Below are 57671 nucleotides of genomic sequence, written 5' to 3' on the forward strand. Positions count from 1 at the left end.
CATTCTAACAAAACCCGGCGCCCTTATCCGTTCGCGCTGCCCGGATATACTGGGGATTATCCGCATTTAAAAGAGGCCCGGTACTGATACCAGTATCCGCCAGCACCGTAGCTTACGCTAGCAGTTTTGCCAGGGCCGCCGCTATACCATTGCTGCTAATATCCTGGAGGTATTCCCCCATTCGCTCTGCCAGGCTGGGAACAGCATTTAAATCCCAGCCCCAGATGGCGCTCTGGCCGAGGATGAAGGCGGCCACTTCCCGGGCGCCGGCCGCCGTCCCGTCGTAGCGCTGCCAGGCCGCCTGCCAGCAGGCCAGGGCCTCCGGGTCGTCTTCGATGTTAAAATCCCCCTGCTGCCCCACCCCTTGGAACTGGCGGCCGTTAACCCGGCCTTCCTTAAACAGGGTTGCCAGGGCGGCCAGGGCGAAGGTCATCCGGGGCGGCAAGGCCTGCTTTGCAGCCATGTAATCCAGCAATGACGGCAGTACCCGCGTCTTGAATTTAGCCGTGGTGTTGAGCAGGATGCTCTGCCAGCGGTGGACGATGTAGGGGTTGCGGAAGCGCTGCAAGACTTCCTCGGCAAAACCGGTCAGCATGGCCTGATCCAGCGCGGTGGCGGGGATGACCTCGTTAAAGATCAACTCCTGCATAAAACGGCCGGTAACCGGGTGCTCCACCGCTGCGCGCACCGTCTCGATGCCGCTTAAAAAGGCTACCGCCGCCGTACCGGTATGGGCGCCGTTTAAGATGCGTACCTTGCGGGTGCGGTAGGGCGCCATGTCGTCCGTCCAGATGACGTTGAGGCCGGCCTCATGGAAGGGGAGCTTTTCTTTTAGGTGCGCCGGGCCTTCGATTACCCAGAGGTGAAACAGCTCGCCGCTGTCCAGCAGGTCGTCTTTATAGCCTAGCTCTGCCGTGAGCTTGTCTGCCTCTTCCCGGGGATAGCCCGGGACCACCCGGTCCACCAGGGAGTTGAGGAAGATACAGGCTTCCTTAACCCATTGCTGGAATTCTCCCGGCAGGCTCCAGGCAGCGGCCAGCCGCATGACGATAGTTTTAAGGTTGTCGCCGTTGCGGTCGATGAGCTCGCAGGGAAGGATAATCATGCCCCCGGACGGGTCGCCGTTAAAGTGGCGGAAACGGTGGTACAGGTAGGCCGTGAGCTTGCCGGGGAAGGATTCCGGCGGTGTGGCCGTCAAGCTGTCTTCCGGATCATAGGCGATGCCGGCTTCGGTGGTGTTGGAGATGACGATGTCGATTTGCGGGTCTTCGGCACAACGAAGGACGGCCGGCCAGTCGTCATAGGGGTTAATCCCCCTGCTGATGGAGGCGATGATCTCCCGCTTTTCTACCAGTTGACTGTCCTGGTAGCCACGCAGGATTAAGGTATACAGGCCGTCCTGCTGGTTTAGTTTATCCACCAGGCCCCGGTCCAGGGGTTGGACGACAACCACCCGGCCGTTGAACAGACCCTGTTTGTTTAACTCGTGGAGCATCCAGTCGACAAAGGCGCGCAGGAAATTGCCTTCCCCGAACTGGATGACCCGCTCCGGCAGGTGGCCCGGGTAGGGGCCCACCTCCAGGTTGGGGGGAAAGGCAAAATCGCCGGTGAGCAGGGTTTTATTCAGTGCAAGCATTTTCTTTTGCTCCTTCCCGGGGAACTAATTTCAGAAATTTTCCCCGAAACAATCGCCGTTTCTTTAAGGCACACGTCATCTTTCCCGGCAATTAACCCTGATGATAACTAAATCTTTTATGCTCAATTCTCATCAAGCAAGCTTTTAAGATACTTTATAGCCCCCGCTGCCGCCTCCTCAGGAGCAGGATAGGGGAGGCATTCCAGGGCGATATAACCTTGATAACCCATATTTTTTAAGGTAGTAATTGTCTTTTTAAAATCAAGATGTCCCTGTCCCGGATAAAATCTATTGCTATCGGCAAAATGAATATGGCCCAGTGCTTCACCCGTCTTTTTCAGAGTCTGGTCAAGATCAACCTCTTCGATATTCATGTGAAAGGTGTCCAGGTGGACCTTAAGGTAGGGGGTATTGAACCGCTCTAGAAAGTTTAAAATATCGGCTGCCGTATTGAGAAAATTGGTTTCATAGCGGTTGATGGCTTCTAAAAAAAGTACCACGCCGCATTTTTTAGCTTTCTCCAGGCAGACAGCCAGGCCTTCTGCCGCGTAATTTTCATATTGTTTAAATTGGCCAATGTCAGGTATTACTCCTCGCATCGAGCCAACAATAACTCCGGCCCCCAGGCATGAGGCAACTTCAATATGGTCTAAAATGCGCTTAACAGCTTTCTCCCTTATTTGAGCCTCAGGATGGGTCAGGCTTAATTTATCTACCACATAGCCCAGGCCCGTCCCCAGGGTGGAAACAGTAATCCCTTCATCCTGACAGGCTTTAAAAATCTGCTCCACCTCAAGTTCCCGCGGGTCTCTTACGTGGATCTCTACAGCATCATATCCCAGTTCAGCGGCTTTTTTAATGGTATCAATATAAGGCCCCCTGAGGATAAAGGGGGCGGATTCAGGTGCGTTTTGAGCGATAGACACACTTATCTTCATTAATTATAGACCTCCACCTGAAGGTAAATTTACGGGGACGGGTCTACCTTCAGCCAGAGACTGTTTAGCGGCCTGGCCGATTAAAACAGGCTGCAGGCCATCGTTGCCGGTAACAGGCGGTTCTTGGTCGTTCAGAATGCAGTTTACAAAAGCCTTTATTTCTTCTATATAGGCCTGCTGGTATCTTTCGATAAAAAAATGCTGCAGTTTATCAGCCAGGAAGCCTTCTGCCGTGCTTAAAACAGTTGGGGTTAATGGTTCATTGCCGACCATTGTACAGCCTGTCGATCCTAAAATTTCCACTCGCTGATCGTAACCGTAGACACTCTGGCGGCAGTTGTCTATCACTCCCATGGCGCCGCTGGCAAATTTTAAAGTGACAATGGCGGTATCTATATCTCCCGCCTCACCAATAGCTTTATCTATCACCCCACCTACAGCATATACTTCCGTAACTTCGCTCCGCGACAGGTACCTGGCCATATCGAAGTCATGAATGGTCATATCCAGAAAGAGGCCGCCGGAGACTTTTATATACTCCACGGGAGGTGGTGCGGGATCGCGGGAGGTTATTTTTATAACCCGTATATCGCCTATCTTCCCCTGCCCTATCAAGTTATAGGCTTTCTTAAAACCGGGATCGAAGCGACGCTGGAAGCCGATCTGGAGTTTAATTCCGGCCCTCTTCACCTCCTTAAGGGCTTCCTGGATCTTATTTAAGTCAAAGTCTATCGGCTTTTCACAGAAGATATGCTTGCCGGCGCGGGCAGCCTGGATTATTAAAGGTGCATGGGTATCGGTGGAAGAGCAGATTAAAACGGCATCGATAGCTTCATCTTCAATGATCTTTTGCGGGTCGCTAAAGACGTGTTTGATCCCCAGGTTATATGCCCAGTCTTTGATCTTATCGCTGTAAAGGTCGGCGACGGCGACTAGTTCCGCATCCGGCACATAAAAGCGAATATTTTCGGCATGGACCCTGCCAATGCGGCCGGCACCTATTAGACCTAATTCTATCTTTTCCGGCATACCTTGCAGCCCCCTGTGATAATAAACTTTTAGAGGTAACCTGGCCAGAAGCAACGGCGGGCCTCAGGGCAGTGAGGTCCACGAAAGGTAATCGCCAAAGTCAACCCCTTTTCGACGCCCACCGTAGCTTTTGGTCAAAGCGATATTTAGCCGCTATTTTTTTCAATCAGGAAAAGGCTCGTATAGAAAGCACACCTGTTAATCTTTTAACCTGTTAACCCAGGCCACTAACTTAGAGTTTATGGAACGCCCCGATATAAGGTAATTCATATACCGACTTCCAACCTTCACTGAAAGGCTCTTTCAGGAAGGGCTGCATTTCTTCTTCCGTCCGTAGCGTAACCTTTTCTACCGGCGGTACAGTGCCGGGCGGGAAGGCATCCAGGATATGGTCATGTAGCAGGGTGAGATACTTCAAAATGGCAGCGATGGGTCGCTTGGCCTTCCGGGCGGACGCCAAGCTAGGTTTGCCTACCACGCCCTGGGGAGTGGCCGCCCGTTCAATGGCCGCATGCCCTTCTCCCTCGGACCAGCGGTGGGGACGCCGGTAGGGATCCACTGAAGTGTCAAAGTGTCCCGGCGGCAGGAAGCTTTCTCCCTGGGCATCCTGCACTACGCTCATATCGATCATGCCGGGGAATAACAGAAGGGCAACTGAAGTCTCGGATTCATCAGCATGAATAAAATCCGTTTTCAGGCTATCTTCCCTGTCTACCGGGAAGAAGAACTCCCTTACGGCCCGGTGCCAGTCGATGACCTGAAAAACACCCGGCAATTGGAAGCGTTTCATAAACTCCTGGATGGCGGATTCCAGCATCCACAGGTGACCATGGTTGTTAACCAGGATAATCTTCCGGAAGCCATCGTTCCAGAGACCGAGCAAAGTATATATAATGGTCTCCTCCACCACTTCTTTGGGCATAATTACAGTTCCCGGCATACCCAGATGGTGGTAGGGGTGCCCGCCATAATTCAGGGGCGGAAAAGCCAGGCTTACTTCGCGCCCCTGCCTGGCCGTATAACGGCGCACACCCTCTAAAATCTGGGTTACCATGAAGGTATCCAGGCCGCTGTTGGCATGGAGACCGTGGTTTTCTGTGCAGCCGATAGGTACGAAGACAATATCGTTTTTCCTGCGTTTTTCTATTACCTTGACCCGGGGAGTATTCTGGATATAAGTACCGGGCTTACCCAGCTCAGGTTCTGAAGGAATGTCGTATTCTTTCAGGATAGCGTCGATTTCTTCTTCGGAAGCCTCCCAGATTTGTTTCTTAAGGCGGCCGACTTCGTTATCCTCGAAGATAATGGCCGGGTGATCGGTTAACAGCCATCCTTTGCAGATATTTTGGTTCATACTACAGGCTCCTTTACTAATTTAATTTGATAGATATAACCTTGCCCCGGTTCCAGAACGAAACTTATTCTTTATCAAGGCGCACGGTAATCTTGCATTCTTTACGATCGGTTCTTAAAGTCACCAGGTTTTCGGGTACTTCATCGAGAGAGATCTGCTTGGTGATCATTGGCAACATATTCATCCCGGTGGCCATGCTCTCAATGACCCGCGGGAAGGTGCCATGACCGGAATGCCCCTGGGCGCCGATTATCTGTGCCCGGCGCACCTGCAGGACTTCGCCGGTTACCGGCATTTTAGCATCGGCACGGGCAACTACCATGACCCTGGCATTCAAGGTTTTTTGTTCCCAAATTGTCTTTTCAATCTGGGGATAAACTATCGTCGGCAAACCGGTTGCTTCCAGGTACAGGGCGGCGCCATAACCATGGGTAATTTCCAGGACCCTCTCAGTAAAGTCCTCTTGCAAAGGATTAATGGTAAAATCGGCACCCATCTTGCGTCCCAATTCCGCCCGGGCCGGTTCGGGTTCGGATAAAATCACCCTGGCAGCTCCCTGGCGCTTCAAAATGGCACAGGCTGCGATACCAATCGGCCCACCGCCACAAATGACGACGTTATCGCCAGGCCTGATACCCCCCAGAATACCCCAACCGCTGCGCTCGATAACAGCGTTATAGGCCACCGAAGTGGGCTCCACCAGGCTGCCCAGTAAAAATACTTCTTCTTCGGAATAGCGTTCACGTAAAGGTTCAAGGCTCCATACAACGCGAGCAGGTACTTTAATGTACTTGGCCATGGCCCCGTCGACATTGAAGCCGATCTCATCCAGCCGCTCGCAGTGGTTGGGCCAGCCGTCGGCGCAGGGCTGGCAGGCGCCGCACCATAACATTTCTTCAGCACATACAGCCTCGCCCCTCTTGAACGGCTTGTTGGTGCGTTTGTTAAAGGCACCCGGCCCGGCCTCAACGATTACGCCGGCGAACTCATGGCCCAGAACGGCGGGAAATCCCGTCAGGCCCGGGTAGAAAATATACCCTTGCTCATCGGGCTGGGCCATATGGACATCGCTGCCGCATATACCGCAGGCCTTAACTTCAATTACTACTTCGCCAGGTCCAGCCTGAGGAACTTCCCTTTCCTGGATAGTTACCCTGGGATGGCGCCATACCTTGCTCCCCAGATAAGTCTGCCGACCCTCGATGTCCTTGGGCCCCAACTTAAATTCCGGTTTGGGGTCCCAATCGGCATGGAGTACTATGGCGCGCATTTTGGTGCTCATTAATCAACACTCCTTCAGTCTTATATATGGTATTCTTTAGGTATACCATTAGTTGTAAAAATAAAGCTCTCTGGTAATTAGAGTTAAATTTAATATCTATCATCTTGGTCACCAGGAGGGATTAAACAACCTGGTGACCAAGATAATGCTTAAATTCTCTATCTATTTCCCAAAATCTTAGCTAATTTTGTCTGTTCCTCGTCAACATTTTCTTTGGTAATAACTTTTGTTCCGGTATCAATACGCTTTTCTACACTTTCTCCTTTAGCAGCTTTTACAGCAGCGTCCACTCCCATATAGCCAATATTATATGGATTTTGTGCTATAGACGCAGTTAGTTTACCTTCTTTAATCGACTTCAGGGCATCAGGTGAGCCATCAAATCCAACTACTACCATATTCTTTTTGGCTGCTTCAATTGCTCGTAAAGCTCCTAAAGCCATTTCATCATTGGTGGCAAATACTCCCTGAATACCAGGATTGGCTTGTAAAATGTTTTCCATGACTGTCATACCCATTTGACGTTCACTATTGGCCGGTTGAACTGTAACAACTTCCAGCCCCTCAGCTTTAAGCACCTCTATTGCTCCATTGGCTCGCTCATCATGAGTAGGATCACCTAAAGCGCCTCGCAAAATTGCAATTTTGGCGCCTTTACCCAGCTTTTTAGCTAAAAACTCACCTGCCTGTTTCCCGCCAACGTAGTTACCTGTCCCCACAAAGGAAACTTTGCCATCCCACTTAGCATCAGTATCAATTAACACAACAGGAATATTCTGCGCTTTAGCGTGTTCAAAAGCTGGTATGGCAGAACTTGGTTGGCTTGGTGCTACAGCTAAAGCAGATACTTTTTTCGTAATCAGGTCCTCAATCATCGAAACCTGTTCAGTTACCTGAGTTTCAGCAGCAGGCCCTAAGACCGTAACTTCAATCCCCAATTTGTTGCCGGCTTCTTTAGCCCCAGCTTCTACCAGTCGCCAGTAGTCACTATTCAAAGCCTTTACTACTACGCCCACACGGATGCCCTTACTACTAGTTTGTGTTTCTTGTTTGTTAGCACTGCCTTTTTCACTGGACGGGTTACTCTGGCCCTTACCACCACAACCAGCAAATACCAGTAAAGAAAGTATCATTATCCCTATAATCATAAGCACACGTTTATGCATCACTAAGCCCTCCATTTCATTTTTTGAATGAGTAACCTATTTTTTCTATAGCTACTTACCTTAGCTACTTACCTTTTATAACCATCCTACCTCCTCTCCATTATTACTTGTGCGTTCCCTTGCTTGCTGTTGAAACTATATCACCTCCTGCCTTTAGTTATTGCCCGCTGGCGTAATACATCCACGTAAACAGCACCTATAATTACTGCTCCAATAGCTACCGTTTGAAGATCAGCAGAAACGCCCAGCAGATTAAGCCCATTACGCAAAACCGCCATTATAAGTGCTCCAACCAGCGTTCCCCAAACATTTCCAACACCGCCAAAAAAACTAGCACCACCAATAATCACTGCTGCAATAGCATCTAATTCATATCCCAGACCAGCTAAGGGATACGCTGCATTAACACGTCCTACCATTACAAGTCCCGCTAAGCCAGCCATTAATCCGCTCAGGGTATAGACTGTCACTAGCACCTTTTCTACAGGTACCCCTGATAATCGGGCTGCTTCCGGGTTTCCACCGACAGCATAGATATAGCGCCCTACGGTAGTACGCGTGAGGAAGAAATGAAAGATAATAAACACGGCAATAACTAGGATAAAGCTGACAGGTATTGGTCCCCAAAAAGCTGCCCCTAAAAATTGAACTGAAAGGGGAAACCCAGATACTGGTGAAGCTCCGGTAATGATCAGCGCTAAACCTCGAGCAATATTCATGGTTCCTAACGTAGAAATAAAGGGATGAGGGAGATGAAGTTTAGTTAACAATATACCATTCATAAAACCTAGGAATGCGCCCAGGAACAAACCAATCATTACTCCTAGGAAAGGGTTTATATTTAATTTAATTATTAAAATAGCCATCATTGTAGTTGCCAGGGCAAGAACCGAACCTACAGAGAGGTCGATACCGGCAGTTAAAATTGTTAATAACATACCTACCGAAATCAGACTATTAATAGCGGATTGTCGTGCGATATTCATTAGATTGTTTAAAGTAAGAAAGTCAGGTGATAATACTGTTAAAACTCCGCTCAGCAATACTAACCCTAACAAGGCACCGAGATTATACAGCCAGTCTTTCCAATTAATTTTGTTAGTCTGCACCAATTCTGATTCGTTCACCATGATTTTAATAACCCCCTGTCGCTGCCTTCATTATTTTTTCTTGGGTGGCTTCTTCCCTTACTAATTCGGCTGTAATGCGCCCATTACTCATAACTAAAATGCGGTCGCTCATCCCTAGTATTTCGGGTAATTCAGAGGAAATCATAATCACAGCCACTCCATTTTGAACTAAATTATTTATCAGGTTATAAACTTCTACTTTAGCGCCTACATCGATACCCCGTGTGGGTTCATCAAAGATGAAGATACGGGACCTGGTACAAAGCCATTTGGCTAAAACAACCTTTTGTTGGTTCCCACCACTCAGTTCTCCCGCCTTCCTCCCGATTTGCAGAGGCTTGACATGTAAATCCTTGGCTAATTGCTCAGCAGTTTGCCACTGTTTGCGTACATCCAGCCAGCCCCATTTTCTAAATTGATTAATACCTGCCAATGTCGTATTAAAGGCAATACTTTCTCCTAATATAAGTCCCTGGGTTTTCCTGTCTTCCGATAAAAAAGCAAGCCCTGCCTTGATTGCATCCCGGGGACTCCTAATATTAACTCTCTCTCCGTATATGAAGATACTTCCTTTTACCATAGGGTCTGCCCCAAATATAGCTCTCGCCAGCTCTGTCCGGCCAGCTCCAACCAGACCTGCAATGCCCAAAATTTCACCTTCATAGGCAGTAAAACTAACCTCTTTTAATCCCGTATCTGTCCAAACATCCTCAACCCGCAAAGCCTCCCGTTTTCGTTCGACATTAACCTTGGGAAATTTCTCTTTTAAAGTCCTCCCTACCATTAACTTAATGAGATCATCAATATCAAACTCTCCCCGGCGTAAAGTTGCTACTTTCCTGCCATCCCTAAGTACAGTAACGCGATCGGCAATCTGCCGAATCTCCTCGAGCTTATGAGAAACAAAAATTATAGCTATTCCTTTCTGCTTAATCCCTCTTATTACTTTGAACAGCTCGGCCACTTCGTGTTCGCTTAAACTTGAAGTAGGTTCATCCATAATCACTAACCGTGCCTTAAGGGAAAGAGCCTTGGCAATTTCAACCATTTGTTGCTTCCCTATACCCAAATCCTTAACTTTAACTTGAGGCGAAATTAGGCATCCTAATTCTTTAAGAAGGCTTATACTCCGTGCAAATCGTTCTCTTGAATTTATAATTCCTAAAATAGGTATATCTTGTGGTTCTCTCCCTAAAAATATATTTTCGGCTACACTTAAATGGGGAATTAGATTCAATTCTTGATAAATACAAGAAATCCCTGATTGTAATGCTTCACGTGGCGATCTAATATCTACTTCTTTTCCGTTTATGATTATCTGGCCCGCATCTTTTTTATAGGCACCTGTCAATATTTTAATTAAAGTAGATTTTCCCGCTCCATTTTCCCCAAGTAAAACGTGAACTTCGCCCTCATATATATCAAGATCAACATTATCTAACGCAGTAACGCCAGGAAAAAGTTTAGAAACCCCCCTTATTTCAATAAACTTGTTACTCATATCCCCTTCCCCTTCCATATATTTTAGTTTTCTTTGAAGCCAAACCACTCAAAGTAATATTCCTTTATACTTTGCATATGCTGGCGCATACTTGCTTCCGCCGTAACCGGATCCCTTAGTCTTAAGGCTTCCAGAATTTTTAGGTGTTGAGGGAAAGATATTTCAATTCTATTCCTGTTATCTTGCGTCAGGAAGGTAATTCGCCTAATTTGATCTCGCAACATATTTAAAATATTTGCCAAACGTTTATTGCCGGCAATTTCTACTAGATATTCATGAAAGGCTATATCCTTTGTACTTAAACTTTGAAAATTAATCTGGTCGCTGCAATTAATTTCCTTATCCCAGTTAGCAATTATGTCTTCTAAATATTTTATATCCCGGGGCTGGATTCTTTCTGCCGCCAGCCTCACTGCCAGGCACTCTAAAGGCTCTCGGACCTGCATAATTTCGCGAATATCTTCAATGGTAATTTTAGTTACCGTCGCACCTTTTCCAGGTATTAATTCAATTAACCCTTCCGAGTTTAATCTTCTCAGGGCCTCACGCACCGGTGTCCGACTAACGCTCAGCTTTTCAGCAATTATTCTTTCCTGGAGCATGGTTCCTTGTTTAATGGTATTGTTGATGATAGCTTCTTTTATTTCCTCGTAGACCTTTTGCCCCATGACGGGCTGAATAACCTCTAAATCTCGCAAACTCTCCATAAATACATCACCCTACACTTCATTTTGGCGTTCAATTTGTATTCATCCGGTATACCAGTTGTATGTATAATATATTCGACATTCCTCCGTTAATTCCTGCTAAGGATAAAAAATTTTTTTATGCGTGAGAAGGCAGCCCAAAACATATTATTAAAAAACGGCAGCGTATATCTTCCAACCCCTAAACCGGGTTACGCCGGAGACTACCCAGAAGCCGCTCCAGCCAGCCGCCTGCTTCCCTTCGGCGTCAAAGTCCAGCACAACGCCGGGCGCTACTTCTAACGAGTAGGCGCTTTCTTTTTCCGAAAGGTCTATATAGAGGGCGTCAGTATCCGCGTGGTAATGGAATTTTATGTTTTCACCCTCTTGGGCAGGTGTAGACACAATTCCGTCCGCTTTCCTTAGCTTTATATAGCATATTGTCTACCTTCTGGGTGATGGTGTCTACAGTGTCTCCGGCAGAATAAACGGTCACCCCAAAACTAGCCGTCACTCGCCCCACACCTGGAATCTCCATTTGGCTCAGCCGGAGGCGGAGTTCTTCCGCCAATCTGGCGGCCCCTTCCTCAGTAGTGTCGGGTAAAAAAATCACAAATTCTTCTCCGCCCCAACGGGCCAGGCAATCTGTTTTACGCAACCTTTCTTTAAATGCTGCCACCAGGCTCTTGAGGACCAAGTCACCGGTTGCGTGTCCGAAACGGTCGTTAATGCTCTTGAAGTGATCCAGGTCAAACATGATCAAAGCCAAGGGGAGTCCCGTCCGCCGTACACGCTCTATTTCTTGTATCAGCATCTCTAAAAAATGGCGGCGGTTATAAGCGCCTGTCAGGGAATCGGTAATAGATAGGCGTTTAAGTTCCTCTTCCATCTTTTTTCGCTCTGTAAGATCTATGAAGTTTTCAATCAGCTTCTCCCCATCGTCAGTTTGGATACGCTTAATAGTCTTTAGCACCGGTATTTCTCTGCCGTCTAACCGGCGTAAAATCTGTTCAGCGTTTTCTGTCTTTTGATCTGAAGTTGTGCTTGGGCAATATTCACCGGCAGACGGAAAAAACTCGCTACACAACCTACCTTTAAGCTCTTCCGGAGTAGCTCCAATCATAGCCGCGGCTTCCAAGTTAACTCTTTCGAGCCTGCCCGACAGGGCGTCGACAGTAATTATGCCTGCCGGCACGGAGTCTAAGAGAAGGCGCAGAAACTCTTCCCGCCGCCTGACCTCTTCCTCCATTTTTTTAAACCTGGTAATGTTCACAGCATAGTGCAAATATGCGTTCTCGTCGACCGGCACCCACCATGTATCCCAACTCTCGCCATCTATATTTATTTCCCTATTAATAGAACGGTTTTTGTCCAGTGCTTCATCGCCGCGGCAAAAAAAACATTTCGTGCTTGGCAAGGGGGTGCCTGATCTTGCAATCACTTCGCTGTAATTTGGGGGCAGCGTCTCTCCATGGTGAATACTTTGCCAGCAATATTCTCCGACTTTTGTTTGAAACAGTTCTACTGCGGCCTTATTTTGGGCTATAATAAAGCGTTCACGGGATACCAGCCAGGCAGGATTAGGAATTCCCTCCAGGAGTAAACGGCATCGATCTAGCTGGCGCCTTTTTTCGTACTCCAAACGCTTGCGCTCACTAATATCACGTACAATTCCTACCGCATACCCGGCATCCTTTATCTCCAAAACCGACCATGATAACTCGACGTCAACCTCCCGCCCGTCTTTATGTTTGGCTTTTAGCTCCATTCTATTCCCGGCAGACTTATCTAGGCCTGTTAACTGAAAATTATGGGGGGACTTATTATTATCTTCGAGGCTCTTAGCTGGTATTAACAGTTGATGCAGGTTTTTACCCAGGATTTCATCCCTACTATAGCCGAAGATATGCTCTGCTGCGGGATTCCAAAAAGTAACGTTACCCTGCCCGTCGAGCATGATGATAGCATCCTTTGCCGAGTCAGTAATAGCGCTGAGAATCATTTCTCTTTGCCTCAGCTCGGCACTGGCTTCATAAAGTTTAAACGCCATTTCTACCGTGGATAACAACACATGTTCGTCATCTCCCTTCAGTACATATCCGTAGCCTGCAACAGAACGAATTTTTTTCGCGGTTTCCTGTTCAGTGTGGACCGCAAAAAATACCACGGGCACGTTCTCTAACTGTTGGATTGCCCGGGCCACCTGAGCTCCATCCATACCATGGCCAAGTTCTATGTCCATTAAAATGAGGTCCGGGCAACGGCCGCAGCGAAATTTATCGAGCGCTTCCTCTCCTGTCATAACAATTTCCGTCACAAATCCATGCTTTTTGAGAATATCTGCCGTCATTTGCGCGCCGAGCTGGCTATCTTCCACAATAAGAATCCTTTTGCCTTTATAAGGATTCAACTCCAACCCCCCCTCAAATAAGACTTGGCAATGAAATGGCATTTTCCGGCCTCTTAGAAAGACTGACTGTGGTATACGTGGGGTTCAAAGATTTTCCATCTTAAGAGGGTCTCCTTGGGGGTACGTTTTACGGTTCATTATAGAATTCGCCCAATAAAGGAAGTGTTCCTGCTCCTTTTGCTTGCAATTTTTTCTAAGAGCGATGAAATTTATTCCCAGTAGCAGTTAAATCCGGCCTGGAAAAATATGCAACAGGAACAATAGAGGATGGTAAAGAGTTTTTGCAAAGATGTTTGCCATCCGGTTGCTGGTAGCCGTAGAAAATTTCGTTTCTGTTTTGGCTATGCATCGCGAGAGTGGCAAAGCCCATTACAAATGGTGCTTTTTCTGAGCAACCCATTACCGCCTGCATAAAAAACGGCAGCGTATATCTTTCGACCCCTAAACCTGGTTACGCCGGAGACTACCCAGAAGCCGCTCCAGCCAGCCGCCCGCCCTTTCCTTATTACCGACGGCAGTAACTGCCGGGGCCTGCTCCCCCCGCTTGACCAGGCAGCCGGCGCCCAGCAGGGCCAGGGTACTGATCACCATCACCACCAGGGCGAACCTCTGCTCCGGCATGGTCAAACCCATTAGGGACACGACTACCAGGCCCGCCAGTCCTGTTACCGTAACGAACAACCCGCCTATTTCCAGGCGGCCCTCGTTTTGCAACGGCAGGCAGAGGTACAGGCGGGCCGCCAGGATTGCCCCCCAGTTGACAAAGCTGAAGTAACCGGTGGCGGTGATGGCATACTGGTAAATATGCCGGGGTAAAAAGATGGCCAGCAAGGATACCAGCAACATCACTCCCGCCGTTACCAAGAGGGCCTTCAGGGGCCGCTTTCCTTCCTTGCCGGCTAAGAAACTGGGGGCTTCCCGATCCCGGGCCAGGGAGACCAGCATAGTTATGGCGGTGAACATGGAACCTAGTAACACGGAAAAGGAGGCTACCAGGACAATGGCATTGAGCACGGAACCACCCAGGCGAATGCCAACGTGTTCCAGGCCGGTGACAAAGGGACTGGACTGGCTGCTAATGAGGGTCCAGGGGGTAACGGCCACCAGGGTGGTAACCGGCAGGAGGAAAAACAAGGCCTGGGTAAGGGCCATGCCCATGGTGGCCAGGGGTATAGCCCGGCGCGGGTTTTTGGTGTCGCCTACAGCCGCAGTCAGGGCCCCGGCGCCATAAGCAAAGGTGGTCACGACCACGGCTTGGCCCAAACCTTTGAGACCATTGGGGAAGAAAGGTACCAGCCCGGTCGCGGTTGCCGCCGGCCGGTGGCTAAAGATTATATAGAGCATAACCCCGGTGAAGGCCAGGACGCTGGTTATTTTGATTAATGACAAGCCGCCTTCAAATTTATCGACAATATCAACGCCAAAGTAATTGATCACGGCCACCAAGAGGCCATAGGCCAGGACCAGGGCCCACAGGGGCAGGCCGGGAAACCAGAAGCGGGTATAAATGGCCATGGCTACAGCCTCACTGACCATACCCACCAGGCTGGTGAGCCACAGGTTCCAACCGGTCATAAAGGCGCCTACGGGACCCAGGGTTTCTTCGACGTAACCCCGGACGGACTCCCTCTCCCGGTACTTCAGGGCCAGGTGGCCCAGGGACACCAGGACCAGGTAGAAAATAAGCCCGCTGAAAAGGTATCCCAGGAGGACCGCCGGACCAGCGGCGTGAACAGCAATCCCTGAAGCCAGAAAAAAGCTGCTGCCCACAGTCGAGCCGAGGCCCAAGAAGATTAAGCTGAAGGCGCTCAGTTTTTTGGCCTGTTTTTCTTCTTGGCCGGGTGCCAAGCAAAATCCCCCCTCCGAAATGAGATGTGGGAAGTGGTGGAGTTTGCCGCCATGAGGGGCTCCTCCAAAAAAAGAAACCCGGAGGCTATGCCTCCGCGTCTAGTTTGCTCCTAACGGTTACTTTTTATTGATCATACTTATTTGTTCCCTTGGGCGGCCCGTAGAACGTGAGACCAGATCGCCAATTTTATTGGCGTCTTCGTCACCGAACTTGTCGGCCCTGATGATGACATTGACGGCATTGGGCTGGATAAAGACGGCTGCATCTTGATAACCCTTAGCGACGATTAATTTCTCCAGCTGCATTTCCAGATCCATCTGCTGGGTCAGATCCACCAGCCTCTTCTGGGCCTCCTGCTTGCCTTCGCCGCCGGAGTTGGGGTTATCCAGGATCTGCTTCAGCAGGGCAATCTGCTGGCTGCGCTGGCGGTCCCGCTCAAGGCGGTATTCAATAAAGAAGGCTGCCCCATTACCGGCTTTGGCACTGGCTCCCTGGAGGATGTCCTCCGCTTTGGGCCCGGCAACCGCCTGGTCCTGAGAGGGCGCGGTCACCTTGGTCGCCTGGCCGGTATCCGGCTGGCTGGCCTTCCCTGCCGGATGGCTAGCCTGTTGCACCGGCCATTCCGCCGGCGTTTCCATGCCGGCCTGCCGGCTTGCCTGGCGATCACCCTGTACCAGGTAGGCCAGGACGCCGAAGGTCAAGATCAAGGCAATGACTACCCGCCCTTTATTGCCGATAGTAATCACTTTTCTCTCCTCCTGCTTATTTTTGCGCGTTATTTCTTACCCGTTTCTGGTTTCTGGTTCCCGCCGGGGTCCATGGGCAGTACCTGGACCTGGTGGGGAGCCAGACCCCATAGGGTCTCCACCGCCTGGCTCAAACGCAGGCGTACCAGGGCGTCATTGGCCCCTTCCGCCACCACCACCACCCCCAGGATCTCCGGCTGGGACTCCCGGCTGACCACCGGCGCCTCGCCACCGCTTACCTGGCTGTTACGGGCCATGACCATGGTCGCATCCTCACTGCTGTCGGTGGTCATCCGGGTACCACCGCTTTGATCCTTTTCTTCTATAGAATGTTTGGTGGTTTTGGTGTTGGTGGCGAACTCTTTTAAAGGACTGGCCTTTAAGGAGACGCTCACCGCTACCCGGCCGGAACCGGCTATTTGCTCCAGGGTCTGCTGAAGCTGGGTTTCCATTTCCCGGGCGGTGGTCATCAGCTCTGTCGCAGGGGCCGACAGTTCGGCTTGCCGCTTCTGCTGGGCCGGTTGCGAGCCGGCCTGGTGCAGGCCGGCATTGCCCAGCCGACCGATACTCATCAAGATACTGCCGATAATAATGGCTCCCGTAGCCAGCCACAGGTACCAGGGTGGTTTGGCAGGCAGGAAACTCCATTTATGGCGCTCCATTGCTATCACCTCCTCCAGATGGGGCTTTCCCCGTGGCGTTTCCCGCCAGGATGATTACCTCTACCTGGCCGGGCTCCAGGCCGTAGAAGTGGCAGACCATCTCCCGGATCCGGGCTTTGATTTGTTCCCCGCTGGGGACGGTATTTCCCGGCGGTTTAGCTGCCCCCCCGCCCGGCTTCTGGAGTTTGCCGCTCGTCGAGGGCGGATTGGCCGGGGAGGATTCGCCCCTGCCGGGCGATTGGGGAGCGGGAGCTGGCTGATCCTTGTTCCCCTGGGTGGTATGTTCCTGGTTGCCGGTCTGGGCCCCAGGGCCGGTTTTCAACCCCGGCTGTTCCTGGCGCTGGTCTCCTCCCGCCGGAGCCGGCTGATAGGGGATACCATCTGTTGCTCCCGGTTTAACCTCAATAGGAGAGATGTTTACCGGTGATGGTCCGGCCCCGGCCATGCCCTTACTCGCCGCCGGTGTTGTACCAGTTCCCAGGGTAGCAGTGACGATAATCCGCTCGATGGCCCCCCGATAGCCCTCCTTCCCGGCGACCTGTACCAGCACCTCCACCTGCTGGATACCCGGTATCAGACCCAGCAGGGCCTTAATCTGGCCGGCCAGGCGCTCCCGATAGATCTCCAAGGCGGCTTCATCGTTGGCGGCGGCCATTTCCCGGCCCTGCTGCACCGGGGCGGCTGTTACCGGGTCCAGGCGCAGGTCCCAGGCGGCCACATCCAGTTCCGGCCCGGTACGCAAGCCCTCCACCAGGGGACTCAAAATGGCCACCACCACAAAGAGGCCCAGGACCAGGCGCACGTAGCGGGTCATCTTTTTTTCCGGCAGGAGCATCTCCAGGAAAGCGGCCAGCAGGGCGATGAGGGCCACCTGGCGGACAATGGCACCAATTTTAACGATCAAGCACCCACCTACCCCCTCAGGGCCACCGTCAGGTTGCCCAGGACAACGATCATGGCGATGGCCATAAAGAAAATCAATCCCGTTACGGCTACGCAGGCGAAGACCAGGGTCAGGGCGCCGCCGATACCGTCCAGGGCCTCGGCTAGTTTCTCTTCACCGAAGGGCTGGACTACGGCCGCTGCCACTTTGTAAACCACCAGCAGGGAGAGAATCTTGAGCATGGGGAAGGCGGCCAAGAAAAATATAATCACGACACCAACCAGGCTGACGGCGCTCTTTAACAGCAGGGTTGTCCCGGCAATGGTCGCCACAGCATCTGAGAGCATCCCCCCGACGACGGGCAGCAGGGCATCGGTGGCAAACTGGATGGTGCGGAGGCCCACACCGTCGGCTACCGCACCGGCCACCCCATAGATAGAGAGGATACCGGTAAAGATGGTCATCATAGCTCCCAGGCCCAGCAGGGCCACCTGTTTGAGGAGCCCGGCCAGCTTGGAGACCTGGAAGCGATCGGCAATCTGGCTGACCACCATCAGGACGGCTGTCAAGTATATAAGGGGAAAAAGGACGTTATGCATCAGGGTGCCGATGATGGTTATGGCATAGATTAGCACCGGCTGTAACAGGGTGGAGGTAGTCACGCCCCCGGTGGCCGCCAGCAGGGTAATCAGGGCCGGCAATAGGGATTGAAAAAAGGAGACCATGTTGTCAATAGCCTCACCGCCGGTACGCACCGCTACAGTAAAGGAGGCCAGGGCCAGGGTAATCAAGGCTAGAAAGGCCACCCCCCGGGCCAGGGTGCCGATGCTACCCTCGCTAAAGGCTGACTGGAGGTTCTGCAGTACAGCGCAGGCCACAGCCAGGATCACCAGCTGGCCCAGCAGAGCACCGCTGGCCAGGAGCTCATGGAAAAGATAATTTAACAAACCCCGGGCCGCCGCCCCCGGGTCCAGGGGCAGTTTGCCCCGGCGTAGGTTATTCAGGACTTCCTGCAGGCTAAAGCTCGGTAGGTACTGGCCCACTTCCCGGTCCAGCTGGTTTAAGTAAGTATCAATACCCCCCAGATTCAGTTTGGCCATCTGCCGTGCGAGGTGTTCGTCCAGGGTCATGGTAGTGGCCGCCGCCGTCCCACCGGCCGGCGGCGGGTAATAAGCCAGGGCCGCCGGCGCTGCCAGGAGGAAATACAGGCCGCCCAGTACCACGATCAGGGTATAGATTAGCCGGCGTCTACGGGTAACTACCTGCTCCACAGGATCACAACCTTAACGGTCGAATTAAACAGCCTTACTCCCGGCTGGCCAGGGGCTCTAAGGTGGTAATAGGCGGATGATGCTCTCCAGGATGGCGACGATAATGGGGATGGCCAGGACCATGATCAATACCTTGGCGGCCAGTTCCACCTTGCCGGCGATGGCGTTTTCCCCGGCATCCCGGCAAACCTGGCTGCCGAACTCAGCAACATAGGCGATGCCGATAATCTTTAAAACGGTATTTAGATAGAACTGGTTAATACCCGCCTGCTGGGAGAGGTCGGCCAGCACCCGGATGACCGTACCGATGCGGTCCAGAAGCAGGAGAAAGATAGTCGCCCCGACGACCAGGCTGATAAGGAGGGCTGCTTCGCTGCCCCGGGACTGGCGCACCAGGATAATCATCATGGTAGCCGTCAGGGCCAGGCCGACGATCTGGAAGATCTCCATTGCCGGCACCCCTTTAATAGAGCTGGAAGACGGTACGGACGGCCGCAAAAAGCTCCATAATCAAGGGTATAACCCAGAGGAGGGCAATGGCCAGGCCGGCCAGGACCGTCATATAGGCGTACTCATCGCGACCGGCCTGCTTGAGAAAGGTATAAAAAATCGTGATGATAATAGCCAGGGCGGCCAGTTTAAAGATCAGACTGACATCCATGCTCAGCATCTTGACCCCACCTTCTGTGCCTTTATTTAGTAGAGCAGGAGTACCAGGGTAACCCCCAGGAGAAACCCCAGGGTCTGCCATATCCGGCCCTGGCGGTTAGTGCGCTCCATGGCTAGCAGCTGCTGTTGCCCCAATAGCTGGCGCGTGAGTTCCAGGTTCTTGACCTGGTCTTCCACCCCGGAGCGGCCCAGCAAGGGACCCAGGGAGCGGAGTATCTCGAGGTCTTCCAGTTCCAGGGCGCCTTTTTCCTTTAGTTCGACCAGGCCCCCTTCCCAGGCCGCCTGGGCCCCGGTGGCAGGCTCTCTTTTTAAACAGCCGGCTACAGTATGAAAAAAATGAGCCACGACCCCCCTTGACTGGTTTGCGACCCGTACCAGGGCCAGGGGTAGGGGCGTTGCCGTATACCTGATCTCCATCTCCAGCATCTTCAACCCGGCACTAAGCTGGCGTAGCTGTTCCACCCGGGCCCGGTAACCCCGGGCAACCATTAAGCCCAGGCAGCCGCAGGTCATTATTATCAACATGCCCCCCCAGAGCTTAATCATGGCCGACCCTCCCCGCGCCAGGGCCCCTGGCGCAGGACCCGGTTGTCCCCGGTGAAAACGGCTTCGATGGTTCCCGGACCCAGGGTGCGGCCCAGGAGCACCAGACGCTGCCAGAAACCCTGCTCCAGCAGGTCCCCCCAACCGGGACGATTACTTAATTCCTCCAGGCTGCCGGCATGGACGCTGGCCAGAACGGTAACGCCGGCATTAAGTATATCCTGGATGGCGGCCAGTTCTTCCGGCCGGCCGATCTCGTCGGTAGCGATAACCTCCGGCCCCATGGCCCGCAGGAGCATAAGCATTCCCGCCGCCCGGGGGCAGCGGTCCAGGACATCCGTCCGGGGGCCTACATCCAGCTGCGGTACCCCCAGCCAGCAACCGGCTATCTCGGAACGCTCGTCCACCACACCGACATTAACGCCGGCAAAGTTGATTGCCGGGATGCCGCTGCTGAAGAGGCGGATGATATCCCGCAGGATCGTCGTTTTACCGCACCGCGGCGGTGACAGCAACAGGGTATGCAGGGGCCGCTCCCCGGCGAGGAGGTAAGGTACCAGGCCCCGGGCACAGCCGGGGAGAGCCCGGGCCAGGCGGAGGTTGAGGCCGGCAAAATTTTTCAGGGTGCGGACTTCCCCCCGGGAGACTACCGCCTCTCCCACCAGGCCTACCCGGTGACCGCCGCTGATCGTTATATAACCGGAACGCAGCTCTTCTTCCAGGGCGTAAAGGGAGCTCCGGGTCAGGGCTTCGATGGTCCGGCCCAGATCGCCGGCCGTCACCCTGCAGGCCAGGTCCGGATCAGGGGTGAGCTGGCCGCCGGCCGTCACCCACCCCTCGCCACCGCTCCAGCGCACCTGGAGGGGCCGTTCCCGGCGCAGGCGAATCTCTTCCAGGGAAGCCTTGATCCCGCCTGGCAGGTTCTCCAGGGCCGCGGTAATGGCCGGCGGCAGCAGTCCCGGCAAACTGGCCAGGGGGTCCGCTGCCCCGGCCGGGGCCTGTCCGGGGTCAAGGAAGGTGTGCTCACCTTTGACCAGCCGCACCTTAGCCATGAAATATTCCCTCCTGCCATTATGCTTATTAGCCACCTGCCAATTTTATGCAAAAAAATAGAGCCCCCTCAGGGCTCCTCCCAAAATAGCTTTCTGCCAAAAGTGGATATTAATAGCAGCTTGTTAGGGGTGAGGCCGGTTCCCTTCGGGCGCTGGTGGCGCCATTATACTTGTGTCGAACTAAGCGCCAAGGCGCCCTCCGGGAACCTACCTCACCCCTCCTATAGCACCAACATTTTCATGGTTCGCTAGCGGCGGTGAGCCGCCATAATTGGCTTCTCCGTAACGCCAGGCACGCTAGATGTCGTCAGTATCTTTACCGCTCTCAGGCGTTACCGGCTGCTTCTGGTCTTTCTTATCCGTTTCCTCCGGGGCAATTTCTTCCTCGTCATCATTAACAAAGACTACTGTTTCGCAGTTGGGGCAGGTGACTTCGACAACGTCTTCATCATCGAGAATGTCGGCGTCAAAGCAGACTATTTCGTGGCACTTGGGGCACTCGACCTCAATGTAGTCTCCCTCGTCATCCTCATCGTCGAAGTCTTCATCTTCGTCATCATCGTCATCTTCGTCCTCATCTTCGTCGTCATCCTCATCATAAATCTCGTCTTCTAAATCATAGAGGTCTTCGTCAATGCTCTCCAGGTATTCTTCCAGTTCCTCGTAGTCTTCGTGCAGGTCATGGATGGCGTCAGCCATTTTCTCCATGACATCCACTACTTCCCGCAGAAGGCGGGTTTCCTTGCTTTGCGGATCGAGGTCCATCCCCGCCATCAACCCCTGAAGGTAGGCTACCTTTTTCTTCAGGTCCTTCATCCTGGCCACTCCTTTCCTTCCCTTTTATTATTGCCAGCCAGGGCCGGCCTTAAACTAAGCCCGCTCGATATACTCGCCAGTACGGGTGTCGATGCGCAGGACGTCACCGGTCTCAATAAAGAGGGGTACCTGGATTACGGCGCCGGTTTCCAACACGGCGTTCTTGGTGCCGCCGGTCGCCGTATCGCCCTTGATACCAGGCTCAGTCTCTACCACCTTTAATTCCACGGAATTGGGCAACTCGATGCCAATGGTCTCCCCATTATGGGTGAGGACGAAGATGTTCATATTATCCTTTAAGTACTTAACGGCGTCATCCAGCTGTTCCTTACGCAGGGAAATCTGTTCGAAGGTCTCCGTATCCATAAAGTAGTAATTGTCACCGTCGTTATAAAGGTATTGCATCTCCCGGCGCTCGACGATGGCGCGGTTGACCTTCTCCCCGGCGCGGAAGGTGCGTTCAATAACGGCCCCGGTACGCCGGTTTTTGAGTTTGGTGCGGACAAAGGCTGAACCCTTGCCCGGCTTGACGTGCATAAACTCTACTACCGTATAGACGTCGCCGTCAACTTCGATGGTCAGGCCCGTCCGAAAATCGTTGCTGGAGATCAAACATAATACCTCCTACAAAATGAGATGTGCGAGGTGGGAGATAAGAGGTGAGAGGCTTGTAGAAACTGGCTACGTCAGCTTCAGATTAACGCTGGCTCGCCTTCTCATTTCTCCCGTTCGTTAGTAGCGGCATGCCCCCATGGGGGGCTCTTACGGTTCATAAAGCTACACCTCAATAAAGTTTTTGGGGGCTTGGGAGAGAACCCGGGCGCCGCCCTCCTGGATAAGAACAACATCCTCGATGCGGATACCACCCTGACCGGGCAGGTAGATGCCCGGCTCCACGGTAACTACCATACCGGGTTCCAGTTTAATATCACTGCGGGTAGAAAGGGTGGGAGACTCATGAACGGCCAGACCGACGCCGTGACCCAGGCCGTGGGTGAAGTACTCCCCGTAGCCGGCGGCGGTAATATATTCCCTGGCAATGGCGTCCACCTCCCGGCCGCTCAGTCCGGGCCGGAGGGCCGCGATGGCCTTTTCCTGGGCCGCCAGGACCACCTCGTAAAGGTACCGCCATTCGCCGGCGGCCTGGGCCAGAGCCACCGTCCTGGTCAGGTCGGAGTGATAGCCGTGATAAACGGCCCCGAAATCCATGACTACCAGGTCGCCGGGTTGCAGGATCCTTTCCCCGGCCACCCCGTGGGGCAGGGCCGAGCGGGGACCGCTGGCAATGATGGTGGTAAAGGACGGCCCGCTGGAGCCCTGCTTACCCAGGTAATACTCCAGCTCCAGGGCTACATCCCGTTCCGAGAGACCCGGATGCAGGATGGTCAAGAGGTGCTCGAAACCGGCGTCGGCAATGGTAATGGCCCTTTCCAGGGTGGCGATTTCCCCCTGATCCTTCACCTGGCGGAGCCGGTCGATAAAATTCTTTACCGGGGCCAGGGTTACCGGTCGCGCCCAGTCGCGGGCATGCTCCTGGAATTCAGCGTAGGTAGCATAGGTCGTATACTCGGCTTCGAAGGAGAGCTGCTCAATGCCGGTGTTCACCAGGACCGTGCCCATTTTATCCCAGGGATCGGGACCCAAATCGACAACTTGGAAATCCGGCGCCTCCTTCCGGGCCTGTTCGCTAAAGCGACCGTCAGTCAACAGGTAAGCGGCCGTAGGGGTAATAATCAGGCTGCCGCTGTCGCCGGTGAAGCCGCTCAGGTAGCGACGGTTTTCTTCCTGGCGCACCCACAGGGCGCTAAGGCCAGCCCGGGCCATTAACGCCCGCAATTGTTCTAACCTGCCGGGCAAAGAAGTCATCTCCAATAAGCATGCTTCTGCTTAGAGCCGGCCAACCTGCTTCCCGGGCGGGGATATCTTTCCCTCCAAAAACGGCAACGACCCTCGGGGGACCGGAAAAACGTTGTACTAGCCCGCCATAGGGCATCGGACTCCGGAATCTTTTTTGGCGGCCCCCGGTAGCAACCCGGAAGGGGCTCCGGTGCAGGAGTAGTCTGGAACGCTTGCAGGTCAGGAGGCCCCAGGGTCACGCCGGCGAGCGAGTTCAATAGCTGCCTCCAACCCCAGGCGGTAACTTAAAGGACCAAAGCCGCTAATCTGGCCGACTGCCACCGCCGCCGTCACCGTCTGGTGGCGAAAATCCTCCCGGCGATAGATATTGGAGAGGTGCACCTCAACCACCGGGTAATCCACCGCCGCCAGGGCGTCCCGCAGGGCGATGCTGTAATGGCCCAGGGCCCCGGGGTTGATGACGGCCGCATCCACCCGACCCCGGGCGGCATGCAGGCAGTCAAGGAGGGCACCTTCGTGGTTGGACTGGAAAAACTCGACCTCTGCTCCCACCCGGCCGGCCTGCCGGCGCAAATCTTCCTCAATAGCGGCCAGGGTGATGCGGCCGTAGATTTCCGGCTCCCGGCTGCCCAGGAGATTGAGGTTGGGTCCGTTGACTACTAAAATCTTCATGTCTGGTATTTTACCATAATATTGTTCCCTTGGATAGGGGTCACTGACCGCTGATGGTCATACTGGCGATGCGGACGGTGGGGGCGCCGGTGGCACCGAAAAAGGTCAAGTCACTGGCCACGGCATCGACGACCTCCAGCAGGCCGATAATGTTGCCGGCAATGGCTACGCCCCGCACCGGTGTCGTCAGCTCCCCTTTTTCAATCCAGATCCCGCTGGCGCCAACGGAAAAATCGCCGGATATGGGGTTGGCCGTATGCATCCCCATGACCTCGGTAACATAGAGACCCCGGGGGATCTCTTTAATAATCTCTTCCGGTGTACGGGAACCGGCCTCGATATAAAAGTTGGTGGTGCCGACCTCCGGGGTGGTCTTAAAGGAACCCCGGGCGCCGTTACCGGTGGAGGTTACCCCGTCCCGGGCGGCGGTGTAGGTATTGTGTAGGTAACAATTCAATACGCCCTTTTCAATAAGAACTGTGTGGGTGGTAGGCACGCCTTCACCGTCAAAGGGGCTGGAGGCGATGCCGTCCGGCCGGCGGCCGTCGTCGATGAGGTTGATTACCGGCGCCGCCACCTGCCGGCCGACCCGGCCGCGGAAGAGGGATTTGCCCTTCTGCACGGCGTCGGCAGTCAGGGCCGGGGCAATGACCCCCAGGAAGTTGGTAGCCACGTAAGGGTCAAAGACGACCGCCGCCCGCTGGGTGTTGACCCTTTTGGCCCCCAGCATGCGTACGGCCTTGGCGGCTCCTTCCCGCCCCACCTGGACGGGGTCGATGTTCTTCAATTTTAACCCGTAGGCCAGGCCGAACCCGGTCTGGCTCTCGTCGTTTTCCACCGCCACCACAAAGGTGCTGGCGCCGCAGTTGGCGGCGTGATAGGCCGCCGTTATCCCCTGGGAATTGGCCAGGACCACCAGGTAGCGGGAGTCGCTGTAGGAACAGCTCTCTGTTATCTTCACCCGGGGGTCGTAAGTCCGGGCCTGGCGCTCAATCTCTTTGGCCGTCTCAATCTTCTTTGCTAAGGGGGTAGTGGTAATCTCCGGGTCCCAGAGATCCATCTGCGGATAACCGGGGTAGCGGGCCGGCAGGCAGTTATGTTCATCCGGGGTAGCCATCCGGGCATTGGCCAGGGCCTGTTCCACGCAGGCAGCCAGGGCCGCCGGGCTGAAATCGGTGGTAAAGGCGAAGCCCACCCGATGATCAACAATGACCCTGAGCCCCAGGCCCTGATCCCGGGCTGTAGTCAGGGCTTCAACCTCCTGGTTGCGGACCTCGATGTTCAATTCCTCGCCGGCAGTCAGATAAGCCTCAGCCAGGGCCCCTTGCCGGGCCGCTTTGGCTACTACCTGCCCGGCCAGGTCCAGGTATTGCTGTTTTAACGCCTGGTAATCCATTATTCTTCAGCCTCCTCATCCAGGATGCCGCCCACTACCAGTTCCGGGATTCTGATGGTGGGTTGGGCATCCCCGACGGGAACGCCCTGGCCGTCTTTACCACAGATGCCCAGGCCGAAGCCCAGGTCGCCGGCCACCCGGTCGATAATCCGTAAGACTTCCGGGCCGTTGCCGGTGAGGGTCGCCCCCCGGACAGCCGGGCCGATCTGGCCATCCTGAATCAGGTAGCCTTCGGCAACGTCAAAAACGAAATCACCGTTGGTGGTATTGACCTGGCCGCCGCCCATGCGCTTGACCAGCAGGCCGTGTTTTGTGTCCCGGAGGATAGCCCCGGCGTCATCCTTACCTGGGGCGATATAGGTATTGGTCATCCGGGGAATGGGCCGGTCCTGGTAGGACTCCCGGCGGCCGTTGCCGGTGGAACGGCGACCCTCTTTACGAGCGGTCAGGTAGTCATACATATACTCCTTGAGGACACCATTTTCAATGAGGACCGTCTTCTGTCCCGGCGCGCCCTCATCGTCAAAACGGTAGGAGCCGTACTTACCCGGGATGGTAGGATCGTCAACGACGGTGACAATATCAGCCGCCACCTGCTGCCCTTTTTTGACGGCATAGACCGACAGTTGCTTCTGGACCAGATCGGCCTCCAGGCCGTGGCCGCAGGCTTCGTGAATCATGGTGCCGCCAGCTTCGCCGGCCATGACTACCGGCATCTTGCCGGCCGGGGCCGGCCGGGCCTCCAGCATCATCACCGCCCGCCGGGCGGCCAGGCGGGCCTGCTCTTCCGGGTTAACCTGTTCAAAAAGCTCCCACCCCTGATGGCCGCCGGCAGATTCATACCCCGTCTGGATATGCCGGCCGTCGCTGGCCACGGCGTTGACGACCAGGCGGCAGCGCACCCGCTCGTCATCCACCAGGACGCCGTCACTGTTAGCAATGGTTACTTCCTGGATAACGTCACCATAGCCGATGGTGACCTGGGTAATACGCTGATCCACAGCCCGGGCGGCGTCGTTGGCCCGGCGCACCAGGTTGACCTTTGCGGCTACCGGTACCTGGTCAGGCCGTTTCTTAATGGTGAACTCCACCCGGGAGCGGGGCCGGGTGAATTTAATCTCCCGCTGCCGGGGTTGGCCCTTGACGGCCCCGGCCACCAGTTGGGCCGTCGCCAGGAGGCTTTCCCGGTGCAAATCGTTGCTGTAGCCGTAGGCGGTATTCTCCCCGGTAATAACCCGGATACCGGCTCCCTGATCCAGGCCGCTGGTAACCCGCTCGATCTTATCCTCCTCGCAGCCGATACTCGTTGTCCGGCGGCGTTCCAGGAAAATTTCGGCAAAATCGCCCCCCTGCTGCAGGGCCGCCTGCAGGATGGCCTGGAGATCTTCTTCTGGTAAAAGCATTGACCCACCCCTTCTAGTAACTTCTTCCTAGTATAATTCAAGGGGCGGGAAAATATTCCTGCTAGTCGCGGCGAGAAAAATGGATGCTGGCCAGGGTGGCCAGTAATTGATCGTAGTCACCAATACCGCCGACCTGCCATTCCAGGCTGAAGGTCAGCTGCTGGACGAGGGTGAGGGGTAACTCCAGGTACTGGGGGTAATCCCCCGGCCTGATTTCTCCCTGGTATAGCTGCCGGCCGTCGGCAAAAATGGTTACTATAACTTTCCCGCTGCTGTTGGCAAAGCTGTCGTCAATGCCGGTATATCCCTGGAAAAGAGCATACCGGCCGTGAAGATCGACCTTTAATTCGGCCTTATTTTGCCCTTTGTTTAAGTTTACGCCGATACTGCGGCCCAGGCTCATGCCGGCCAGGGCTGCCGGCCGGTCCAGGATATAGAAAGGTCCCACATTGCGCAACACCCGCAGTTCCTCCAACCAGGCCTCCGGGCCGGAGGGCTCCTGAAAAGCCGGCCCCGGCAGCAAGTGGCCCTTCACCAGGCGGGGCAGGGTGTAACTGGGCGGTGTATCTACCGCTCCCGGCGAAGGCGCAACCGGCGGCGTTCCCTGCTTTTCTGCCGGCGCCGGTTGTAGTGCTACGCCTCCCCCCTCGGCTGCCGGCACTGGGCGGCCGGAGCCGGCATCTCCCCCGCCCGCCGCCGATTGCGGTCCGGCTGGAACGTTACCCGGGCCGTCGCCTGTTGTCCTGCCGGGCACTGCCCCTGATGCCGGCTGGCTGTTCGGGCCGGCCGGGCTGACCCCGGGCGGCGGGGCAAAGCTATCGGCCCGGCCGGTGGGAAAAAGGGCTACGGCTGCCGGCACCGCAGCCCCAGCCTCCAGGTCATAGAGATCAAGGCTAAAATCGGCCTCAACCTTGACCGGCGGCCCGGGCTGGGAGGTTATCTTTAACTTATGGATTACCACTGGCGCCGGCAAGGATTCCAGCTGGGTCAGGTAGTCCACCAGGGCCGGGTAAGGACCGCTGACGGTTACCTCATAGGGGTAAACCTGGAAGGAACCCTTTTTCAGCGGCGGCAAGGGCCGGAAGGCCAGGACCTGGAGCTCCGGGTTGCGGGGCTGGGCGGCTGTTAAAAAGGCAGCCGTACCCCGGAGGGTGAAGCCCAGGTGCAGCCGGGTTCGTTCCCAGTCGGCCCGGGCCTGTTCCGCCCTGCGGGCCAGTTCCGGGGCGGCCGCTGCCTGGTCCCGGAGGGTCACCAGGCGTGTCTGTTCCGCCTGCAACCGGGCCCGTAGCTGGCGGTAGGCCGGGATTTGCCGTCCCCAGACGATCCGGTAGCCAAAGAAAAGGATAAAAACAGTAGCCGCCAGGGTGATTAGTATCTGCTCGCGTCGCATCAGCTGGTAATTACCGATTTTCATTTCCCTAAAACAGCTCTTTCGATGTCTAGGATAGCCACGCCCAAAGTGTTGATTACCGGCCGGTCCCTTCCCCGCACCTGTATTTTGCTTCTTCCCGCGGCAGGGAGTTAGCCCCCATGGAGTGTTCCGTCGCTTGTCCCCGTTTTACCGCCGTCCCACCCCCCACGAGCGCCTGGGAAAACGGCCCGCAGGGTAAAGGTAAGCTTTTGGCCATTACCCTTGACCTCCTGGAGGTTAACCTGCGACCAGAGGTTAGTTCCCTGGAGGTTAGTTAAAAAATCGCCAATCCCTTGCAGGGAGGTGCTGCCTCCCGTCAGGATTAGTTCCCCCTTAGCTTCATCTTCCTCCAGGCCGATAAGCCAGGTTGCGGCCGGCAAAGCCGCATTGATTGTCTTGAGCATCTGCCCCCAGCGGTGACCGTTCTGGACCAGTTGCTGTAGCTCCCTTTCCTTCTGGCGCCAGTCCCCCAGGGCGGCGTTGCTGGCGGAGGCCTGCTGGGCTCCGGGGCCATATAAAGCCAGCTGCCCCTCTAGCCAGGCTACCCGCCGGGCTGCCAGGGCCATTTCCCCCAGGAAAACTATATAAGCTACGAGGAGTAGCCCTCCGGCTACCAGGGGTATAAGAACCTTCCGGGGTACCTGTCGCCGCTGGGGCCGGTATTCCGGTGGCAGCAGGTTGACAGCTATACTCATATCCCTATCTCCCTCAGGGCCAGGCCGGCGGCGATAGCCAGGGCCGGTTCCACCGGCCGGCCCGGTAACCCGGGCCGGCCGATAAGGGCCGGAACCCCCAGTTCCCCCTGGCAGAAATCCGTCAACCCTGCAATTGCGGTGCCTTCCCCGGTGAGGAGCAGGCACTCCGGGTTAAACCCTGCTCCCCCCTGGGAACGGTAAAAGTCCAGGGAACGCCGGATTTCCTGGGTCAAATCGGCCAGGGGGGTGCTGCCGGTAATACCCGACCGGGTCAATTCTTTATAACTAAAGGCCAGGATCCGGCTGAAGAGGGGGCGTCCCGGCCGGGCCAGGACCAGATGACTCCACTGTTCGCCAATATCCAGGATAATAGTAGCAGCTGTTATTTCCCCGGCCAGGGAGCGGCAGAGGGCCAGGGGCGCCAGGTCGACGGCCGCCAGCTCCAACCCGGCACCCCGAAAGAGGTCGATTAATTGAGTCACCTGATCCCGAGGCGCTGCCGCCAGCAGGACGTCCATCTGATTGTTTTCAGGCCCAGAACTATCACCCAGGATGGTCCAGTCAACCACCATATCCTGCGCTCCGGTGGGCAGGTAGTTTTCCAGCTCATAGGTCATCCCGGCCCGCAGCTCGGCGGCCGTCATCCGCGGCAGGCGCAGGTAGCGGACAACAACCCTCTCGCCGGTAATGGTCGTAACGGCCTTCCGGCCCCGCCAGCCGCTCCGGGAAGCAGCCTCGCTCAGGGCGGCAACCAGGGCCTGGGGCTCATGCTGGCCGCCGGGCGGGACCGGTACAGTGGCCGTGATTAGTTCCCGGCTCCGGTAGACTGCTGCTTTTACCGTCGCAGGTTCGAGATCAACCCCCAGACAACGGCGACGCTTCATGAACGGCAAAAACATAAAAAATAACTCCCATCTACTTTGCCACAATCGATGCCGGCTTCCTGAGGGCCAGGTTCTTCGTTTCCCTTGGAAGGCCTGAATCTATTGCGCTAAAGATGCTTCCTGCCAGGATAGAATCTGCCAGTTATCCTTGCTCAAATAGGGGGCCAGGAAGCGGACAAGGTCCTGGTTATAGGAAATTCGCAGTTTACCTTTGATTTCATGATCATTACCTTTATCCTTGCCATTTTCCTGCCCGTTACCATTATTATGTTTATTACCCTGTATTTCCCTATTGCTGCCGGAAGTATCGTTGCTATTTTTGTCGCTAGCACCGATGTACCTGGTTACCAGGCTCCCATTAATGGTGCTCTCCTTGCCGCGATCACCCTTGCTAAAGGTACCAGCGGCAATAAATACTCCTCCCAGGTTGGTACCCCCAGAAATATTTAAATCTCCGCCAGCGATAAAGGCCCAGGCATTTCCACCAGTAGCAGGTAACAGGCTGGTGTCCAGGGTGATGCTGCCGGAGGCGGCAATAATGGCGATACCATTATAGGAATATGGGGTAGTACCATGGTTGTTGCCGTTACCATTACCATTACCATTGCCATTGCCATTGCCATTGCCATTACCGTTATCATTGCCATTACTATTACCATCAGCATCACCAGCCGTTATGGTTAGGTCTCCCTGCCGGTAAAGAATCGCTGGAGTTCTATCGGTATCATTAACCATGGCCTGGATGGCAGCAACAGTATAGGTATCTTGCTCCAATAGTGCGCCGCTTGCATAGGGCGCCTCGGGATGGCCGGGAAAGGAAGGGAAGGTTAAGCTGACTCCTTCATACTTATTACCGTAGATTTTACCATTATTGTAAATAACCCCGCCGGCAGTGGCGTCGCCTTTGATGGTTCCGTTAACATAAAGGTCCCCGCCAGCTACAGCGCTCCCCTGGAGAGTACCGTTCACGGCTAAATTTCCACCGGCAGCCACATTGATGATGTTATCCTCATTAAAAATGACTCGCAGATTGTTGATATTCCCTAGGGCCAGGATATCCCCCCCGTTAATAATCAATTGATCGTGTTTGTCCAGGTCACCGGCAGTAGCCAGGGCAAAGGTATATAAGGGTCGCGCCAGGTCAACCTCTACGGCCCGCTGGACTTCACCAACCCGGGCCAGGGAGCGCAGGCGGTAGCTCAATACCTGCTGGCTGATATTTACTCCCTGGATATATCCCTGAACCCCGGTTAAAGGAGTTTGTCCCAACCCATCGCGCCAGCCAGGGTCCCGGCGTAAATTAGCCAGGGCCAGGTTGATGCCAGCCTCCGCCAGGTAGGTGGCCTGGTTGATTTGCACGTCATTGGCCGCTCCCCGACCCTCGCCCTGGGTCAGGGAGAGTAACCCGGCCCCCAGGAGGGATAAGACCAGGATTACCAGCATCACCACCGGCAAGGCGCTACCCCGCCGGGACAGGGGAGGCAATAGCTTTCTAGCGCGGTTTGTTTCATTTTTAAACATGATTACCAGTCCAATATATGCTTCTCGTTCGAAGATATCAGCATCGGTTCCGCCGAAAACCCGCTACACTAAAAAATGGTATTCCCCCGCAGGGACAAATACCCCACCTCAACAATTCGATACGGGGTAAAGATACATACCAGGGAACTATATTTTGCTCACTTATTGCCGCTGTTCATTATCCTAAGACGTAGAGCCACCCTTGTGGTTATGGTAAAATCCCGGCCCTGGGCATCACGGACGACCAGGCGGATGAAAATAATTTTACTCTTTTCCGGAGCCTCCGGCCGGTCGTAGCTGAACTGCAGGGCCTGGACGCCATAGGCCAAGGGGTTATCACCGCTGAAATCATAAGCGCCCTTGTTTTTAACGGCCCGGCGCAAGTTGTCGCCGGCCAGCTCGTATTTATATTGATCGCCCCCGCTGGTGGCGACAATCAAGATGTGATCATCGGAGCCGGCGACCACTTCCCTGGCCGTCCGGATCTCCCCGGCCATCCGTGCCAGGGCCACCCGGGCGTTCTGCTGGGCGTCCATCTGATCCCAGCCCCGCTGCCACCACTGCAGCCCGGCGCCCAGGATACTCAAGGCGGATACTAGTACCAGGAGCATCAGGCTGGCTGCCAGGATGGTTTCCACCAGGGTAAAGCCCTGCTGCCGCTCCCACATCGGTTGCAGCCATCGCTCCTGCTGGAACTTCGCCATGGTAAACCCTTGCTGCCGCCCCCTCATGGCCACCTGGCTACCAGGGTGGCCAGTTCCACCTGCCCCGCCGGGCCGTTAACCGGCCGTACCTGGACAACTAATTTCTTCACTTCCAACAGGGGATCGTAAAGGGTTATAGTGATCATATCTTCGTAACCGGCATTATCCGGGTCGGTTTGCCAGGGAGCGTTAACCCCGGCTAAATTATCCAGGCCGTCATACCCGGCCGCTAGGCAGGTCTCCATCCGGGCCCGGGCCAGGTTCAGGGCGATGGTTTCCTGGCCGGCCCGGGTATAACCGCTAGCAGCAGTGGTGAACATACCCAGCATGGGAGCCAGCACCGCCACCAGGATGACGCTGGCCACCAGGACCTCAATCAGGGTCAGGCCGCGATTGTTAAAAACCCAACTAGAGATTTTCATGGTGTACTCCCCGTCCTGACCCTGCCAGTAAAAGGCATGATAATGATATAGTAGGGCCGGCCGTAGCGATCCCGGAGGATTATCTTACCGCTGTTCATCGGTTCCCCCACCAGGGTGAAAGACAGCTCGTTGCCGTAAACTTCAGGCCCGCCGGTGCCGGTATACTGCAAATTGAGTTCCAAGGTCACTCCTGGCGGCAGGGGTACTTCTTTGACAATGGAGGTGTTTTCCTTGAGACGGTATAAGCTATGATCGGCATCCAGGAGGATCATCCGGTGGCGGTCCTCCCCGCCCATGGCCACCTGCTGCAGGTTACGAATTTCGTTGACTAGCTGCCAGGCTGCTGTCTGCACCTGCCACCAAGCCAGGCCCCGGGCTACCACCGGCAGGGCCGCTGTGGCCAGGAGGCCGGCAAGGGCCGTCACCGCCGCCATTTCGACCAGGGTAAAACCCCGACCGTTTCGTATGGACTTAAAGCCTGCGAGCACCTTGCCCAGCTCCAAACTTTTCAATTCTCTCGCTAATTGTTAAGCTCTTATGACAAAGTCAGGGCATCCAGAAGCGATTGTAGTTGATTGGCAAGGTTTGTTGCTAATTTGAGGTAATTCTATTCTAAGACCCATCCAGGTGGCCGGCAGCCCGGTAACCGGCTAGAATTCCACCGGCCAGGGGGTCGCCGGGGAAAAGGGCCAAAACCTGGCGTAACTGATCGGCGGCAAAGCCATACCAGCCTTTTTCCTCGTAATAACGGGCCAAATTGATTCGCAGCGCCCGGATGACCTGTAAGACCTGTTCCCGGTAGAAGGGAGCCGGGGCCATCTCCAGGGCGTAACCGGCCTGGATAAGACCTTTATTCCATATTTCGCCGGCCAGGTCTTTTTGACCTGCTACGACATAAAAATTTCCCAGGTCGAAATAAAGGGAAGGCACGTAACCTCCCACCGCTACAGCCTGCTGAAAAAGGCGGCCGGCCTCTGCCTGGTTACCGGCCCTCTGTTCATAAAAGGCGAGCTGGCTGGCGTGGTTGTAGTCATAGGGGCTGAGTTCCAGGGCCCGCTGCAACTCCCTGCCCCCTTCCCGGAAGGCTGGCGTCCCCTTGGGAGCTGTCGCCAGGGCCGCTCCCAGGCGGGCATGGTAGGTATCATTCCAGGGATTTAACATAACGGCCCGGCGCCAGCCGGCTAGGGCTGCCTCCCGCCGGTTGGCCGCAGCGGCCCGGTCACCCTGGCAAGCGTACAGGTAACCGCCACCCAGAAGCAGGCCGCCGGTAAGGATCAGCAGGGATAAAACCAGGGGAAAAAAGGTCATCAGGCCCTGCAAATTCAACCTATAGGTAAAAGTATTCCTGCTCCCCATCCCGGAGGCTAATCCTCCGCCGGCCGGTAAATTTTGCGGTAGGGCAGCTTGCTGCTCCTTATTGAGGGCCCCTTCCCCCAGGAGGAACAGGCCACAGGCCGCTGCAGTCCAAAAGGTCAGGGTCACCGCCGGCATATCCCAGGAGAAATCAAGGCCAATATGCAGGAGGAAAGCCATCACAGCCCCGCCGCTGGCCGCCTGAAGAGGAGCCAGGGGCCCCCTTTGCCGCTGGCGCCAGAAGGGGAGCAAGAGGGCTGCCACCATACCCAGGAAGATAAGCAGCCCGGGCCAACCGGTTTCCGCCAGGACCTGGAGGTAATGGTTATGGACATAGCGGGAGTACCAGCGGCCGCCGTCGTAAAAAGAGAAGTAAACATCATGGAAAGAACCGCCGCCGAACCCCGTCCAAGGCCGTGCCAGGAACATCCCCACCGCCGCCCGCCAGAAGGCCAGCCGGCCTTCCACCGAACTTTCCATAAAGGTATCCGGCCGGATCAAGGCCCGTAGGATAGATTCCGCTCCGGCCAGTCCCTGGGTCCAGGGAGCTAGAAGGGCTATCACCCTTACCAGGAGGAGTGTCATCAGGCAGAGTCCAGCCAGGGCTCGCAGCCGTTCTATCCGGCCCTCTCGCCCGGATAGCCAAAAGGATGCCAGGAGACCACCGCCCAGGGCCAGCAAAGAGCCGCGGGAATAGGAAAAAACCAGGGCCGTGCCGCTAATGACCAGGCCAACGGCCAGGAGCCTGCCGCCCTGCTGCCAGTAACGACCCAGGCCGAGGAGTACCACCATGGCCAGGTAAATCCCCAGGGGGTTAGGGTTGATGAAGGTAGCCTGGATACGGTCGGCCTTGATAAATAGGTACTGCAGGAGGCCCACCATAGCTACCAGGGTACCAACTAAAATAACCACCGTCAGCAGCTTGTCTACTTCTTCCCGGCTAAAGGTAGCCCGTACCTGCCAAAAAAAGGCCAGGTAGAGGGCCGTCCGCAGGGTCTCGTTTACTGTAGCGTTAACCTCTACCGACCAGGCGAGGCCCAGGGCCAGCCAGGTTAAAAAAAGAAGCCCCGGCCAGAAGGGGCCGCAGCTCCCCGGATTACAGTTTCCCGGATTAAAGCCCTGCCGCCGGCCGCAAAACCAGGCCAGCAAGCCACCCGTGCCGGCCAGGATAAAGCCCGCTACCTGAACACTTTCGGGGTAACCGTTATTCAGCAGCGGCGCCGCTCCGGCCAAGACCATGACCAGGGGCAGCACCGGGTGCTGTTTCTGGGCCTCGAAAATAACCGGCACCTTCTTTTAAGGCAGGATTTGCTGATGGGCTAACGCCTCCTGGGCGTATCCCGGTCTCGCGAGCTCTTCTCCGCGCTGCTACTTGCCTTCCCCAGCCGTTACCCGGGAGTCGAGTAGATAACTACATTTAGGACTTCAAAAATAGCACTTTAAAAAAAGGTGGTCGTGTACCAGTTGATTATTGTTGTCCCCCACCAGATGGTGCTCATTGTCCCCAGGGCCAGGAAGGGGGTAAAGGGCAAAGGGTCGCGACGTCCCCGGTGTTCCAGGAGCATCAACATCAACCCGACTACGGCCCCCGCCAGGACCGCCAGGAAAAGGGCCAGGAGAGTCTCCGGCCACCCCAGGAAAAGCCCCATCACCAGGGCCACCTTCACATCACCGCCGCCCATGCCACCCCGGCTGAGGACCGCAATCAGGAGCAGTAGACCCCCGCCCAGACCGGCTCCCAAGAGGGCCGCCGACCACGGTACCTCCCCCAGGGGCAGGAAAACCAGGCCCGCCGCCAGGCCCAGCCAGACCAGGGGGTCCGGTATGGTGCAGGTCTGCAGGTCGATGCCGGCAATCACCAGAAGTAATGAAGCCAGAAAGGCGTATTTGATCGTCAGCGGCGACAAACCGAAGTGCTGCCAGAGGCTCAGATAAATGGCCGCCGTTAGGACTTCAAGCTCCGGGTACCACCGGGGCACAGGGGCGCCGCAGTGGCGGCAGCGCCCCCGGTGGATGAGATAACCCAATACCGGTAGCAGCTCTACCGGCCCCAGGCGCCGCCCGCAGGCGTCACAACGGGACGGCGGGTAGACGACGGACTCACCCCGGGGGATCCGGGCGATGCACAGGCCCAGAAAACTGCCGATAGTGAGGCCGAGGAAAATAATAAGTACCTGAATTATACCTGCCATTGAAAACTATGGTTGTGTCGGCGGATAATATACCGGGGTACTACTTCCTGGAGCTTGATAGTACAAGGTGAAGGGAACATAAATATTGTTCCCAGGATTATATGTTATTTGTGAGTACCCATAGTCGTTATTCCAGGGCGTCTTAGGCACACTGGCAAGGTATTTGCCATTCACCAAATTACTTTGCCAATTATTAGGATCAGGCAAGCCATTTTCTGCCGTATAATACATCTCAATGGCCGAGCCGATGGTCTTCAAATCGGCATTTGCTTTGGCCTTTTTCGCTTTGTCGCTCTGCCCCATAAATTGCGGTACGGCTATAGCCGCCAGGATGCCGATAATGACGACCACCACCATGAGTTCAATCAGGGTGAAACCCCGGCGGTCTTTTAACATTCGGCGTATATAATTTAGCATTATAATCCTCCTCTCCCTTCGAAACCAAAACTTGTCGTTACTCCTTAACTTCCGGCGTCTTATTACCCATTCTGAAAACACCACTCTCTACCATCCATCTGCTGCCGGTGTGTGTCTGGTGGTATTATATATCCTCAATGCACCCCGCCGGCCAGGGAAAAGACCGGCATGAGCACGGAGATTACCACCAGGCCGATGATCCCCCCCAGGGTCAGGATAAGTAGGGGCTCGATCATGGATGACAACCGGGTCACCGTCTCCCCCACTTCCCGGTCGTAGAAGTTGCTGATCTTCGCCAGCAGGGCGTCCAGGGCTCCCGTCTCCTCGCCCACGGCAACCATCTCCACCACCATGGGCGGGAAAACGCCGCTGGCTTCCAGCGGTGCTGCCAGGCTTTGGCCGTCCCGCACGCTCTCTTCGGCCCTGGCTACAGCCCCGGCTACCACAGCGTTGCCCGCCGTGCGCCGGACGACTGCCAGGGCGGATAGGACCGGCACGCCGCTGTGGATAAGGGTCCCCAGGGTGCGGCTGAAGCGCGATAACACCGTCTTCTGCATAAGGGGCCCGAAAACCGGTAGGCGGAGGAGGAGACGATCCAGCTGGTAACGCCCGTTCGGCTTCTGCTGCCAGCGCCAGAAACCATATGTAGCCACCACCAGGATAACCAGCAGTACCGGCCAGGCCCGCCGCATGGCGCTGCTCATCCCTAGGACCAGTCGCGTCGGCCAAGGCAGGGGTACCTGCATACTGGCCAGCATGTTCTGAAAGGTCGGCAGGACATAGGTCAGGAGGAACATCACCGCCCCCACCGCCACCAGGCTTACCACCACCGGGTAGGTGAGGGCTGATTTGACCTTTTCCTCCACCTCGTGCTCCCGTTCCAGGTGCTCCGCCAGGTGCTCCAGGGTCTCATCCAGGGCGCCGCCCAGCTCCCCGGCCTCTACTGTGTAGACGAAAATCGGCGGGAAGACCCGCGGCTGGTGCTCCAGGGCCCGGTAAAGGGCTTCGCCGGCCTCCAGCTCTCCCAGCAGGGCAGCTGTACTCTCCCGCAGGGTGGAGTTCTCCGTCTGCTTCTGCAAGATCTGCAGGGCCGAGACGATAGGCAGGCCAGCCCCCAGCATGGTAGCCAGCTGACGGCAGAAAAGAGCCAGGTCACGGCGGCTCACCCGCCGCCGCAGCAGCTGCCGCCAATTCCACCCCTCACCCCTGGCGGCACCGGCCGGCCGGCAGGTAGTGATAAAAATACCCCGGCCGCGCAGCTCCCGGATGGCCATTTCCTGGCTAGCGGCCTCTACGGCCCCCTGCACCACCTCCCCACGTGTATCCCGCCCCCGGTAAGTAAAGGTCATGCTCTTCCTCCAAAAAAAGCCCCCGGGTGCAAGGAAAGAGATAGCTTCCCCGGCAGCCCGGCGGCCATAGACAGGTCTACAGGCCCGTAGCTTTGCGCCCCCGGCTTTCGCCGGGTTTGCCCTTAAGCAAGGGTAATGATCCTTTATTCGCCATCAGAACCCAAAATCCTGCCAGCCAGTGGGTGTTAACCTCAATTTAATTTTCAACTTATGTATCCCCGGCAATGACACCTCGCTCTACCAGCTGCCGCAGGGCGGCATCCATAGTCTGCATGCCGTAGCGGGCTCCTGTCTGCAGGCTGGATACTAACTGGTGGGTCTTGCCTTCACGAATGAGGTTTCTCACTGCCGGGGTGGCAATCAAGCTCTCCACCGCCGCCACCCGGCCGACCCTGTCAACCCGGGGTAAAAGCTGCTGGGTAATCACCCCTTCCAGGGTATCGGCCAGCTGGATGCGGATCTGGCCCTGCTGGTGGGGGGGAAAGACGTCGATGATGCGGTCGATACTCTGGATGGCACTGCTGGTATGGAGGGTGGCTAGGACCAGGTGGCCGGTTTCCGCCGCGGTAATGGCCGTGGCGATGGTTTCCAGGTCGCGCATCTCCCCCACCAGGATGACATCCGGGTCCTGGCGCAGGGCGGCCCGCAGGGCCCGAGCAAAGGAGTGGGTATCAGAACCCACCTCCCGCTGGTTGACGATGCTTAATCGGTGCTGGTGCAGGTATTCAATGGGGTCCTCCAGGGTAATGATATGGCAGCGACGTTCCCGGTTGATTTTATCTACCAGGGCCGCCAGGGTGGTGGACTTACCACTACCTGTCGGTCCCGTTACCAGGACCAGGCCGTGCCGGCGCTCCGCCAGTTCCCCTACCACCGGCGGCAAACCCAGGGAGTTTAGATCTGGAATCACCCTGGGGATCAGGCGGATGGCCGCCCCGGTGCTGCCCCGCTGGTGAAAGACATTGACCCGGAAACGGCCTACCCCCGGCAGGGAATAGGCCAGGTCGATTTCGCCCTGTTCCTGAAATATCTCCCATCGCTCGCCCACCATTGGCCGGACTAAGCTCTCTGCTATGCCGCCATCCAGGGGCTCCCACTGGTGCTGGACCTGGAGTTCACCGTTGACCCGGAAGACTGGCGGCAACCCAACGGCGAGATGGACGTCGGAGGCCCCGGCTGCGGCAGCGGCCGCTAGGATGGTTTTTATATCGAGCATCTACATCCCCCTTTACAGGCCCCCCAGGGAAACCCGCAGCACTTCGGCTACCGTGGTTATTCCCTGGCGGGCTTTGGCCAGCCCATCTTCTATTAATGGTACCATACCGGCGGCTACAGCCGCCTCCTTCAGGGCTGTTGCCGGTGCCTTGGCGGCCACCAAGCCCCGCAGTTCCTCATTCATAACCAGGACCTCCTGAATGGCCGTCCGGCCGGCGTAACCCGTATAATGGCAGGCCTCACAGCCCCGGCCACGCCAGAGCTCCTCCCTCTCCGGCAGCCAGGAGCGCTCCGGGGTACCGGGCTCGGGCCGGTAGGTTTCCCGGCAGCGGGGGCAGATCTGGCGCACCAATCGCTGGGCCACCACCCCGATGAGGGAGGAATTCACCAGGTAAGCCTCGATGCCCATATCCAGCAGGCGGGTTATCGCCCCGGCAGCGTCGTTGGTATGCAGGGTGCTGAAGACCAGGTGACCGGTAGTGGCTGCCCGGACGGCAATATCGGCTGTTTCCCGGTCACGAATCTCCCCGACCATGATGATATCCGGGTCCTGGCGCAGGATGGAGCGCAGGCCGGAAGCAAAGGAGAGCCCGGCCCTGGGGTTGACGCGCACCTGGTTGATACCGGGCAGCAGGTATTCCACCGGATCCTCAATGGTGACGATATTTTTCTCCGGTGAACTCAAGGAATTGAGGGTGGCGTACAGGGTTGTCGTCTTACCGCTCCCCGTTGGCCCGGTAATCAATAACATACCGTAAGCACTCCGGACCAGGCTGGTATAGCGTTCCTGAACGGCAGGCAGAAACCCCAGCCGGTTCAGGGGTAGGAGCATGGCCGCCTGATCCAGCAGGCGCAAAACAACCTTTTCCCCATAAACTGTCGGCAGGGTAGAAACCCGCAAGTCGACATTGTGCCCGTCCAGCGTAAACTGGAAGCGGCCGTCCTGGGGCAGCCGTTTTTCGGCAATATCCATCCCGGCCAGGATCTTGATTCTGGATATCAGGCTGTTTAAAACGCCCAGGGGCAACCGGGACACCTCGCGCAGCAGGCCGTCTACCCGTAGGCGCACCCGCACTTCCCCTTCCTGGGGTTCGATATGGATATCGCTGGCCTGGGCCTGGATAGCCTGCTGGATAAAGTTATTGACCAGGCGAACGGCCGGGGCACCACTGCCAGTCCCAGCGGTAAGCCCGGTGGTATCCGGGGAACCTGGGTTGCTGGCTGTCTCCAAAGCAGCGACGGCCACCTCATTGTTAACCCTCAGGCCTTCCTTTTGCCAGAAGTTACTCAGGGCGGCAGTAATCTCGCCCTCGGCGGCGATAGCCGGCATAATCTCCTTACCGGTGACCAGGCGCAGGTCGTCCAGGGCCAGGAGGTTCAGGGGGTCGGCCAGGGCCACCAGCAGGCGGTTACCGTCCAGGCGGATGGGAATAGCCTGGTAACGCCGGGCCAGGCCCTCAGGCACCAGGCGGACGACTTCCGGGTCCAGGTGGTAGTCCGCCAGGACCACCTTGGGAATCCCTAACTGGAATTCCAGGACCTCCAGTATATTGGCTTCGGTGACAAATCCCAGGCGCAGCAAGACCTTACCCAGGCGTTCCCCACTGCGTTTCTGTTCCTGCAGGGCCTGGTCCAGCTGTTCCTTGGTGATCATCCCGGCTTCTAATAACAGATCCCCCAGGCGCCGGCGACCGTCCATAGAACTCCCCTCCGAAATGAAATATGAGATGGGGGAGGTGAGAGGTGAGATGCCCTCAGCCTTCCTTCGCGCCGGGGTTCCCCAGGCCAAGAACCGCCATTATTTCCTCAACAGCAATGGGGGTAATCTGCACCCGGCCCAGTCTTTCCGGCAGGATCATCCGCAGCTGCCCCCAGGCGATCTTTTTATCGTGGCCCAGGGCTGCCCGGAAGGCCGCCGGATCTAGTGCCGGCATAGTTACTGGCAGGCCGGCCCGCTCCAGCAGGCGCACCAGGCGCCCGGTCTCGGCAGCAGAAAACATCCCCCGCTGGACGGCCATCCTAGCGGCGGCCACCATACCCATCGCCACCGCCTCACCATGGCGGTAAGTATTAAAACCGGTTACCGCCTCGACGGCATGGCCCACAGTATGGCCAAAATTTAAAATCGCCCGCAGGCCCTTCTCCCTTTCATCCCCGGCTACTACCTTTGCCTTTAAAGCGCAGCAGCGCAGGATGATGCTTTCCAGGACCCCTCTATCACCCCGCAGGGCCTGGTCCAGGTGCTCTTCCAGGTAGGCGAAGAAACCGGCGTCGGCGATAACCCCATACTTGATGACCTCAGCCAGGCCGGCCCGGATCTCCCGCGGCGGCAGTGTGGTCAAGGCGTCGGTATCGGCAAGGACCATCCTCGGCTGATAAAAAGCCCCGATCAGGTTTTTACCTTTGGGGTGGTTGACAGCCACTTTACCGCCGACACTGGAATCCACCTGGGCCAGGATGGTAGTGGGTATCTGGATGAAAGGCACCCCCCGCAACCAGGTAGCGGCGATAAAACCGGCGACGTCGCCGGCGACGCCGCCCCCCAGGGCGATAACGGCGGCACGCCTTTCGATACCGGCATCCAGGGCGGCATTATAGAGCCCTGCCGCCACCTCCAGGCTCTTAGCCTCCTCGCCATCGGGCACCAGGGCCAGGTGAGGCTGGAAGCCGGCCTCCTTGAGGCTGATCTCAATTGCCGGCCAGTATAAGCCGGCCACGGTGGCGTTACTCACCACCAGGCAGGGGGCCGCCAGGTCCAAGGTATGTAAATAGAAACCGGTTCTGGGTAGGAGCCCGGAGCCGCAGTAAATCTCATAGCTGCGTTCACCCAGGTCTACGGTAAGCTGGCCAGCCACGTCTTTAAAGCCTCCTTTATCTCCCCGGCTACGGCGATAGCATCCTTACCGTCAGTATCAATGTAAAGATCGGCGAAGGCGTAGTAGGGCTCTCGCCTTTGCCACAGGTCGGCAATATCCTTTACCCCGTGTCCCTGAAGGAGGGGGCGGTCGCCAGTAATACCAGCCCGCTTCAGGGCTGTCTCCGGCCGTACCTGCAGCCAGACGACCCGGTTACCCTGTCGCAGGCGCTGGACATTGACCCTGGAAAGGACGGCCCCGCCGCCGGTGGCAATAACGGCCCGGCTGGCAGCAGCCACCCGGGCTACGGCTTCCATCTCGATCTCCCGGAAAAAGCTCTCCCCTTCCCTGGCGAAGATCTCTTTCACCAGCAGGCCCGTCCGCTCTTCCACCAGGGCGTCGGTATCTAAAAAGTACCAGCCCAGATCGGCAGCTAGCAGCCGGCCGACAGTTGTTTTACCGCTGCCCATGAAGCCGATTAGAACAATATTGCCCGGCATCCCCATCCCCCTTTAGCGGTTTATTTAAAGCTGCCCCCGTGGGGGTCATGCAGGTAGCGCCGGTAATCCTCCAGCCGTTCCTTAAGCACTGGCAGGTAATCCCCGCCGAACTGCTCCAGGATGGCCCCGGCCAGGACCAAGGCTACGGCCGCCGCAGCTACTACCGCCGCCGCCGGCACGGCGCAAATATCCGAGCGTTCCACACTGGCTGTGACCGGCTTTTTCGACAGGAAATCGACGCTGGGCAGGGGGTGCCTGAGGGTAGGAATGGGTTTCATGGCCGCCCGGATAACCAGGGTTTCCCCGTTGGTCATACCCCCTTCCAAGCCACCGGCCCGGTTGGTAGGATGGTAAAAGCCCTGTCCTTCCCGGTAGGCAATGGCATCGTGTGCCTGGCTGCCCGGCAGGGCGGCCACCCCAAAACCGGCGCCGATCTCTACCCCTTTAATGGCCGGGATGCTCATCAGGGCCTGGGCCAGGCGGCCGTCCAGGCGCCGGTCCCACTGCACGTGGCTGCCCAGGCCCGCAGGCACCCCCCGGCCTTGAACCTCCACCGTTCCCCCCAGGGTATCGCCCTGCTGGCGCGCCGCTTCAATGGCCGCCACCATCGCCCGGCTCGCCTCTCCGTCGGCGCAGTAGACCGGCGACTCCAGGGAACGACAGGCGGCCTCCCAGGCAACCGGACCGGGCACCGCAACAGGGCCAATCCGCACGACGTGGAAGGCCAGATTAATGGCCAACTCCTGCAGCAGGGCCACCGCTACGGCCCCGGCAGCCACCCGGGCCGCCGTCTCCCGGGCGCTGGCCCGCTCCAGGATATTACGCAGGTCTGTCTGGTGGTACTTTAATCCCCCGGGCAGGTCCGCATGACCGGGTCGCGGCCGGGTTACCACTTTCTCCGCCCGGGCTGCCGGCCCCGGGGCCATGATCTCCTGCCAGTTTTCCCAGTCCCGGTTGGCTATCAAGAGGGCAACCGGGCTGCCCAGGGTCAGGCCGCCCCGCACCCCGGCCAGGATCTGCGCCCGGTCCTGTTCAATGGCCATGCGCCCGCCCCGGCCATAGCCCCCCTGGCGCCAGGCCAGCCAGGTATTGATATTTTCCTCCACCAGGGGCACCCCGGCCGGCAGGCCTTCGATGATTATATTTAAACCCCGGCCGTGGGATTCGCCGGCAGTCAGGTAACGTAACATGGCATTCTTTCTCCCCTCTTAATGCTGGTATCCCAGCACCAATTTCCTTTTTACCGTCCTGGCTGGCTGTCCTCGTTCAGCCGGGCTACCGGGCCGCCCGGGACGGTAGCAGGCACAGCTTCCTGCAGGGCTTGCCGCATGACAGCTATGGGGGCGTCTTTACCCGTCCAGAGGGTAAAGGCCTCAGCTCCCTGGTAAAGGAGCATGTCCAGCCCGGCGACAACCCGGCAACCCTGGTGCCGGGCCTCCTGCAAGAAACGGGTCTCCAGGGGGTTGTAGACCAGGTCGTAGACCCACTGCCCGGCCTGCAGCCAGCCAGGGGGCAGTGGGCTTGTTTCTACCCGTGGCCACATACCCAGGCTGGTAGTATTAACCACCAGATGGGCCGTCGCCACCTCAGCCTGCAACCCGGTTGCCGGCTCTCCGGCCCTTGCTGCTTCGGGGTCTCCTGGCCAGCCGGTTCCTGGCAGTTCAAAGGTGGCGGTCCCGGAGAAACCGGCTCTCGCCAGGGCGGCAGCCAAGTCCCGGGCCCGTTCTAGGGTCCGGTTGACCATGACCAGGCGCCGGCAGCCGGCCGCAGCCAGGGTGAAGGCTACCGCCCGGGCGGCGCCCCCGGCACCCAGAATAACCACCCTTTTCCCGTCGGGATTAAAACCGGTTTCCCTGAGGGAACGCAAAAAACCGCTGCCATCGGTGTTATAGCCTTTCAGGCACCGGTCTTCATGAACAATAGTATTCACCGCCCCGATCCTGGCCGCCAGCGGTTCGACCATATCCAGGGAAAGGATTATGGTCTCCTTATGGGGTACGGTAACATTGGCCCCCCGGCAGCCAAGGGATCTTAAACCCGCCAGGGCGGCCGGCAAATCCCCGGGGGCCACATCGAAGGCCAGATAAACCAGATCAAGGCCGGTGGCCTTAAAGGCCGCATTATGCATTAGGGGTGAAAGGGAGTGCCCTACCGGGTGGCCCAGGAGGGCCACCAGGCCGGTTGAAGCCTTTACCTGTACCATTTGCCATCTTGCCGTCCTTTATAGGGATTGTAACTCACCCGGGCCACCTTCAAATTTAACTGGCGCTTGTACCATACCGCGAATCCGACTGATATATCGGCTTCCTGCCCTTTATTTTAGGTTTATTGATTGGGCAGGCTGGGTAGTTACCTGGAATGAAGCCTTCAGGGGTGTTTGTTGCCGTTAAAATCAGTTACCGGCAGGCGCCGGGTCAAAAAGCGCTCTACGTGGCGCATCATCCTGGTGCCGATGAATTCCCGGCTGTTTATGGGCATAACCAGGATTGTATACATGCCCAGGCGGTTACCCCCCAGGATGTCGGTAAAGACCTGGTCACCGATGACGGCGGTACCACCAGCCTCAGTGCCCATTACGGCCATGGCCTGGCGGAAAGCCCGGCGCCGGGGCTTGCCGGCCCGGGAGATACCAGGAATCCCTAGGGCGTCGGCTACCTTCTTAACCCGGCTGCTGCGGTTGTTGGAGACTAGGCAGGCCTTGATCCCCTGCTCCTTTAAATCCGCAAACCACTGCCGCACCCCCCGGTCCAGGGTGGCCCGGCCCCATTCGGTCACCGTATTATCCAGGTCAATAATCAAACCCCGGATACGCCGTTCTTGCAGCAGGGCCAGGGGTATATCGCACAGGGAGCGTACGTAGAGGTCTGGTTGCAGTAGTTTAATTGTTGTTCACCCCAATTACAGGAACTCCAAGATTATTATACCATAAAAGCCGGCGGCTGTGCCTGCCGGCGGCAAAATCTCTACCCCTTCCCGACAACGCCCCCCGGAGGGCAGATGTCGCCAAGAGGGCAAAGGTCACAGGCAGGTTCCTTCTTCAAGCAGATCCGGTTGGCCAGGGCGTCGATTAAGGCATGGTACTCGTTATAAAGCCGGTTATCTCGGGGCAAGTTGGCCATAAAAAAATCCTGCATCTCCTGGTAGGATGCCTTGGCCGTAAAAAAGCCTAGCCGGGAAAAAACCCGGCGCGTATAAGCATCCATGACCATGATGGGGTAATTCCCGGCGTAACAGAGGATGGCGTCGGCCGTTTCCGGGCCAATGCCGAAAACAGCCAAGATCTCCTTTCGCAGTCGTTCCAGGGGCTGGGCGAACATGGCCTCCAGGGACCCACCATACCGCTCGTGAAGATAGTCGCTAAAGGCTTTGAGTTTCCTGGCCTTGACGCGGTAATAACCAGTCGGCCGGATGTGGGGTTCCAGTTCTTCCGGTGTGGCCCGCTGCATGGCCTCCGGGGTGAGAAGCCCCGCTCCTTTGAGGTTGGCAATGGCCTTTTCAACGTTCTTCCAGGCTACGTTCTGGGTGAGGATGGCGCCCACGATAACCTCAAAGGGTGTTTCCGCCGGCCACCAGTGCCGGGGACCAAAATGCCGGTAGAGGCGTGCGTATATCTCCTGAAGTCTATCCGCCATCCTGGTATTCAGCACTTGGCTTGGATGGCTATCCAAGGCGGCGGTTCGTTCTATCGGTTGCAAACTCGCCGGGCCTTCCCTTCTATTACCAACCTATTACCAACCTGGGCTAGCTATACGATCTCGAACTATCATAACCCATCTTTAACTGGCCGACATGGGCGAGAAAAAGCTTTAATAAGTCGACAGATAGGAACTGCTATGGCGATACTATATTTTGCTTCCCGGTAACGCCGGTTAGACATTCATGCTGCCCCGGCGGCACCGACAAGACAACAGAATAAAAACGATAACTGCCAGCCCCAAGGAAACTGGCTCGCCCTTCCCTTAAAGTACCGGCCAGGGCGAGGACAGACCGTAAATATTTTTATTTCGGCACGAAGGTACGTTTTCCTGCTACCTGAATACCGCCCTGAATAAAAACTAAGGGGGAAACTGCATTCCTCCCTTTATAAGCCCTACGTCCTATCAAACCGATAATTCCTTCAACAACTTCTGGATAGCCTTTTTTTCTATTCTGGAGACGTAGGAGCGGGAGATGCCCATCTTCCGGGCTATATCCCGCTGGGTACGGCGGAAACCCTGCAATAACCCGTAACGCATCTCCAGGACCTTTCTCTCCCGGGGCGTCAGGGTATTAACCTTCTGCCGCACCCGTTGTTGCTCGCAGGAGGATTCCACCATCTCGGCTACATCCTGTTCAGAGCCCAGGATGTCAATCAGGGCGATCTCATTACCTTCGCGGTCCACGCCGATGGGATCATAAAGGGAGACTTCACCCCGGGTCTTCTTTAAGGCACGTAAGTGCATGAGGATCTCAATGTCAATGACAAAAGGTAGCGTTAATTAATGGTAATATTGCCGGCCTTCCCCGGTTCGGATACCCTGGCCAGGACAGTAACATTGACTCCAGTCAGGCCGTGTTTTCCCGGGCTTACCCGCCCGGATATGACTACCTGAGCCACCAGAGCCCGCACCAGGGCCTTTTTCTCGGCAAAGTTAAGGTCATCCAGTTTGGCCAGCACTTCCTGGGCCAGAGAACGGAACTCTACCAGTTTCCCGGCCGCCCCCTCTATCCCCTGGAGGGTGGCGGCCAGCTCTTTCTGGCGCTGTTCCAGCCTTTCTTTACGCCTTTTCAATTCCCCCAATTTATTTTTTGTTTGGGCGTCCAGTTCCAGCAGGCCGGCGGCCAGGGCCTCCAGGACCGCCTCCCTTCCCTTTTCCACCTCCTTCAAATGCCTTTCTATCCGTTGCAGTTCGCCCCGGACTTCTTCAACCTGGGGAGAAGCCTCAATGGTGGCGGTTACCAGGCTGTCCGGGTCCTGGAGCCAGGAGCAGACCTGTTCCCATACCACTTCCTCCACCGGAGTGGCGAGTATCATTTTGACTGGCCGGCAGCCGCTATTTTTCGTCCCCTGAAAGTGTTTCCGGCAGGTGTAACGCCGGTCTTTCACCCCCCACCATTTGGCGTAAACGCCGGTCATGGTATTGCCGCAATCGGCGCAGGTTACCAGGCCGGATAAAAGATACTCCTGCCGGCTTTTACCGGCCCATAGCCGCCTGGCCTCTTTTAATTTTTCCTGGGCCTTATTCCAGGTGTCGGGATCGATTATAGCGGGAACCGGAATATCTATCCCTTTGTACTTCCATAGCCCCTTATAAGCCGGATTAGTCAGGATCTGCCTGACCACCATCCGGTGCCACGGGTTTTTCTTTTTCCGTGTCGGTATACCCTGCTCATTTAACCTTTTGGCAACACCGTTAACCCCCAGGTCCTCTTCGATAAACCACCGGAATATATTCTTTACTACCGCAGCCTCTTCCTCTAAGACTGACACTTTCCCGGTTTCCGGGTCGTAGCTATAACCATAGTTATAAAACCCTATCGGGATCCCGCCCTGCCTGGCTTTCTGGGTTTTGCCCCTGGTCATGCGCTCCCTGATCTTCTCTTTTTCAAACTCGGCTATGGCCCCTCTGATAGAGTAAAACAGTTTGCCTTCGGGGGTATCCTGCCAGGTAAAGTCCAAGAAATCCAGGCGGACGCCGGCTTTTTCAAATTCCTCCGTCAGGAGCAGCTGATGGGCCAGCTTCCGGGACAGGCGGTCAGGGTCCCGGAGAATTATAATGTCAACCTGCCCTTCTCGGACCGCTTCACGCATGGCATTTAAGCCCGGCCTGTCAAGGAGGGCCCCGCTGACGCCTTCATCCGCGAATGCCAGGACCGAAGCAACCCCCAGAGAAACAGCCCGGCGGTGACAGGCATCGCGCTGCTCCGCCAGGCTGTAGCCGTGCCGGGCCTGGTCCTCCGTGCTCACCCTCACATAGATTGCTGCTTGCACCTGCTGCTAGCCTCCAGCACTTTTTTGGCCAGGAGACGGTAAGCGTCCCGCAGCCCTGAAGCACCCGCGGATGAATAAACCACCTTCACGTTTATGGGGAATGGCGTTTTACCTTGAAGTCCCGGTTTTTTACCCTTCACCGGTCGTCCCCCCTTCCCTATATTCTACGAAAGGCGCAGATTGTCCTACCACAGGAAAAGGGCTCCAATGAGGGAGCCCCTTCCGTAAAAAATAGCCCCGGTCCAGGACCGTGGCCAATATCTATTAGCGTCGCCAATGTAAAATAATGCCTGCTCAGCTCGCGTTCCCTAAATGGCTTTGCCTCTCCTTATAATCTCGTCATGCAGGAAATCGCCCCGTTTGGCGTTACGATACTGGTCAAGGGAATAAGGACGCGGCGATAAATCATAATCCACCTGTTCAGCCAGTTTCTTCAGAACCACCGTTTCTTCTATCCTGTCCCGGCCCAGATCGGGACTGATAATGGCCACATCGATATCGCTATCCTCCCGGGCCTTGCCTGAAGCATAGGAACCAAAAAGGATAGCCCTATCAACCCTGATATTATTCTTACGCAACAATTGGATATATTCCCGGACCGTTAACTCAACTTGCTTTCCAGCCATATGACATTCTCCGTCTTAGGCTTGCTCTTGGAGAGTTCCCTTCTGAAAGAGCTTCAGCAAGCTAGTTCGAATGGGTTCAAATGTCGTTTCCTCCAGGGTTCCAAGATATGCCCTTACCCGCCTAACATCAACTGCCCGTACCTGGTCAATTAATACGGTCGAGGCCCTGGGAATCCCTCCGGCCCCTGGGGGCAGGGATTGGTATAAAGCTGGGTTTCTTGCAACCCACGGGCCACTTTGCGTTGTCAAGGGCACCACGATTACCACGGGGTAGCGCACAGGGCCTTGAGGCACACCTACAACTACAGCAGGCCTCACCCCTTCCTGTTCATGGCCTTTGGGATCATGGGTGGGAAGGGCAATTGAAAGAATATCCCCTGCCGCTACCGCCCTAATAACCATTACTGTTTGCCTCCCTCGATAATTAAGCCGATACCTGATTCATACTTTACCGGTTTCCCTTCAGCTGGCCCTTCCTTCCCCCAATCATACGGAGGTAATTCACCTAAATCAGCTTCCAGCCAAGCCTGGTCTTCAGCTTTAGCCTGGATTAATACAAACTCCAAAAACCTTTTCACCACAAGAGTTTCTTTCTCTGGCAAAGCCTCTATTAATCGATATAATTCATCCTTGGCTACGCTCACTATTAGCCACCTTCCTTCCGGTAAAAAGCCATTATTTATCGCCTTCCCGCCACCATTTTACCCCAGGGTTACCAAAATATCAATATAGCTATAGCTTGGCCTGTTCTTTCTCCCTTCTAGTCTTTTAAAAATAGGTCTTAACCTTTACCCCCTCCGGCAAGGGGCAGGATACTTCCAAACCCGGAAGAAGCGTAAAATATAAGTATGCCCTGGCCTCCGGCCCCCATAAACTTCCCTCATAGCGGCCTTGCAGCCAGCCAGCAGGCGCATAAGATACCTCATCCAAATAACTGCAGCGGTTATCATTCATTTTCGCCAGCTGGACAGCCAGGCGGCAGCCGCAGTGCAGGTCAACATGCTCGCCCTGGGCTGTCTCAATATAGTGCCGGTAGCCGCCAGCGTCATGCTTTAGTTTCAGCATACCTTCGGTCATTAATATAACCCCCTTTGTTCTTAGGCCTTTGGCTCCTGCCTTCCGGCCTTAACAGCAGCATTTGCCAGCGGGACGGGGAGGCAAGGGCCGACCGGAGGGAGGGGCCGAGGAATAGCGGACTGAGCGGAGCGAAGGAGCATATGCCGCAGGCCGCACCCTTGCCGGACCGGCCCGGCGGCGGTATAATCCAAGGCCGGCCGGAAGGCCAGGAGGCTTGAAATCAAAGGCAGCAGGTGCGCTTTAGCGCTCCTGCTGCCATCCTCTGTTGCCTTGTTTATTCGGGCCGCCGCTACGTCACGCCGTTAGGCCGAAAGACGTTGCGGCGGCCCCCGGGGAAGTACCCTCACGAAAGCAAGGTCACGGTAGGCATATTGCCAGTTATATCAAGCCTTGACGGGTTATTTTTGCCTCTCCTGTACGTACACTTTCACCCCTAAGGGACTGATATTTCTGGCCACCCTATATGTGCTGATGTATTCTCATTGCTGGCTATTTCTGTCATTTCTCATAAATTGCTTAACGCTTGCGGTCCTAGTGAATGATAGGCACCCCCGGCCTCGGCCGGGGATGCCAGAAAAAGAAGACTTACTGGTTAACGAATACCTTCCCGTTTTCATAAGTAACGGTTGCCCCGAGAAATTCTGCCCACCGGCGCAGGGGGACGTAGTTTTTCACCAGGTCTTTGGCCGCTGAGTATCTGTCCCCCACTATCTGGTCCGTAAATATCTCTGGATGTTCCCGGGATATTTGTGCCGCCAATTCGTCGGTAATGTTCCTACGCTGGCGCTCAATTTCTGTTAACCAGTCATGAGTTGAAAATTCCAGACCGATCTTAAATCATCTCCTCAATGCAATTGCGTGCTTTTTACCGGCGCGAAGTATCGCATAGGCACTGTAACGTATTGAGGCCCAATAAACGGCAGGCTCTTACCCCACACCGGCACGGTTATTGACGCCATAAAACCGGGCTGCCTCGCTGTCCCATAAGGGATAGGGTCGCCGGGGTTAACGCCTGTAAAATTGTTTAAGGTTATCGGCCCCGGATAGGGGCATCCCGGACCGGGCGCAAACTGGCCTCCCGTAAAACTGGTATTGGTCATTCTGGCAAAGGCGACGGCAAAATTGCTCCTGGCTATATCAATGTTGGTCGGCGTATTATCAGTCATACCGCTTATATTGGCAGTATTAGCGCTAAAATTTACCGCTTCGCCTAACCACATATAGGTTGCGGTCGCTAGCTTATGGGCGCCTAACGCCACTCCAGTCACTATCGTCATTAATGACGCCATCATAATAAGCATAATTACAAGAAGGAAGATGGAAATAAATCCATCTTCCTTCTTCAGAATACGCATCATAGGGAATTAACCCCCGTGCCGTTGACTAATAGTTGCGCCGTGACACTGCCGCTCGAAGCCGCCGTGGCGGTCTCAGTCCAGCAGCCATACTCGTCACATTCCGTCCAATGGTACTGGTAGGTTATCTCATATTTGGCCGTTATCGGGTACTCCGTAGGTCCTGGCGCCATCTCACCAGTCAGATTGTCGTATATCGGTGCCCCTGCTACGCTCCAATCCTCCCTAAACTCCGCCGTCGCTTCGTGACCGTTAGGAGTCATGTCTACCGTCAGCGTTCCGTCTGGAGGCACCGGATGCCCAAAAGTAAATTCCGGATTACGTTTGGGATATGTTATCTTGGCGTTCGTTATTTTCCACCAATCCAGGGTCCCCCTTGGAGGCGTCGGGGCTGGAGGCTTTAACGTCGCCTTCACCGTATCCGTCCACTTCGCCGTCCCGGGGTCCCGCGGCATAGAAGGCACTTCGTTCCCGTATATATCCTGCCCGGCCTGGCTGTAAGCTTGCAGGATCAGATAGCCGCCCCCGCCCGAAACCGGCCGGTTTACAGCCGGAACATAAGCCTCTTTGCTGTTGTTGCTCCAGTCGCGGTCGTCCGGCGGGTTCACCGGGTGGATTTTTGCCACCAAAGTATTGCCCTCGTCCGCGCCGGCAAAGGTAAAGGTGAAACTTTTCTCTTCGCCAGGTTTGAACTCCACTATTTGCCCATCCACCCCGGCTACCGGCTGGCCGTTATTGGTCAGGCTCAAAGCTCCCTGGACAGGCTGCGCGTAATCATTGGCCAGGCCAAAAACTACCGTCCCGCTGTAGGAACTGCCGGGGGTTACGGCCGAAGCGCCGGGGTCCAGGGTCTTAACGTACATATCCGGGGCGACAGGCTTTACCGTCACGTCAACGTAGTTGTCGTCGTACCGGGTCTCTAAAGTACTCTCATTAGGGTCTATCATCACCCGGACGGTATAGGGCCGGTCCTCAACTTTGAACTTCAGCTTGACCGGTATTTTCCCCCAGGCGGGTAGGGCCAATCCCTGAACTGCCAAATCGAACTGCCCCTGGCCGTCCCTTCTGGTACCGACGTCCGTCGTCACGGCAGAGCCGACTTCGCTCGTCGCCGTAAACTCGACTACCTTCTCTTCTCCAGGGGCCCCTGTCACTTCATTCGGCCCGGTCAATTTCAGGTTGCACCAGGGCGTGACGGCCCCGATAAAGCCCGGCACTGAGCCGGGGTCGCTCTTGAGGTTATTCGCCCAATCTTTGCCCCGATAGAAACCGATGCCGGCGGGCGTCCTTTCGTCATACCGCGGCATCGCGTCGGCCGCCACGGCGAAGTTATTTTCCTGCGGGCCTTCGTTCAAAAAGAGGTGGTAATAATACGTAGCTCCGTGGGCGAAGGCGTCCAGGGCGCGGAAGTAAACCTTACTTCCATCCGAAGAAGGGATCTCCCGGCCGAAGATGGACTTATACTTGTTTTCCTGGCTGGCGTTTACGCCCGCATCCTGGTTAATGAAGGCTTCCCGGGAAGGCAGAGGCATGTTCAAATAAACCCCGTCGGACATATCGGCGCCCCAGTCTTTTCCCCCAGAGTGGGCGACCACCTTCGGGTCTATCCAGTTCGCCGTCTGGACGGTAACCTTATCCATGGGCACGGCCACTTCCCCTGTGGCAGTCGCCGGCGCCGGTGTCATAGCGGGGTTGATAGGGGTGTATAACTCGTTCAACCCGAACCGGCTGCTCTCGTTGGCCCAGTCCGGTTTGGTCCAAAGTTCGCCCCACACTAGGTCGGGATTTTTCAAGCTGAAGGTGTTGGCCTCAGTGTTATATTCCGCCCCGTTTGGGGATGGATCGTAAAAAAGCACCGGGACGCGGCGGACGAACCAGGTCATGCCGTTGGAAAGGGGGGCCTGGGAGTCGGAAGATGCCCCTTCGGTATTTCCACGTCCATAAAAAGCAAAGGCCGGGTTAACAAATGCTGCCATGAGCAGCAAAAAGAAAAAAGCCCTGAAAAAGGCTTTTCGCAACATGGATAAATTCACTCCTTCATAGTTATTTCCATAGTTATTTCAGATAGCCGACCATCTGAAGGTATTTATAGTCTCTGTTGTCAGGCGGTCCACCCTGGGTCATCATCCAGCGGCCATCAATTTTCTTAAAGCGGGAAATGCCGATCCCTTTATAGCCACTCTCAGTTTCGATTTTGGCTACGACGATAGCAACAGCATTGTGTTTTACGGCTACCTTTATTTCGCTTTTTGTGATCTGGTAATTCTTACGTCCGTCATTCCGCCCATCGTATAGAAATTTCCGTTCACCCTCGAAGTAATTCCTTGTGACCCGTTTGTAAGGCAATTTGTCATAAAAATTCAAGTCCACATTTTTCCGAGCCTCATAGTCCGCCACATTGGCATTAATATCTTCCAACGCTTCTTTAGCCGCTTGGATTAACTCATCATCCGAAGGCAAGTTACTGTCCACACTCTTCGCCACCCGCAGCAGCAGCACCGCCGCCTCACCCCGCAGCAGGTTCTGGTCGGCCCCCAGGACGCCCGGGCTGATACCCTTCATCAAGCCCGTCTTGTCGGCATAAGTGGCTTCCGGGTCAGAGGTGTCGCTGAACACCGCCCCCTGGTCCTTCACCGCCACTTGGTAGACTTTAGCCAGCCTGCCCAGCCACTGCGCCGCCTCCAGCCGGGTAATGGCGGCATCCCAGTCCCCGGACTTATCCGGGATAACGCCTGCTTTAACTAAGCCATCTACTGCCCCGTCGTACCAGTTCTGCCCGGGAGTGCCGCCGGCATCTACAATGCGGTTCAGCACGGCGGCGAACTCCGCCCGGGTCATGTTGTTGTTCAGTCCCAAAGTGCCGTCAGGATAGCCGCCGTAAAGCTCAAAGTCGATGGCCTCAATGATGTCGTCTTGCCCCCAGGAAAAGTCGGTAGTGATGGTACCCTTATCGCTGAAGCGGTACTCCATTTCTGCGCGGGCCGGAACGATAAAGGAGAACAGCATTGCCACCAAGGCAGCAAAAAAGGCCAGCTTCTTGAACATGGAAATCATCTCCTTATAGCATTAGTAATTACGGCAACAATGATAAGGGAATCAAAAAGCACCGGCACGCCGGTACTTTATTCACTTCTCAAATTCTCAGAAACCCTGTTGTATATGGCTTCCGCTATTTCAATCGCTTTTTTTGCATCTTCATGGGTTGCCTCCGGCCAGTCGCCAGGGTAACGGCCTTCAGTAACCCAATCGCTCAACCATTCAAGCTCCATCCCGGCAAAAGCAGCCTTATTTTCAGGTGGAAAAAGCTCAATAAGATACTCCAGGTCATGCTTATACGAAAACTCAATTCCCCTGCCGATAAGAAATGCTTTCAGGCTCTTTTCAGCGCACTGTTGTGCCAGATAGCAGGCTAAACCATATTCTGGCCCTTCTTCATCTTCAAAAGCTAACTTTGCTACTCGTAAATCCCCTTTAGCTTTTTTCAACCATCTTAGGGCTTCTTGTTTAATTTCCTCAGTGTTCATATAGCACCAACCCTTCTTTAAGGGCGGGATGATAAACGGTCCACCAGGAGTCTTTATGCTTGCTAATATCAGCAGGGTTGGCAACGATAATATCCTTCGGCACCTTAAAATCCCGTAATTCCTTACGGATTGCCACCTGCATCTGTCGTTTTTGCTCCCAAGCGCAGTCCATGACGACGAGAATATCTATATCACTGTCCGGCCCGGCTTCTCCTCTCGCCCAGGAGCCGAAAACGATAATTTTTTCAGGATTAAACTTCTCCTGTATACGTTTGACCATGGAATAGACTACTTTCTCATTCATAATATCCCCCCGGACCAGGAGTATTGAAGGTGTTGCCATTTTTATCACCTTCCTGCCACCATTTTACCCCAGGACTGCCAATTTATCAATATGGCCAGCTACTACCCTTATCTTATATCTATCTCCTCACCCTTTGCCATCCCTCCTTCCATCCCGGCCTTCAGCCCCCAGCCTTCCGGCCTTAACATAAAAACTGTTGCCTATATCGAGCCCAGGGTCAACTTACTTGGGGTATAGTTATTTTTTCATATTCGGCTGATAATAGAAATTTGACAACTTCAAAAAATGCAAGCGCCTCTTTGTGACTTAAATTGAACCTTCTCCGTATTGCGGAATACTCTTTAGGTGTTAAGTCTGCGAAAGCGCGAAAATCGCCGGGGTTATTGTTTACGTTCTCAATGAGAGCTTTAACGAAAGTTAACAGTTCATTGTCCACGTTCACTTTGAGACCCCTGGCGATAATACTAGCGCACTCTTGAATTACTTTGTTTTCGTCCACATTAAAACCCTCCAGCTTTAATATTTGAGATCCGCTTTGTAGATCTTGACATTTATAGGGTATTTAGTAATAAGCCGTGCCAGCTGAGCTTTCCTGCTCAGGGAAAATGTAAGGATATTTATAACCACTTTATCCCGCAACTCATGCGGCAACTTTGTATAAGCAGACACCCTGGCCGCTAGGGACTTTAGTGAATAGTAATAATCAAGGATCAAAGCGTGCAGAACCTCGTTTATTTTGAAATAGCGATCTCGATCTTGTGCTTTAAAAATCTTGTTTAAAGCTTCATACCCCGCCCCGTTCAAACAATCGAAAATGTCTTTGCGGTCGAGGTATTTAACCTCCATAGTTATTGCGAAATCGGTATAAATAAGCTCCCTGACGACTTTATTCTCCCGTGCATTTCTATATCGCCGAGAGTACCAGGGATCGGGTAACTCTATTGCTTCACCCCCCGCTGGCGTAAGGAAATAATAAGCCTGGCCCTGGGACAAGCGGCCAGATTTTAAAAATCCGTCTTTTTTCAGGTCGATTAACCGGTTCAAGCAACGTTTCCGGCTGCATTTAAAAATGCCAGCTTTGATAAGTTGGTCAGGTGTGCAAAATCGACTTTCTGCGAGAAAACGCAAAACCTGATGATCGCGTTCGGTTAAAATTTTATCATCTCCTATGCCGCCGTAAAATGCGTCCATTTACTTCCATTAAGGGTGCCATATATTTTTCTTAGATACTACCGTTACTATTTCAATCCAGCTTCTAACCAGGCCGTTTTGTGCGCTTCTTTTGCATATATTGCGCCAGAATTAGCAGGCCGAGCTAGAGCTTCACGAATCTCTATATTCCTCATTTTTATCCCGTATTTCCTAAATATGTAATTTTTGGCATGGTTTGCGCCGCATAGAGCATATATATCATTTATTTTGTCCCATTCATTAGGATTACCTGAAAAGATGTCCTCCAGAAAAACCTGGCGCAAGCGCATGTCATTCACCTCGATAAGAAAGATAAGGCCACGGCGGACCCCGGGCGTTCTTCCCGCACGCCGTGTGTTAATTTGTAAAAGAGCATGTTATTGTAAATTGAGAATAAAATTACTTCATTTCTTCACGGATTAGACCTGCTAATTGGGCCAAGATAGTCGCCGGGGACTATTGGGTTATCACCCTGGCAACCTCCGGGCGGTCCGCTTCGGGCGCTTTGCCCGGACCACGTTTACCTTGCCCCCGAACAAAAGGTAACCCATGACGATTACACCATTCTTTTCCGTTTGCCTGTCATTCCTGTTACCTTTTTGGTTTACGATCATAGTATATATGTCATCTTATTAGTTGTCAACAACTTTTTGGTTTACGCTCAAGCAAAAAGGTAATATAATAAAAAAATAAACACCATAGGGAGAATATACATGAATGACTTTGGAACCTGGCTTAAAACTTGGAGAGAGAAAAAAGGTTTATCAATGCGAAACGTGGCTAAAATACTTAGCCTATCTCAAACATACATTTGGAAACTTGAAGGAAATAAAGTTACTCCTTCTATGCATTTTTTACGCCGTTTTGCCACTAACTTTGAAGCCCCTGAAGTTTACCTTGCTGCTGGCCGCTTGATACCTGAAGAAATTCAAAAAAAATATCAAAGTACCCCATGGCTTATTGAAAGATTAAAAGATATTTGGCATGATGAAGAAAGTTCCATTCCTCCTCCACCTATTCCAGATGATCCAGAGTTGGTAAAGTTTATACTTGATATATATTGGAAACTTAAAAAACATGGCTATACAAGGCGCGATTTGAAATTTATAACAGATATGGTATCGACTTATCTAAATGCGAAACATGGTGAACCT

General features: G+C 55.3%; 59 protein-coding genes, 1 pseudogene and 1 riboswitch (1 of these 61 running past the window's edge). Of the genes and pseudogenes, 1 reads left to right on the plus strand and 59 read right to left on the minus strand.

Going from position 1 to position 57671, the window contains the following annotated elements; all coding sequences use genetic code 11:
• Window positions 1-112: 112 nt before the first annotated feature.
• From SDD30_RS01320 to SDD30_RS01610, 59 genes and pseudogenes are all read right to left on the minus strand, one after another.
• Entirely contained in the window at window positions 113-1636 is a 1524-nt protein-coding gene (locus tag SDD30_RS01320) for a tagaturonate reductase (RefSeq protein WP_434073131.1), read from the minus strand.
• 122 nt (window positions 1637-1758) lie between these two features.
• On the minus strand, window positions 1759-2574 hold the full coding sequence (locus SDD30_RS01325; RefSeq protein WP_434073132.1) for a TIM barrel protein: 816 nt from the start codon (window positions 2572-2574) through the stop codon (window positions 1759-1761).
• A gap of 3 nt (window positions 2575-2577) precedes the next feature.
• Window positions 2578-3603: an inositol 2-dehydrogenase gene (gene iolG, locus SDD30_RS01330; RefSeq protein ID WP_434073133.1), complete on the minus strand. Its 1026-nt coding sequence runs from the start codon at window positions 3601-3603 to the stop codon at window positions 2578-2580.
• Window positions 3604-3835: 232 nt separating this feature from the next.
• Window positions 3836-4957, minus strand: coding sequence for a 3-dehydro-scyllo-inosose hydrolase (iolN, locus tag SDD30_RS01335; RefSeq protein WP_434073134.1), 1122 nt, complete (start codon window positions 4955-4957; stop codon window positions 3836-3838).
• A 64-nt stretch (window positions 4958-5021) separates the two neighbouring features.
• Entirely contained in the window at window positions 5022-6239 is a 1218-nt protein-coding gene (gene iolM / locus SDD30_RS01340; protein WP_434073135.1) for a scyllo-inosose 3-dehydrogenase, read from the minus strand.
• 158 nt (window positions 6240-6397) lie between these two features.
• The gene (locus SDD30_RS01345; RefSeq protein WP_434073136.1) at window positions 6398-7405 is read right to left on the minus strand and encodes a sugar ABC transporter substrate-binding protein; all 1008 of its coding nucleotides are present in this window, start codon (window positions 7403-7405) and stop codon (window positions 6398-6400) included.
• Window positions 7406-7545: 140 nt separating this feature from the next.
• Window positions 7546-8535: an ABC transporter permease gene (locus tag SDD30_RS01350; protein WP_434073137.1), complete on the minus strand. Its 990-nt coding sequence runs from the start codon at window positions 8533-8535 to the stop codon at window positions 7546-7548.
• 4 nt (window positions 8536-8539) lie between these two features.
• Window positions 8540-10036 (minus strand): sugar ABC transporter ATP-binding protein, encoded by a 1497-nt coding sequence (locus tag SDD30_RS01355; protein ID WP_434073138.1) that lies wholly within the window; start codon window positions 10034-10036, stop codon window positions 8540-8542.
• Window positions 10037-10059: 23 nt separating this feature from the next.
• A complete protein-coding gene (locus SDD30_RS01360) occupies window positions 10060-10743 on the minus strand; it encodes a GntR family transcriptional regulator (protein WP_434073139.1) in 684 nt (227 codons plus the stop codon).
• Window positions 10744-10893: 150 nt separating this feature from the next.
• On the minus strand, window positions 10894-11127 hold the full coding sequence (locus SDD30_RS01365) for a DUF2283 domain-containing protein (protein ID WP_434073140.1): 234 nt from the start codon (window positions 11125-11127) through the stop codon (window positions 10894-10896).
• Entirely contained in the window at window positions 11102-13132 is a 2031-nt protein-coding gene (locus SDD30_RS01370) for a diguanylate cyclase (protein ID WP_434073141.1), read from the minus strand. The genes SDD30_RS01365 and SDD30_RS01370 overlap by 26 nt, the downstream gene beginning before the upstream one ends.
• A gap of 441 nt (window positions 13133-13573) precedes the next feature.
• Window positions 13574-14980: an amino acid permease gene (locus SDD30_RS01375; protein ID WP_434073142.1), complete on the minus strand. Its 1407-nt coding sequence runs from the start codon at window positions 14978-14980 to the stop codon at window positions 13574-13576.
• 117 nt (window positions 14981-15097) lie between these two features.
• Window positions 15098-15727, minus strand: coding sequence for a SpoIIIAH-like family protein (locus SDD30_RS01380; RefSeq protein ID WP_434073143.1), 630 nt, complete (start codon window positions 15725-15727; stop codon window positions 15098-15100).
• A 29-nt stretch (window positions 15728-15756) separates the two neighbouring features.
• Window positions 15757-16389 carry a SpoIIIAG-related protein gene (locus SDD30_RS01385; RefSeq protein ID WP_434073144.1) on the minus strand — a complete coding sequence of 211 codons (633 nt, stop codon included), beginning with the start codon at window positions 16387-16389 and terminating at the stop codon, window positions 15757-15759.
• Complete coding sequence (locus SDD30_RS01390; RefSeq protein WP_434073145.1) at window positions 16376-17293, minus strand: stage III sporulation protein AF; 918 nt, start codon at window positions 17291-17293, stop codon at window positions 16376-16378. The genes SDD30_RS01385 and SDD30_RS01390 overlap by 14 nt, the downstream gene beginning before the upstream one ends.
• A gap of 8 nt (window positions 17294-17301) precedes the next feature.
• Window positions 17302-18543 carry a stage III sporulation protein AE gene (gene spoIIIAE / locus SDD30_RS01395; RefSeq protein WP_434073146.1) on the minus strand — a complete coding sequence of 414 codons (1242 nt, stop codon included), beginning with the start codon at window positions 18541-18543 and terminating at the stop codon, window positions 17302-17304.
• Between the two features lie 57 nt (window positions 18544-18600).
• Window positions 18601-18993, minus strand: a complete 393-nt coding sequence (gene spoIIIAD, locus SDD30_RS01400) for a stage III sporulation protein AD (protein ID WP_434073147.1) — start codon at window positions 18991-18993, stop codon at window positions 18601-18603.
• Between the two features lie 13 nt (window positions 18994-19006).
• Window positions 19007-19213, minus strand: a complete 207-nt coding sequence (spoIIIAC, locus tag SDD30_RS01405; RefSeq protein ID WP_434073148.1) for a stage III sporulation protein AC — start codon at window positions 19211-19213, stop codon at window positions 19007-19009.
• Window positions 19214-19239: 26 nt separating this feature from the next.
• Window positions 19240-19758, minus strand: coding sequence for a stage III sporulation protein SpoIIIAB (gene spoIIIAB / locus SDD30_RS01410; RefSeq protein WP_434073149.1), 519 nt, complete (start codon window positions 19756-19758; stop codon window positions 19240-19242).
• A complete protein-coding gene (gene spoIIIAA, locus SDD30_RS01415; RefSeq protein WP_434073150.1) occupies window positions 19755-20807 on the minus strand; it encodes a stage III sporulation protein AA in 1053 nt (350 codons plus the stop codon). Before spoIIIAA ends, spoIIIAB begins: the two co-directional genes overlap by 4 nt.
• A gap of 297 nt (window positions 20808-21104) precedes the next feature.
• Complete coding sequence (locus SDD30_RS01420; RefSeq protein ID WP_434073151.1) at window positions 21105-21623, minus strand: CD1247 N-terminal domain-containing protein; 519 nt, start codon at window positions 21621-21623, stop codon at window positions 21105-21107.
• A 54-nt stretch (window positions 21624-21677) separates the two neighbouring features.
• Window positions 21678-22235 (minus strand): elongation factor P, encoded by a 558-nt coding sequence (gene efp, locus SDD30_RS01425; RefSeq protein WP_434073152.1) that lies wholly within the window; start codon window positions 22233-22235, stop codon window positions 21678-21680.
• Between the two features lie 165 nt (window positions 22236-22400).
• Window positions 22401-23480, minus strand: coding sequence for a M24 family metallopeptidase (locus tag SDD30_RS01430; RefSeq protein WP_434073153.1), 1080 nt, complete (start codon window positions 23478-23480; stop codon window positions 22401-22403).
• Window positions 23481-23699: 219 nt separating this feature from the next.
• Entirely contained in the window at window positions 23700-24152 is a 453-nt protein-coding gene (gene aroQ / locus SDD30_RS01435; RefSeq protein WP_434073154.1) for a type II 3-dehydroquinate dehydratase, read from the minus strand.
• Between the two features lie 40 nt (window positions 24153-24192).
• Entirely contained in the window at window positions 24193-25548 is a 1356-nt protein-coding gene (locus SDD30_RS01440) for a TldD/PmbA family protein (protein ID WP_434073155.1), read from the minus strand.
• The gene (locus SDD30_RS01445; RefSeq protein ID WP_434073156.1) at window positions 25548-26951 is read right to left on the minus strand and encodes a TldD/PmbA family protein; all 1404 of its coding nucleotides are present in this window, start codon (window positions 26949-26951) and stop codon (window positions 25548-25550) included. The genes SDD30_RS01440 and SDD30_RS01445 overlap by 1 nt, the downstream gene beginning before the upstream one ends.
• 61 nt (window positions 26952-27012) lie before the next feature.
• On the minus strand, window positions 27013-28365 hold the full coding sequence (locus SDD30_RS01450) for an NPCBM/NEW2 domain-containing protein (protein WP_434073157.1): 1353 nt from the start codon (window positions 28363-28365) through the stop codon (window positions 27013-27015).
• A gap of 107 nt (window positions 28366-28472) precedes the next feature.
• Window positions 28473-29057, minus strand: a complete 585-nt coding sequence (locus SDD30_RS01455; RefSeq protein ID WP_434073158.1) for a PilN domain-containing protein — start codon at window positions 29055-29057, stop codon at window positions 28473-28475.
• A complete protein-coding gene (gene pilM / locus SDD30_RS01460) occupies window positions 29054-29956 on the minus strand; it encodes a type IV pilus biogenesis protein PilM (protein WP_434073159.1) in 903 nt (300 codons plus the stop codon). The genes SDD30_RS01455 and pilM overlap by 4 nt, the downstream gene beginning before the upstream one ends.
• A gap of 84 nt (window positions 29957-30040) precedes the next feature.
• A complete protein-coding gene (locus tag SDD30_RS01465) occupies window positions 30041-31462 on the minus strand; it encodes a hypothetical protein (RefSeq protein WP_434073160.1) in 1422 nt (473 codons plus the stop codon).
• 158 nt (window positions 31463-31620) lie between these two features.
• The gene (locus tag SDD30_RS01470; protein ID WP_434073161.1) at window positions 31621-32193 is read right to left on the minus strand and encodes a prepilin-type N-terminal cleavage/methylation domain-containing protein; all 573 of its coding nucleotides are present in this window, start codon (window positions 32191-32193) and stop codon (window positions 31621-31623) included.
• Window positions 32190-32588, minus strand: coding sequence for a type IV pilus modification PilV family protein (locus tag SDD30_RS01475; RefSeq protein WP_434073162.1), 399 nt, complete (start codon window positions 32586-32588; stop codon window positions 32190-32192). The genes SDD30_RS01470 and SDD30_RS01475 overlap by 4 nt, the downstream gene beginning before the upstream one ends.
• Complete coding sequence (locus SDD30_RS01480) at window positions 32585-33076, minus strand: prepilin-type N-terminal cleavage/methylation domain-containing protein (protein WP_434073163.1); 492 nt, start codon at window positions 33074-33076, stop codon at window positions 32585-32587. The genes SDD30_RS01475 and SDD30_RS01480 overlap by 4 nt, the downstream gene beginning before the upstream one ends.
• A 124-nt stretch (window positions 33077-33200) precedes the next feature.
• The gene (locus tag SDD30_RS01485) at window positions 33201-35231 is read right to left on the minus strand and encodes an O-antigen ligase family protein (RefSeq protein WP_434073164.1); all 2031 of its coding nucleotides are present in this window, start codon (window positions 35229-35231) and stop codon (window positions 33201-33203) included.
• Window positions 35232-35380: 149 nt separating this feature from the next.
• Window positions 35381-36133 carry a prepilin peptidase gene (locus SDD30_RS01490; protein ID WP_434073165.1) on the minus strand — a complete coding sequence of 251 codons (753 nt, stop codon included), beginning with the start codon at window positions 36131-36133 and terminating at the stop codon, window positions 35381-35383.
• Between the two features lie 6 nt (window positions 36134-36139).
• Entirely contained in the window at window positions 36140-36550 is a 411-nt protein-coding gene (locus SDD30_RS01495; protein WP_434073166.1) for a prepilin-type N-terminal cleavage/methylation domain-containing protein, read from the minus strand.
• A 134-nt stretch (window positions 36551-36684) separates the two neighbouring features.
• Entirely contained in the window at window positions 36685-37899 is a 1215-nt protein-coding gene (locus tag SDD30_RS01500) for a type II secretion system F family protein (RefSeq protein WP_434073167.1), read from the minus strand.
• Between the two features lie 48 nt (window positions 37900-37947).
• Window positions 37948-38030, minus strand: a riboswitch (cyclic di-GMP riboswitch).
• A gap of 77 nt (window positions 38031-38107) precedes the next feature.
• Window positions 38108-39115: a type IV pilus twitching motility protein PilT gene (locus SDD30_RS01505; protein ID WP_434073168.1), complete on the minus strand. Its 1008-nt coding sequence runs from the start codon at window positions 39113-39115 to the stop codon at window positions 38108-38110.
• Window positions 39116-39127: 12 nt separating this feature from the next.
• Window positions 39128-40813, minus strand: a complete 1686-nt coding sequence (locus SDD30_RS01510) for a GspE/PulE family protein (protein ID WP_434073169.1) — start codon at window positions 40811-40813, stop codon at window positions 39128-39130.
• A 55-nt stretch (window positions 40814-40868) separates the two neighbouring features.
• On the minus strand, window positions 40869-41969 hold the full coding sequence (gene aroB, locus SDD30_RS01515; RefSeq protein WP_434073170.1) for a 3-dehydroquinate synthase: 1101 nt from the start codon (window positions 41967-41969) through the stop codon (window positions 40869-40871).
• Complete coding sequence (locus SDD30_RS01520; protein ID WP_434073171.1) at window positions 41948-42469, minus strand: shikimate kinase; 522 nt, start codon at window positions 42467-42469, stop codon at window positions 41948-41950. Before SDD30_RS01520 ends, aroB begins: the two co-directional genes overlap by 22 nt.
• A gap of 20 nt (window positions 42470-42489) precedes the next feature.
• On the minus strand, window positions 42490-43659 hold the full coding sequence (gene aroC, locus SDD30_RS01525; protein ID WP_434073172.1) for a chorismate synthase: 1170 nt from the start codon (window positions 43657-43659) through the stop codon (window positions 42490-42492).
• Between the two features lie 50 nt (window positions 43660-43709).
• Entirely contained in the window at window positions 43710-44672 is a 963-nt protein-coding gene (locus SDD30_RS01530) for a shikimate dehydrogenase (RefSeq protein WP_434073173.1), read from the minus strand.
• Between the two features lie 164 nt (window positions 44673-44836).
• Window positions 44837-45352: a YqeG family HAD IIIA-type phosphatase gene (locus tag SDD30_RS01535; protein WP_434073329.1), complete on the minus strand. Its 516-nt coding sequence runs from the start codon at window positions 45350-45352 to the stop codon at window positions 44837-44839.
• A gap of 80 nt (window positions 45353-45432) precedes the next feature.
• Complete coding sequence (locus SDD30_RS01540) at window positions 45433-46164, minus strand: endonuclease III domain-containing protein (RefSeq protein ID WP_434073174.1); 732 nt, start codon at window positions 46162-46164, stop codon at window positions 45433-45435.
• Window positions 46165-46569: 405 nt separating this feature from the next.
• Window positions 46570-46929, minus strand: a pseudogene (locus SDD30_RS01545) (sigma-70 family RNA polymerase sigma factor); the annotation flags it as partial.
• Window positions 46930-46943: 14 nt separating this feature from the next.
• Complete coding sequence (locus SDD30_RS01550; protein ID WP_434073175.1) at window positions 46944-48440, minus strand: recombinase family protein; 1497 nt, start codon at window positions 48438-48440, stop codon at window positions 46944-46946.
• Between the two features lie 308 nt (window positions 48441-48748).
• A complete protein-coding gene (locus SDD30_RS01555; protein ID WP_434073176.1) occupies window positions 48749-49066 on the minus strand; it encodes a nucleotidyltransferase domain-containing protein in 318 nt (105 codons plus the stop codon).
• A 15-nt stretch (window positions 49067-49081) separates the two neighbouring features.
• Complete coding sequence (locus tag SDD30_RS01560; protein WP_434073177.1) at window positions 49082-49468, minus strand: type II toxin-antitoxin system PemK/MazF family toxin; 387 nt, start codon at window positions 49466-49468, stop codon at window positions 49082-49084.
• Complete coding sequence (locus SDD30_RS01565) at window positions 49468-49710, minus strand: DUF2281 domain-containing protein (RefSeq protein ID WP_434073178.1); 243 nt, start codon at window positions 49708-49710, stop codon at window positions 49468-49470. Before SDD30_RS01565 ends, SDD30_RS01560 begins: the two co-directional genes overlap by 1 nt.
• A gap of 124 nt (window positions 49711-49834) precedes the next feature.
• Window positions 49835-50143: a hypothetical protein gene (locus SDD30_RS01570; RefSeq protein ID WP_434073179.1), complete on the minus strand. Its 309-nt coding sequence runs from the start codon at window positions 50141-50143 to the stop codon at window positions 49835-49837.
• Between the two features lie 845 nt (window positions 50144-50988).
• Window positions 50989-51501: a hypothetical protein gene (locus tag SDD30_RS01575; protein ID WP_434073180.1), complete on the minus strand. Its 513-nt coding sequence runs from the start codon at window positions 51499-51501 to the stop codon at window positions 50989-50991.
• The gene (locus tag SDD30_RS01580) at window positions 51498-53519 is read right to left on the minus strand and encodes a hypothetical protein (protein ID WP_434073181.1); all 2022 of its coding nucleotides are present in this window, start codon (window positions 53517-53519) and stop codon (window positions 51498-51500) included. Before SDD30_RS01580 ends, SDD30_RS01575 begins: the two co-directional genes overlap by 4 nt.
• A 34-nt stretch (window positions 53520-53553) precedes the next feature.
• The gene (locus SDD30_RS01585) at window positions 53554-54543 is read right to left on the minus strand and encodes an S-layer homology domain-containing protein (RefSeq protein WP_434073182.1); all 990 of its coding nucleotides are present in this window, start codon (window positions 54541-54543) and stop codon (window positions 53554-53556) included.
• Window positions 54544-54620: 77 nt separating this feature from the next.
• Window positions 54621-55022 (minus strand): HEPN domain-containing protein, encoded by a 402-nt coding sequence (locus SDD30_RS01590; RefSeq protein ID WP_434073183.1) that lies wholly within the window; start codon window positions 55020-55022, stop codon window positions 54621-54623.
• The gene (locus SDD30_RS01595) at window positions 55012-55365 is read right to left on the minus strand and encodes a nucleotidyltransferase domain-containing protein (RefSeq protein WP_434073184.1); all 354 of its coding nucleotides are present in this window, start codon (window positions 55363-55365) and stop codon (window positions 55012-55014) included. Before SDD30_RS01595 ends, SDD30_RS01590 begins: the two co-directional genes overlap by 11 nt.
• 178 nt (window positions 55366-55543) lie before the next feature.
• Window positions 55544-55825 (minus strand): hypothetical protein, encoded by a 282-nt coding sequence (locus SDD30_RS01600; RefSeq protein WP_434073185.1) that lies wholly within the window; start codon window positions 55823-55825, stop codon window positions 55544-55546.
• A gap of 17 nt (window positions 55826-55842) precedes the next feature.
• Window positions 55843-56517 (minus strand): hypothetical protein, encoded by a 675-nt coding sequence (locus SDD30_RS01605; protein WP_434073186.1) that lies wholly within the window; start codon window positions 56515-56517, stop codon window positions 55843-55845.
• Between the two features lie 47 nt (window positions 56518-56564).
• Window positions 56565-56807, minus strand: a complete 243-nt coding sequence (locus tag SDD30_RS01610) for a hypothetical protein (protein ID WP_434073187.1) — start codon at window positions 56805-56807, stop codon at window positions 56565-56567.
• A 423-nt stretch (window positions 56808-57230) separates the two neighbouring features.
• Between SDD30_RS01610 and SDD30_RS01615 the strand changes: the two genes are divergently transcribed.
• A protein-coding gene (locus SDD30_RS01615) for a helix-turn-helix domain-containing protein (protein ID WP_434073188.1) crosses the window boundary here: on the plus strand, window positions 57231-57671 show its 5' portion. It continues 9 nt past the right edge of the window; 441 of the gene's 450 nt are visible here — the first part of the coding sequence; the start codon lies at window positions 57231-57233; the stop codon falls past the right edge of the window.

This window comes from Moorella naiadis (nom. illeg.), assembly GCF_051020825.1.
Classification (GTDB): Bacteria; Bacillota; DSM-521; order Neomoorellales; family Neomoorellaceae; genus Neomoorella; species Neomoorella naiadis.

Excerpts from the sequence above, each read along its gene's own strand:
- SDD30_RS01320 (WP_434073131.1), bottom strand. The coding sequence starts at position 1,636 with ATGCTTGCACTGAATAAAACCCTGCTCACCGGCGATTTTGCCTTTCCC.
- SDD30_RS01325 (WP_434073132.1), bottom strand. The coding sequence starts at position 2,574 with ATGAAGATAAGTGTGTCTATCGCTCAAAACGCACCTGAATCCGCCCCC.
- iolG (WP_434073133.1), bottom strand. The coding sequence starts at position 3,603 with ATGCCGGAAAAGATAGAATTAGGTCTAATAGGTGCCGGCCGCATTGGC.
- iolN (WP_434073134.1), bottom strand. The coding sequence starts at position 4,957 with ATGAACCAAAATATCTGCAAAGGATGGCTGTTAACCGATCACCCGGCC.
- iolM (WP_434073135.1), bottom strand. The coding sequence starts at position 6,239 with ATGAGCACCAAAATGCGCGCCATAGTACTCCATGCCGATTGGGACCCC.
- SDD30_RS01345 (WP_434073136.1), bottom strand. The coding sequence starts at position 7,405 with ATGCATAAACGTGTGCTTATGATTATAGGGATAATGATACTTTCTTTA.
- SDD30_RS01350 (WP_434073137.1), bottom strand. The coding sequence starts at position 8,535 with ATGGTGAACGAATCAGAATTGGTGCAGACTAACAAAATTAATTGGAAA.
- SDD30_RS01355 (WP_434073138.1), bottom strand. The coding sequence starts at position 10,036 with ATGAGTAACAAGTTTATTGAAATAAGGGGGGTTTCTAAACTTTTTCCT.
- SDD30_RS01360 (WP_434073139.1), bottom strand. The coding sequence starts at position 10,743 with ATGGAGAGTTTGCGAGATTTAGAGGTTATTCAGCCCGTCATGGGGCAA.
- SDD30_RS01385 (WP_434073144.1), bottom strand. The coding sequence starts at position 16,389 with ATGGAGCGCCATAAATGGAGTTTCCTGCCTGCCAAACCACCCTGGTAC.
- spoIIIAD (WP_434073147.1), bottom strand. The coding sequence starts at position 18,993 with ATGGAGATCTTCCAGATCGTCGGCCTGGCCCTGACGGCTACCATGATG.
- spoIIIAC (WP_434073148.1), bottom strand. The coding sequence starts at position 19,213 with ATGCTGAGCATGGATGTCAGTCTGATCTTTAAACTGGCCGCCCTGGCT.
- spoIIIAB (WP_434073149.1), bottom strand. The coding sequence starts at position 19,758 with ATGATTAAGCTCTGGGGGGGCATGTTGATAATAATGACCTGCGGCTGC.
- spoIIIAA (WP_434073150.1), bottom strand. The coding sequence starts at position 20,807 with ATGGCTAAGGTGCGGCTGGTCAAAGGTGAGCACACCTTCCTTGACCCC.
- SDD30_RS01420 (WP_434073151.1), bottom strand. The coding sequence starts at position 21,623 with ATGAAGGACCTGAAGAAAAAGGTAGCCTACCTTCAGGGGTTGATGGCG.
- aroQ (WP_434073154.1), bottom strand. The coding sequence starts at position 24,152 with ATGAAGATTTTAGTAGTCAACGGACCCAACCTCAATCTCCTGGGCAGC.
- SDD30_RS01440 (WP_434073155.1), bottom strand. The coding sequence starts at position 25,548 with ATGGATTACCAGGCGTTAAAACAGCAATACCTGGACCTGGCCGGGCAG.
- SDD30_RS01445 (WP_434073156.1), bottom strand. The coding sequence starts at position 26,951 with ATGCTTTTACCAGAAGAAGATCTCCAGGCCATCCTGCAGGCGGCCCTG.
- SDD30_RS01450 (WP_434073157.1), bottom strand. The coding sequence starts at position 28,365 with ATGAAAATCGGTAATTACCAGCTGATGCGACGCGAGCAGATACTAATC.
- SDD30_RS01455 (WP_434073158.1), bottom strand. The coding sequence starts at position 29,057 with ATGAGTATAGCTGTCAACCTGCTGCCACCGGAATACCGGCCCCAGCGG.
- pilM (WP_434073159.1), bottom strand. The coding sequence starts at position 29,956 with ATGTTTTTGCCGTTCATGAAGCGTCGCCGTTGTCTGGGGGTTGATCTC.
- SDD30_RS01465 (WP_434073160.1), bottom strand. The coding sequence starts at position 31,462 with ATGTTTAAAAATGAAACAAACCGCGCTAGAAAGCTATTGCCTCCCCTG.
- SDD30_RS01470 (WP_434073161.1), bottom strand. The coding sequence starts at position 32,193 with ATGAGGGGGCGGCAGCAAGGGTTTACCATGGCGAAGTTCCAGCAGGAG.
- SDD30_RS01475 (WP_434073162.1), bottom strand. The coding sequence starts at position 32,588 with ATGAAAATCTCTAGTTGGGTTTTTAACAATCGCGGCCTGACCCTGATT.
- SDD30_RS01490 (WP_434073165.1), bottom strand. The coding sequence starts at position 36,133 with ATGGCAGGTATAATTCAGGTACTTATTATTTTCCTCGGCCTCACTATC.
- SDD30_RS01495 (WP_434073166.1), bottom strand. The coding sequence starts at position 36,550 with ATGCTAAATTATATACGCCGAATGTTAAAAGACCGCCGGGGTTTCACC.
- SDD30_RS01500 (WP_434073167.1), bottom strand. The coding sequence starts at position 37,899 with ATGACCTTTACTTACCGGGGGCGGGATACACGTGGGGAGGTGGTGCAG.
- SDD30_RS01505 (WP_434073168.1), bottom strand. The coding sequence starts at position 39,115 with ATGCTCGATATAAAAACCATCCTAGCGGCCGCTGCCGCAGCCGGGGCC.
- SDD30_RS01510 (WP_434073169.1), bottom strand. The coding sequence starts at position 40,813 with ATGGACGGTCGCCGGCGCCTGGGGGATCTGTTATTAGAAGCCGGGATG.
- SDD30_RS01520 (WP_434073171.1), bottom strand. The coding sequence starts at position 42,469 with ATGCCGGGCAATATTGTTCTAATCGGCTTCATGGGCAGCGGTAAAACA.
- aroC (WP_434073172.1), bottom strand. The coding sequence starts at position 43,659 with ATGTTACGTTACCTGACTGCCGGCGAATCCCACGGCCGGGGTTTAAAT.
- SDD30_RS01530 (WP_434073173.1), bottom strand. The coding sequence starts at position 44,672 with ATGGTACAGGTAAAGGCTTCAACCGGCCTGGTGGCCCTCCTGGGCCAC.
- SDD30_RS01555 (WP_434073176.1), bottom strand. The coding sequence starts at position 49,066 with ATGGCTGGAAAGCAAGTTGAGTTAACGGTCCGGGAATATATCCAATTG.
- SDD30_RS01560 (WP_434073177.1), bottom strand. The coding sequence starts at position 49,468 with ATGGTTATTAGGGCGGTAGCGGCAGGGGATATTCTTTCAATTGCCCTT.
- SDD30_RS01570 (WP_434073179.1), bottom strand. The coding sequence starts at position 50,143 with ATGACCGAAGGTATGCTGAAACTAAAGCATGACGCTGGCGGCTACCGG.
- SDD30_RS01575 (WP_434073180.1), bottom strand. The coding sequence starts at position 51,501 with ATGATGCGTATTCTGAAGAAGGAAGATGGATTTATTTCCATCTTCCTT.
- SDD30_RS01580 (WP_434073181.1), bottom strand. The coding sequence starts at position 53,519 with ATGTTGCGAAAAGCCTTTTTCAGGGCTTTTTTCTTTTTGCTGCTCATG.
- SDD30_RS01585 (WP_434073182.1), bottom strand. The coding sequence starts at position 54,543 with ATGTTCAAGAAGCTGGCCTTTTTTGCTGCCTTGGTGGCAATGCTGTTC.
- SDD30_RS01590 (WP_434073183.1), bottom strand. The coding sequence starts at position 55,022 with ATGAACACTGAGGAAATTAAACAAGAAGCCCTAAGATGGTTGAAAAAA.
- SDD30_RS01595 (WP_434073184.1), bottom strand. The coding sequence starts at position 55,365 with ATGGCAACACCTTCAATACTCCTGGTCCGGGGGGATATTATGAATGAG.
- SDD30_RS01605 (WP_434073186.1), bottom strand. The coding sequence starts at position 56,517 with ATGGACGCATTTTACGGCGGCATAGGAGATGATAAAATTTTAACCGAA.
- SDD30_RS01610 (WP_434073187.1), bottom strand. The coding sequence starts at position 56,807 with ATGCGCTTGCGCCAGGTTTTTCTGGAGGACATCTTTTCAGGTAATCCT.